Here is a 54,039-nt window from a genome sequence, read left to right as displayed (position 1 = left end):
CGTACGCAAACATTCAACAACCGAGCGCCGTGGCTACAGGTATTTGGTGATTTGCTTGAATTCGTCCAGTGCCGAACGGTCGCCCTTGCTCAGGGCTGTCACCGAGTCTTCCAGGCAATGGTCGATGTGGTCCTGGATCAGTGTCCGCTTCGCCTGGCACACGGCCTTTTCAACAGCATGGAGCTGCTGGGCGATGTCCACGCATTCACGTCCTTCCTCGATCATGGTGATGATGCTGCGCAGGTGGCCGTCCGCTCGCTTGAGGCGTTTGATGATGGCGTCGTGAGTCTGGTGGGTATGAGCGTGACCATGCGGTTGGTCGTGAACGTGTTCTGACATGACTTGAGTCTCGGACGGCGATACTTTACGCTCTGCATGCTATCCCCCTGGGGGGGTTGGGTCAAACGCGCTATTTCACACCGTGTTTCAACCGGATAAGCATTGGGATGTCTCGTCGTTTTCTTTCAGCGACCATGATCGTGGCTTTGGCAATGGCCTTTCTGCTGGCCTGGACCGGTCATGCCTATTCACTTTCCGTCCCCTCGCAAATCACGGCGAAGAGCGCCCAGAGCCTGACTCATGATCACTCCCACGACTCGTCCCTGAGTTGTGCGCAGTGCTCTGATCACTACCACTCCCCCCTGACGCCCGATCACCAGCACGAAACGCCTCAGATACCAGCTGCAATCCACTTCTCCAGTCATTTCGAAGCCTCGGTACACCTGGCCATGCTGGGCGATTCCGTGCCTTGGCCCCCCATCTTCCGTATCGAACGCCCACCCCGTCCTGTGCTTGCTTCCTGACCAAGGCCGCTCTGCGGCCAACAATCACTGCAAGAAAGGATTGATCCATGCATTCGCACTCCCTAAAGGGTGGGGGCCTGTTCGCCATGCGTTCACGTCACCTGTTGTATCTGCTGTTCCTGCTCGTCGCCTCGCTGTTCATCGGCATGCCAGAAGCTCTGGCCCATGCCGTGGCCGAGGGTGACAAGGGCTTCATCCAGGAAAGCACCGGGGTCATGCTGATCCCCTTCATCTACATGGGCGCCAAGCACATGGTCACGGGATACGACCATCTGCTGTTCCTGTTCGGCGTCATCTTCTTCCTCTACCGGCTAAAGGATGTCGGCCTGTACGTCACGCTCTTTGCGGTCGGCCATTCGGTGACGCTGCTGATCGGCGTGCTGACGGAAGTCAGCATCAGCTCGTACGTCATCGACGCGATCATCGGTTTCTCGGTGGTGTACAAGGCGCTGGATAACCTGGGCGCCTTCCAGCGCTGGTTCGGCTACCAGCCGAACACCAAGGCCGCCACGCTGATTTTCGGCCTGCTGCACGGCTTCGGCCTGGCAACCAAGATCCAGGAGTACGAGATCTCTCCCGACGGGCTGATCCCCAACCTGATCGCGTTCAACGTGGGTGTGGAGATCGGTCAGCTGATGGCGTTGAGCGCCATCCTGATCCTGATGGGCTTCTGGAGGCAGACCCCAAGCTTCTGGCGTCATGCCTATACCGCCAACGTCGCAATGATGAGTGCTGGTTTCCTGTTGATGGGTTACCAGATCTCCGGCCTGTTTCTGACCGCTTAAGGACTCCTGATCATGTTCAATTCTCCACTTCCATCGGCCAGTGAACTGCCGAGCAGCCCTCAACTCATTCGTTCCACCGTCATTGCCCTGGCCGTTGCCATGGGCCTGCTGGTCACCGTGGTGATGCCTTCGGAATACGCGGTCGACCCGACCGGCCTAGGCCGCGCCATGGGCCTGACGCAGATGGGCGAGATCAAGATCACCCTCGCTGCTGAGGCTTTGGCTGACGAGGCTGCGTCGAAAGCGGCAGCTGCTCCGGCCCCTGCTCCTGTCGTTGCTGCTGCACCGGCACCTGCACCTGCACCGGTAGCGCCACCCGTACAGCAAGTGGCAGCAGCCCCTCAGCCCGTGGCTCCCGTATCCAGCAAACCTGCTGCCAACGCCAAGTCCGATCAGGTCACCGTGACCCTGACGCCAGGCGAAGGTCGGGAGATCAAGCTGGAAATGCTCAAGGGCAGCACCGTGAGCTATGAATGGACCGCATCTGGCCCGGTCAACCACGACACTCACGGTGAGATCTACAACGCCGCCCAGGGTGATTTCCACAGCTACAGCAAAGGGCGTCAGGTGAAAGGCGACAAGGGCGACCTGACAGCGCTGTTCGATGGCACCCATGGCTGGTTCTGGCGTAACCGCACCAACGCCGACGTCACCATCGTGCTGAACACGACTGGCGACTACCTGAACGTGAAGAAGTAATCCCGCCGGGGCGAGCCCGTTGTTCGCCCCGACTTTTTGATCTCAATTGGAATAACTGAAGATGACTACCAAAATCCTCAAATCGCTCGTTCTGCTGTGCTTCCTCGGCCTGCTGGCTGCCTGCGGTGGTACTGATACCGAATCGAAGTCTGGCGATGCGGGTCACGGCCACTCTCACGAGTGATGCAAACAGGGCCGCAAAGCGGCCCTGTTTCTTTTCTACATCGATAGAACCCGTGCAATGCGGGCTTTATGGTTTCGGCCATTTCCGGTGATCGTCATCGATGACGAACGAGTGCGCATGCGCATTGCCGTTGGCCACGTGCGGGTGGTCTTCCGGCAGGTCATCGTGATTGTGCGCTACCACGTCTTCCTCATACTCCGGACGCCAGATCCGCTTGCTCACCAGCCAGGCTACGGCGGCAACCAGACTCAGTCCGATGAACGAAGCCGTCAGGCTGACGCTTGCGCCCAACCATCCCGCGAGCGGGTAGGTGATCAGCCAGCAGGCGTGTGAAAGGGCGAACTGGGCGGCGAACAGCGCGGGCCGGTCCTGGGCTGAGGAAGAGCGACGCAGAATTCGTCCGGACGGCGTCTGTGCCAGGGAGTAGCCGGCACCCAACACCAGCCACAACAGGATCAACGCCGGGTAACTGGAGACGAAGGTGCCCAGGATCAGACCTGCTACCAGCACCGCACCGCCCGCCAGCATCGCCTTGCGATCGTCCAGTCGCTCCAGCAGCTTGGGCAGCATCAGGGCGACCACCATCGAGCCACCGCCGAAGGCCATCAAGGCCATGGCGGTAGAGCTCTGGGGCAGCGCGAACTTGGATTGCACCAGTACCACGGTGTTGACGATGACCATGGCGCTGGCGGCTGCGATCGTCAGGTTCAGCGCAAGAAGGCCACGCAGCCGCGGGGTGCGCAGGAAAATCCGCATGCCCTTGGTGGTGCGTTCGTAGATGCTGCGCTTTGGGCCTCGTGCCGCCAGGGGCAGCACCACGGTACCGACCATCGCGGCGGACACCAGGAAGCCCACCACCGTGCCCGCGAACAGGCTGTGGAAGCTGACCACCGTAAGCAGCAGCGCGGCCAGCATCGGACTGATCACGCTTTCCAGGTCATAGGCCAGGCGCGAAAGGGAAAGCGCCCGGGTGTACTCGCGCTCGTCCGGCAGGATGTCGGGAATGGTGGCCTGGAAGGTTGGCGTAAACGCCGCAGAGGCCGACTGCAGCACGAAAATCAGCACGTACACCTGCCAGATCTCGGTGACGAAGGGCAGCATCAGCGCGACCGCTGCCCTGACCAGATCCAGGGTGACCAGCATCGCCTTGCGCGACAGATGCTCGGCGAAGGCAGCGGCAACCGGTGCAACGCCGATGTAGGCCGCCATCTTGATGGCGAGCGCGGTGCCCAATACAGCTCCCGCCTGGGCGCCGGCCAGGTCGAATGCCAGAAGCCCGAGGGCAACCGTCGCCAGACCAGTGCCCACCAGGGCGATCACCTGGGCCAGAAAGAGGTGCCGATAGGTACGATTTTTTAGAACGGATAGCATGCGCTACCTCCGGGTAGTGCGGGTGATTCGTGTCGCTAGCGTATCCCCCCTGGGGGGATATGGTCAACGTGAGTGAATCGAACCCTCATCCTGGCAGTGCATTTTCCTGAGAACAGAACTACAGTAGAGATTCATACATTTTATGTTTGATTCTCTACATGAAAAATTGGCTTCTCCTGGTGTTGGCACTCCCCACGGCCAACGCGACCGAACGTATGCGTGCCTGGCGGGCGTTGAAGGCTTGCGGCGCTGCCGTGCTGCGCGACGGTGTGTACCTGTTGCCTGAGCAGGACGCGGGCCGCGAGGCGTTCGAGTCCGTGGAACGCGATGTGACGGTGAGCGGCGGCACTGCGTTTCTGCTGGTATTCCCGGATGAAGAAACCCGCTTCGCCGACTTGTTCGACCGGAGTGAGGAGTACAGCAAGCTGCGCGACGAAGTCGCCGCGTGCAAGGAGGGACTGCTTCCCGAGAACGCCCTGCAGGTGGCTCGCCAGGTCAGAAAACTGCGCAAGACCTTTGCCCAGTTGGCCCTTATCGACTTCTTCCCCGGCGTTGCGAAGCAGCAGACCGAGACCGCGCTCGAAGCGCTGGAGACGGCAATCAGTCGTGCCCTCTCACCTGATGAGCCGCACATTCAGGATCATCCCGTCACGCTGCTGGACCGCAGTCATTACCAGGGGCGCCGCTGGGCAACCCGTCGACGTCCCTGGGTCGATCGGCTGGCCTCTGCCTGGCTCATCCAGCGCTTCATCGACAGCGGCGCCGAAATCCTCTGGCTGGAAACCCCGAGCGACTGCCCCGCCGATGCGCTGGGCTTTGACTTCGATGGCGCTGCGTTCAGCCATGTCGGGCACCGCGTCACCTTCGAGACCCTGATCGACAGCTTCGTGCTGAAGGCTCCCGGTCTTTCGCGTATCGCCGCACTCGTTCACTACCTCGATGTGGGTGGCAGTCAGCCTGCGGAGGCGTCCGGCATCGAGCGTGTCCTGGCGGGCCTGCGCGAGAGCATTACCGACGACAACCAACTGATAGCAGCGGCAAACGGCATTTTCGACGGGCTGCTGACGGCCTTTGCCAACGAGGAGAACGGTCATGGCTGAAACGACAACGCTGGCCACGGGTGAAGAACCCCTCAAGCCGGCAACTCCGGTGGGATTGTTCGAGGCCTTGCTGTTCTGGTTGAAGATCGGTTTCATCAGCTTTGGCGGGCCGGCAGGACAGATCTCCATACTCCACCAGGAGTTGGTGGAGCGCCGCCGCTGGATCAGCGAAAAGCGCTTCTTGCATGCCCTGAACTATTGCATGTTGCTGCCCGGGCCCGAGGCCCAGCAGCTCGCGACCTACATCGGTTGGTTGATGCACCGGACCTGGGGCGGGGTGGTCGCCGGCGGCCTGTTCGTGTTGCCGTCGCTGTTCATCCTGATCGGGCTGTCGTGGGTCTATATCGAGTTCGGCAACGTTCCGGTGGTCGCCGGAATCTTCTATGGCATCAAGCCGGCGGTCACCGCGATCGTGGTCCATGCGGCGCATCGCATCGGTTCCCGGGCATTGAAGAATGGCTGGCTGTGGGCGATCGCCGCAGCATCCTTCGTCGCCATTTTCGCCCTGAACGTCCCGTTCCCACTGATCGTTCTGGCCGCTGCCGTGCTGGGCTACATCGGCGGAAAAGTGCTGCCGGACAAGTTCGTGACCGGTGGCAAGCATGGCGCCGGAAAAGCCAGTTATGGACCTGCGCTGATCGATGACGATACACCGCCCCCCGCGCATGCCCGTTTCCGCTGGAGCTATCTGCTCAAACTGGTCCTGATCGGTGCACTGCTTTGGATGCTCCCCATGGGGTTGCTGACCGCCATCTTCGGCTGGCAAGGCACCCTGACCCAGATGGGCTGGTTCTTCACCAAGGCGGCGTTGCTCACCTTCGGCGGCGCCTATGCGGTGCTGCCTTATGTCTACCAGGGGGCGGTCGGTCACTACGGCTGGCTGTCGCCCACGCAGATGATCGACGGGCTGGCCTTGGGGGAAACCACGCCGGGACCGTTGATCATGGTGGTGACCTTCGTCGGCTTCATTGGTGGCTACATCCACCCAATGTTCGGCACCGACCATCCGTTCCTGGCGGGCGCTGTGGCGGCTGTGCTGGTCACCTGGTTCACTTTCCTGCCGTCGTTCCTGTTCATCCTCGCCGGCGGCCCTCTAGTGGAGTCGACGCACAACGAGTTGAAGTTCACAGCACCGCTGACCGGGATCACCGCAGCCGTAGTGGGCGTGATCCTGAATCTGGCGTTGTTCTTCGGTTACCACGTGCTCTGGCCCAACGGCTTTGGGGGAGGCTTTGAATGGGCCTCCGCACTTATCGCCGCGGCCGCCGCTATTGCCCTGTTCTACTTCAAGCGCGGTGTGATCCAGGTGCTGGTGATGAGTGCACTGGCGGGGCTGGCGGTCCAACTGTTGATGCGTTGAGGAGGATGCCGCTTGAGGGTGATCCGGGGCAGGCGGTCAAGCGCCTGCCTCAAGATCGAGGGGGAAGGAGGAAGTAGAGAAACAGCACATCCATGAGCCTAGGATGGGCTTTTAGCGTTTTCCTTTTCTTTGGTCTCTGCCGGTTTGGCTTTGTCTGCGGTGTCTTTTTCACCCCAGAGGCGTTTCTGGTCCTCGCGGAATTTCTTGTTGAATTCGATCGAGCGGTCGTAGCCATCTTCGGCAAATACCGGTGTCGTCACACCAACAGCCAGAACACCGATGAGAAGCGCTTGGGTCAGTCGCATTTTCAGAAACTCCAGGGGTTTGGATCTCAATGGATCGTGAGATTGTCGATACCCCTGAACCTTAAAGAAGCGTCTCTGACGACAACGTGAGGCGCTAATTACAATGTTGAAAGACGCCTTGGGTTCAGAGACGATTCACCGGAAAACTCAGGTGGAACCAGGTAAAGCCCGAGCCCGTTATTTCTACCTTCGCCACGCCCTGGTGCAGGCTCATGATCGATCGCACGATGGCAAGCCCGAGGCCCGTACCGCCCTCGCTGCGCGCCCGGCCTTTGTCGACCCGATAGAAGCGTTCGAACAGGTGAGGCAGGTGTTCTTCCGGTATGCCCTGGCCGGGGTTGCCGACGCTGAGTCTGATGTGCTCTTGCTCACGCTGAACCTTCACCACTACAGCCTGCCCCTGTGGGCAGTAGCGGATGGCGTTGGACAGCAGGTTGGACACCGCGCGCTGGATCATCAGGCGATTGCCCTGGGCCACATCGACACTGCCTGACACATCGAGCCGAACGCCGCTCTCTTCGGCACTCAGGCTGAACAGGTCACTGACCCGCTGTACCTCATCGACCAGTGCCACTGTCTCGAACTGCACCAGGGCGGCAGGCTGGCTGACATGAGCCAGGAACAGCATGTCGGCCACCATGCTTTTCATGCGATCCAGCTCCTCGGTACAGGACTCGATCACCTCGCGGTACTCCTCCGAAGTACGTTGCCGCGACAGGGCCACCTGCGCCTTGCCCATCAGGTTCGTGAGCGGCGCACGCAGCTCGTGGGACAGGTCGTCCGAGAACTGCGAGAGCTGCTGCACGCCGCCGTCCAGGCGGTGCAGCATGAAGTTGATGCCGTCGGCCAGTTCGCGAAGTTCGACCGGCAGGCGGTCGGTAGGCAGCCGGTGCTGCATGTTGTCCGTGGAGATCTTCGACGCGACTTTCAGAAAGCGCGTAAGCGGCAGCAAGCCCCGGCGTACCGTCCACCAGGCCACGACCATGATCAGCGCCAGGATGAAGGGTGACGCCATCAGGGCCCAGCTCAGCATCGCCCGGAGCAATTCGGCGTCGGAGGATTCATCCACGGTCATGTACACACCGACCTGGGTGCCGTCAGCCAGACGCATGAGCTGGGAAACGCTGAGCATGGGCATGCCCAGTTCGTTGTTCCACTCGTAGAACTCCACTTGGTCGTTGGCAGGAAAGCTGGTGAGTTCGGTGGTTATCTTTTTCGAGCCGATGGTCAGCAGGGGGATTCGGCTGTTTGCCGTATCGAAAATGCTGACGAACAGGTTGTTGTGCCCCATAGCCAGGTCGACTAACTGGTGGGAGTCTGCGGTGACCTCGGACAGATCCGCGACGGTCGACAGGTTATGGGCCATGCCACCCATCTTGGTGACCAGGCTGCTTTGCGCTGTGCGCTCCAGCGCCTGGCCGAGCATCAGGTAGCCCACGATAGAGAGCAGCACCAGCAGTATCACGCTCATCAAGCCGACTTTGAGTCCCAGCCTGGCGGCCAGACTGAAGCGCTTCATGAACGGTCCTCGATCACATAGCCCACACCCCGCAGGGTATGGATAAGTTTGTTCTCGAACGGATCGTCGATCTTGGCGCGTAAGCGCCGGATCGCCACGTCGATCACGTTGGTATCGCAATCGAAGTTCATGTCCCAGACCAGAGAGATGATCTGCGAGCGAGTCAGTGCTTCCCCCGGGTGGCTCATGAGCAGGCGCAGCAGGGCGAATTCCTTGGTGGTCAGCTCGACACGCAGGTCACCCCGGAACGCACGGTGGCGACCCGGGTCCAGTTCAAGATCCGCGACCCGCAAGGTCGGGTGGTCCACCACCTCGTCGCCACGCCGCTGCAGCGAGCGGATGCGGGCAAGCAGTTCCGGAAACTCGAACGGCTTCACCAGGTAGTCGTCGGCGCCGCCGTCCAGGCCCTTCAGCTTGTCGTGCAGGCGGCCACGACCGGTCAGCATGATGATGCGAACCCGGCTGGTCTTGCGGATCGTGTCGAGCACGTCCCAGCCGTCGACCTTGGGCAGGTTCACATCCAGGATGACCAGGCCGTAGGTGTTGTGCTGGAACAGGTGCAGCGCATCGACGCCATTACTTGCCCGGTCAACGATATAGCCACTTTCGGTAAGCCCTTGCTGAAGGTATTCGGCAGTTTTGGCTTCGTCTTCCACTACTAGAACACGCATTATTTGTTTATCTCAAATTTAAAAAAGTATTCGGGTGTCAAATAAAAAATTATTCATTTATTTCTTGAAGTGTCATTTCCTCATGCACCGAACCGGCATGGTGATCATCGATGAATCAATCTTAAAACGAAAATCAGGAGGGCGGTGGAATCCTTCAAATTTGTAATTCAGCGGTAACGTTCCTGATAGTCACCCCCCTCTAGAATCGAACCTGTAGAGGAGTCTACGACAATCTCCTTCCATGCAAAGGGTGCAGCAGACGAGTGGGTTACTCATGTTCGTCCCGCGACCGCGCTCGCCTTGCGATTTAAAAATCCTCAAAGACAGGTCTAAAGCATGCCCATGTCATGGCGCTTCACGGGGAACTTCCGATGAATAACGAACATTATCTGCGCGGTGTAAAGGGGCTCTCTTTCGCCATCGCTTTTATTATTTCAGGGCCTGCCATGAGTGCTGAGAAGTTCTCTGTCGCCAATGAGCAAATTCAAGCGCTGGGTATCAAGACGTCTGCTGTGCAAAGCATGAAACAGACGGTCAGCACGCGATATCCCGGCCAGGTTGTCGTGCCTCCGAAAGCGGAGCAGATCGTCAGTTCCCCACTTGAGGGTGTGGTGGTGCAACTGCTGGTGGGCGAGTACCAGGCCGTTCGCAAAGGCGAGCCGGTTGTGCGGTTGTCCAGCCCGGCGATGAGCCAGCTTCAGCTCCAGCTGCTGCAGGCATCCGCCCGCGCCACGCTGGCCCGCCAGGCCTATACCCGGGAACAGAAACTTTTCGATGAGGGCATCATCCCGCAGCGTCGGGCGCAGGAAGCCCAGGCAACGCTGAAGGAAGCGGAAGCGACTCTGGTGCAGACCAAGGCCGAACTGGCCTTGGCGGGAATGACCCCGGCCATGATCGAGCAGGTCATCCGCTCCGGGATTCCTTCCGACAGGATCACCCTCAGCGCCGTTCAGGACGGCATTGTCAGCGACATCTCGGTCCGGCCCGGCCAGCGTGTCGACGGTGCCACGTCGCTGCTGAACATCACCCAGGTCGATGCGCTGTGGCTGGACGTGCAGATTCCGGCCGAAGCCAGTATCGGCATTCAGCCGGGCGCAGGCGTAACAGTGGTGGACAAGGGCATCAATGGGCGTGTCATCAACCTGAGCCCGACCCTCTCGGCCACCAGCCAGTTCGTGGTGTTGCGTGCCGAGATCGAAAACGCCAACGGCGCCCTGCGTCCCGGCGAGCTCGTCACCGTGGAGATCCCGGTTCAGGCCGCTGGCAAATCCTGGGACATTCCTCTGTCTGCCGTCGCGCGCAACAAGACCGATTCCGTGGTGTTCGTGCGCACACCCGACGGTTTCGAAGCCCGCCCGGTCAAGGTCGAAGCCAGCGCGGGGCAACTGGTCCGCGTGCAGGGCAACATCAGCGAACAGGACCAGGTTGCCGTCGCCGGCGTGATTGCGCTGAAAGGTGCCTGGCTTGAAGAGGACGGTGAGTGATGCTTAGCCGTCTTATCCAATTCTCTTTGTCCCAGCGCCTGTTCATGGTGCTGGCGACGCTGTTGCTGACCGGCGCGGGCTGGTATGCCTACCGTGGGCTGCCCATCGATGCCTTCCCGGATGTGGCCAGCACCCAGGTCAAGGTGATCATGAAGGCGCCGGGGATGACCCCGGAAGAAGTTGAAAGCCGGATTGCCGTGCCGATCGAAGTTGAAATGCTCGGCATTCCCAAGACCAAGATCCTGCGCTCGGTCACCAAGTACGGCCTGGTCGACGTCACCATCGACTTTCAGGATGGCACTGACATCTACTGGGCGAGGCAACAGGTTTCCGAGCGTCTCGGCAACCTGAGCGACAGCCTGCCGGACGGCATCAGTGGCGGCATGGCGCCGATCACCACACCGCTGGGCGAGATGTTCATGTTCACGGTGGACGGTACAACCTTGTCCTTGGTCGAACGTCGCAGCCTGCTCGACTGGGTGATCCGGCCGGCGCTGCGTACCGTACCTGGCGTGGCGGATGTGAACTCCCTCGGTGGCCAGGTCAGGACCTTTGAGGTACTGCCAGATCCCATCCGCATGGCTGCCAGCGGCGTGAGCCTTGAGCAACTGACCAACGCGGTCAACACCAACAACCGTAACGACGGTGCCGGCCGACTGGGTGAAGGTGACGAAGTCCTGCTGGTACGCAGCGAGGGCAGCATCCGCACCCTGGATGACCTGCGGGCCGTTGTGGTCAATTCCAACAGCTCCAGCCCGGTGCGGGTTGGCGACCTGGCCGAGGTTCGCCTTGGCACCCTGACCCGCTACGGCGTGGTGACCCAGGATGGCAAGGGCGAGGCTGTGCAAGGCCTGGTGCTCGGCCTGGCTGGCGCCAACGCCCGCGAAGTGGTCGCCGGTGTGCAACTGAAGCTCAAGGAACTGGAGGCCACACTACCGAAAGGCATCACCATCACCAGCTTCTACGATCGCTCGTCGCTGGTCGATAAAGCGGTAGGGGCTGTGTCCAAGGCGCTGATCGAGGCCACCGTGTTGGTCATCGTGTTGCTGGCCCTGTTTCTCGGCAACGTTCGCGCAGCGCTGACGGTTGCCCTGGTACTTCCGCTGGCGGCGTTGATCACCTTCATCCTGATGCGCTTCGTCGGCATGTCCGCCAACCTGATGAGTCTGGGAGGGCTGGCCATTGCCATCGGCATGTTGGTGGATGCCGCGGTGGTGGTAGTCGAGAACATCGTCCAGCGTCTGGCCACCGATCCTTCCGGCGGCAAGCTGCCGCGCCTGCACATCATCTACCGGGCGGTGCGCGAGGTCGCGGTACCGGTGACCTCCGGCATTCTGATCATCATCACCGTGTTCCTGCCGCTGCTCACTCTGCAGGACCTCGAAGGCAAGTTCTTCGTCCCGGTGGCGCTGACCATCGTCTTCGCTCTGGCGGGATCGTTGCTGCTGTCGCTAACCGTGATCCCCGTGCTGTCTTCCTACCTGCTGCGCGAGGTCAAGCACGAAGACCCCTGGCTTGCCCGCAAGCTGCTGGGCATCTATGGCCCGGTGCTGGAGTGGGGGCTTGGCCGGCAGAAACTGATCGCGATCATCGCTGGCGCCATGTTGGTCGTCGCGGGCCTGGTCTACACCCAGGTGGGCAAGACCTTCATGCCGACCATGGATGAAGGCGACCTGATCGTGGGTATCGAGAAACTGCCATCGGTCAGCCTCGAACAGACGGCCGAGCTGGACAAGAAGATCCAGACCGCGCTGATGGCAGCGGTCCCGGAGATCCGGGGCATCGTGGCGCGGGCCGGTTCCGACGAGATCGGTCTTGATCCCATGGGCCTGAACCAGACCGATACCTACCTGCTGCTCAAGCCCATGAGCGAATGGCGGATGGACACCAAGGAAGAGCTGATGGACGAGGTCCGCAAGGTGCTCGATCCAATGCCGGGTATCGGCTACAGCTTTACCCAGCCCATCGAGATGCGCGTCTCGGAGATGATCATCGGCGTGCGCGGCGACCTCGCCGTGAAGATCTATGGCCCTGACCTGGGCACCCTGAACCAGCTGGGCGGCAAGATCGAGTCGCTGCTCAAGACTGTGCAGGGCAACCAGGACGTCTACACCGTGCAGAACGACGGTGTGCAGTATCTGCGCGTGGAGATCGACCGGCTGCAGGCTGGCCGTTTCGGCCTGAGCGTCGAGGCCATCCAGGATGCACTGCGCGTGCAGATCGAAGGCCAGCAGGCCGGCCTGGTGATCGAAGGCAACCAGCGCACGCCGATCCTCATTCGCTCGGACGAGTCGGTGCGCACGTCGCCGGCGGACTTCAACGCGGTGCGGATCACCACGCCGGATGGCCAGACCATTCCGCTTAGCAGCGTGGCGAGACTGGAGCGTGCCGATGGCCCGGTGAAGATCGACCGGGAAATGGGCAGCCGCTACAGCGTGGTGATCGCCAACGTCAGCGGTCGTGACCTGGTCGGCTTCGTCGAGGAGGCCAAGGCGCTGGTGGCTCAGCAGGTGGAACTGCCCAACGGCTATCGCATCAGCTGGGGCGGCCAGTTCGAGAACCAGCAGCGTGCGGCTGCCCGGCTGTCCATCGTCGTCCCCGTGGCGCTTGGTCTGATCTTCGTCCTGCTGTTCTCGACCTTCGGCTCCGTGCGCCAGGCGTTGCTTATCCTCAGCAACATCCCATTCGCCCTGGTGGGCGGCATCGTCGCGCTGTGGGTCACTGGCGAGTACCTCTCGGTGCCAGCGTCGGTGGGGTTCATCGCTTTGTTGGGTATCGCGGTGCTCAACGGCATCGTGCTGGTCAGTTACTTCAACCAGTTGCATGGCGAAGGCCTGCCACTGCGGGAAGTGGTGCTCCAGGGTGCCCGTCGCCGGTTACGCCCGGTACTGATGACCGCCTCGATCACCGCCTTCGGTCTGGTCCCACTGTTGTTCGCTACCGGGCCCGGCTCCGAGATCCAGCGGCCGCTGGCCATCGTGGTGATCGGCGGTTTGATCACCGTCACTGCGCTCACCCTCATGTTGCTCCCGATTCTCTATCTGCGATTCGCCCACGCGAAAAAGGAGGCCAAAGATGCCTGATACCTGGTTGACGCTGCTCTGCACCCCAAGCCTGGAGGAGAAGCTCATCGACCACCTCCTGATCGTGACGGGGAACCAGATCTTCACCAGCACACCGGTTGCGGCGCACGGGCTGTCCACCGCGGCACTCAATCCGATGGAGCGTGTCATGGGGCGGGCCAAGGCTGTGCAGATCCAGCTCGTGGTGGAACGGCAGCAACTCACGGAGGTGCTGCAATCCCTCAAGGAGGAATTTCCAAATACCGGGCTGCGCTATTGGACGGTCCAGGTCAGTAACTTCGGGGAGTTCGTCTGATGAAGCGCCTTGTTCCCCTGGCTCTGCTGATCAGTGTGTGTGGCCCGGCCGTGGCGCAACCTGCCGCTCCGGCAAACATTCTGCCCAAGCCGCTGGTGGTATCGCTGCTCAACGCCGATCCCCGCGTGGCCTCGGCACGCTCCAGCATGGATGCCGCCATGCTGGAGGCCGGCATCATCCGGCGTTCGCCTTATGAATGGACGGCCACGGCAATCGGCCAGCAACGGCGTACCGACGCTGGCCCCAACTACAACGAATGGAACGTGGGTATCGAGCGCACGGTGCGCTTGCCTGGCAAGGCCAGTGCCGACCAGGACATCAGTTCGGCAACGCTGCGATTGGCAGATGCCACCTATGGCGAAGTCCGTCATGAAGCCGCGCGGGAACTGATGACCCTGTGGCTGGATTGGCTGGTGTCGGAGCACGCGCTCACCATCGCCAATAAAGGCCTGGCCTCGGCCAAGGAAAGCCTGGCAGCGGCGGAAAAACGCAACCGTGCGGGTGACGCCTCCAAGCTGGATGTAAGCCTGGTCAAGGCGGAAGTGGCCGAGCAACTGCGACAAGGCAACGAAGCCAAGATAAAAGCCGCTGCGAGCTGGGCAACACTGTCGCGGCGCTTCCCTGGCATCGAGCGCAAAGTGGTTGATCTGCCCATTCCTTCGGCCGAACTCGGTCAGTACGACACCTGGCGCGAGCGGATCCTGGCCGAAAGCGATGTGCTGCGTCGGGTCGAAGCCTCTCTGCTGAGAAACCAGGGGCAATCTGCCCGGGCGAAGGCTGACAGGGTGCCGGATCCTACGTTGGGGGTATTCACCGCCTCCGAGCAGGGCAACCGTGAGCGCATCTACGGTGTCAGCTTCAGCATGCCGATTCCCAGCGGCTCGCGCAGTGCTCGCTACAGCCAGGCGCTGGCCCAGGAGAATGCGGCTCGTGAGGATGTCGACCTGGCCAAGCGGGAGCTGGAAGCCGGGATTGCCCGTGACGTCGAACTGGCCTCGGGTGCTTATGAGAGCTACCTGATCGCGAAGGATGGCGCCGCCGCCATGACCCAGAACGAAGCGCAGATGCAGCGTGCCTACGAACTGGGCGAGGCGGATCTGCAGTCGTTGTTGCTGGCCCGCCGACAAGCCGTCGCATCGTCTACCAGCGCCCTGCAGGCCCACGCGGATACGCTACGCACCCATCTGTCGCTGTTGATCGATGCCCACTGGATATGGGGGTTGGACGAAAGCTGAGTTGTTGGGTTGCCCGGCATAGGCCGGGCAACCTTTCAGAATCGTAATGAGTTACTCATGCTCCGGTTAGTTTTCGGCAGCAATGATAGGAAACGGCCAGTGACCACAGCTGAATAATAAACGGCCGTCCTATCTCAATAAGAAAACTGCCAAGGGTCCGGAGCAAACATGAAGAGAAGTGCCAAGCTGTCACTTGCTATTTTTTCTGCAATCGCAAGTTATAGCGCTGTTAGCAGTGCAGCAGAAACGACCGAGAAAGAAGGCTTCGTCGAAGGCAGCAGCCTGACGGTCCTCAACCGAAACTTCTACTTCAACCGGGATAACCGCAACGGAGAACAGGGCGCAGGGGGCGCCGGTTACTCTGAAGCCTGGGCACACGCCATCATCGGCAAGTTCGAATCCGGGTTCACTCAAGGCACCGTGGGTGTCGGCGTTGACGCATTCGCCATGATCGGCCTGAAGCTGGATACCGGCGGTGGTCGAAATGGTGCCCGCAGTTCGTTCGACGTGTTGCCGGTGGACGGCAAGGGTGATGCTCGCGACGAATACACCAAGGTCGGCGGCGCCGTGAAGGTCAAGGCGTTCGATACTGTCGTGAAAGTCGGTGACGTTTTCCCCGTCACGCCTGTCGTTTCCTTCGGCGATTCTCGCCTGCTTCCTGAATCCTTCCGCGGCGTGACAGCCGTCAACACCAGCCTGCCGGGCCTGACCCTGCAAGGTGGTCGGCTGCACTCCATGAGCCAGCCCGTCTCCAGCAACATGCGTGATGGTTTCGTCGGGTTCTATGGCGGACCGGTCAACTCTCCCTGGATCGCCTACTTCGGGGGTGACTACCAACTGGGTGAGTACACCACGCTGAGCCTGTACACCAGCCGCCTGAAAGATGCCTGGGACCAGAACTACTTCGGTACGTCGTTCACCTACCCGATCTCGGATGACCTCGCCTTGCTGGCGGGCTTCAACTACTACCGCGCAGTCGATGAGGGCAAGCAACTGCTCGGCGAGTTCGACAACAACATCTGGAGCGGCAAGCTGGGCGTGCGCTTTGGCGCGCACACCATTTCGTTGACCCACCAGCGCAACAACGGTGACGACGACTTCGACTACCTGCGCCAGTCGGACTCCATTTACCTGGACAACTCGATCCAGTACAGCGACTTCAACTCGCCGAAAGAACGTTCCTGGATGGTGCGCTACGACCTGAACATGGCCAAGTACGGTATTCCGGGCCTGTCGTTCATGACCCGCTACGGCAAGGGTACGGACGCCGACTACTCGAACGCGAACAGCACCTACATGCGCCGCGATGCCGACGGCAATCCGCTGACCGACCAGAAACGTTGGGAGCGTGATATCGAGGTCAAGTATGTGGTGCAGACCGGCTCGATGAAAGACATGTCTTTCCGGATTCGCCAGGCCAATACTCGTGCCACTCAGTTCGAGTCTGACCTCGACGAGTTCCGCCTGATCGTTGAATACCCACTGAGTATTCTCTAACTAACAGAGAACTTGCCGAATTGTAATTACTTGCTCATGCCTCCGTCAGGCTGAGGTTGATAACTTAGTTCTTGTAGGAACGGCAGGGAGATCAAGGCGAAGCGATCCGCCTTTTTCTCCACACATTCACCTTTGAAGCACGTGTGCTCCTTTGGAATAGGTGAATCTTCAGCGCCCTTACGGGCGCTTTTTTTATTTATGGAGTCCGTCATGGCCTGGATTAAATACGCATGTTCATTGGTTCTGCTTCTGGCTTCTTTTTCGGCCGTGGCGCAGAACGACATCAAGAACATCAACGATCGTCTCGAACAGGATGCGAGAGAGGCCACCGCACGCTACGCCACGAGCGTGGACAAGCCCATGCCGGAACTGCAGGACTATCGCTATAGCATGAAAATCGATGTGGCAAAGACGATTCACATGTCTCAGAACGTCAGATACTGCGGCAATGTGAAGAAGCTGATGAGCTATGAGGACTCCCAAGGGGAGCTGCATCTGGTCAGATATATGGTGAGTGGCACCTGTTCCAACAATCACTAGCACTGGCCAAAATCAGTGGACTTTATTCTTCTTGGTGATGCTTTTCATACGAGTGGCCGCTTTCTGAACGGTGGCCATTTTCTCCGGCCTTTTCATACCTCGCCATTTTCGGATCTCTTCCTTCGTCCGGCCACAGCTGATGCACATCTCACCGTTCAACTGACATAGTGAGACGCAGGGATTTTCAATGTCCTTAGCCATTATCGTTACCTGAATGATTGATGAGCAGGGCGATGAGGGGGCCACCTCGCAAGCTGCTATTTTGTCCCACGCTCGCGGTTCCTGCGCCATCTTCGAAGGGAAAGGACGAGCCCTGTGTCCAACAGGCTTCATTGGTCGCGCGCTCGGCAGTTTTTACAGTGCTGCAGTGTTCCTCATTTCCGACCATACCCGGCGTGCTATCACCACCGCATCAATGGTGAGCGTCACAGGATTCAGCGATAGCGATCCGGGAAAATCGGTAGCAAGCAAGGACTGTTGCGGTATGCATCAGCTCGGCTGTGGCATTTAAAAATTCGTGATGGGCGGTCGTACCCGCGTGGCATAAGCCCTACAGCGGTTTGTCCCGAATCACTCACAAACTACGCACAAGTTATCCACAGGGGGGCGCCTTGCAATTCCTGAGGAAACCGCATTATCTTGTATCTCATGCGCAGAAAAACACCACATCTTGTGGTTCTGCGTTGGCTACTGACCTCGAACGAGGTGGAAGGAAGTGTCTGCGAGCGATAGCGTTCTAAGTTTGGCGACCGAAGCGCTATCACCCGCACCATCTGAAACCAACAGTAGCTAGGTAGGTCCCAGGGGGACTGCATTGGGCCAAACATTGACATTTTCGTCAACCGTTGGCTGCTAGGCGGTGCCCTTGGGAGATCAAAATTCGACCTTTCAAATGAGGGCATTTCTATGCCGAGCAATACCAAGCAGTCATCTGCAAAATCTGCCAGCCTTGCCTCTGAAACGCTTCGGGATCCAAACGCCTCGGCTACCGCTAAGAGTCTCGCGGCGTCGGTCTTGGCTCAGACTGGCAACGGCAAGCAAACCGGGGCAGAGATGGAGGCCAAAGCGGGTAAGGTCCTCCAGAGCGAGAAGTACAGTGCAGATACGAAGGCACTGGCGGCCTCTGTCGTTTCCCAGTCGAACAAGCAGCGGGGTGAGTGATCATGACCATTCATGTAACGCTCACCGTTGATTTGAACAGCAATGTGACGCAGGTTCAGAGAAATCGGTTCAACGAGTTTCTCAAAGAGCGTCACTACATCAAGCACAAGCTGACGACACTTTGGACGGCTTACTTCATACCAGGAAACACCATCGACTCTGCGGTCCGCTACACGAGGGAAACCGTTTCGCTGGCTGCGGCTTCGGCCGGGATCGCGCACTACGAAGCACTTGTAATGCCTGGTGAACAGAGTCCGACGGAGTGGCGGCAAGGCTGACGGTAAGAAGCCCATATTGAGCAGCCCGAGCGCAATGCAGGGCTGCTTTTCATTAGGCGCTGTACGAGACCTCTGACCCCATCCAACACTCCTTCCTGCTTGGTGCCCCGAAGAGTTCTTGTCGCTTCGCCTCAGCACAGATAGCGAAAACGCCATGAATGCCAAGCTTTTGCTAAGGCTGAGCACGCTACTCCTGAAAGTAGGCGGACACAGCCACCGAACGTTCTGACCCGAACGTTTAGGCTGTCAAAGAGGCACCTACCGGAGAAGGTGCTTTTAGTGGCAGTGGCGGTCACCGGTTTTGTGATTCGTGTGGCATCCCTTGGAGTCAGTACCACCGCTATGTGCGAATACTGTTACTGAGGACAAAGAAAGAACAATTGCGACAATGAGGGAAACGGCTTTCATCAGGCTACTCCATGCTTGGTTTTCGTAGGTGGCAATGGCCACCGCCTCAGGGTATGGCCAATTGCCTTCGTTCGGAAGGTGTTTGGTGAGATCGTTGAAGCAGATCCGATGAGTGGTGTGTTCGTAGTGAATCACTAGCGCATGAAAGCGAAACGATATCTGATCAATGCGCTACACTCTCGCCGAAATCCGAAACAGATCCCCCTCTGAGCGAATCAACTTGTGGAACACCTCTCTGAAATCTTGAAGATCCTGGATGGCGCGCTTAAGGCGAACGCCAGCATGGCTTCGAACTATGCAGGCCTGCTGGCAGACAAGCTGGAGAGCGATGGCGATAAGCGTCAAGCTCGCATGATCCGGGAGCGGCTTGCCCGGGCACCTGCTGCGCTTGCTAGTGCGCAGGATGCGGCTAATGGTTTTAGCTTCTCCAACCTCCCAACAGATGGTGAAAGTCATCTACATACTGTCGATGTGAGCAGTCCAGAGCTGGGTAGGGATTTGCTGTTGCTATCCAGTGCTGTGGAAAGCCGGGTACAGGAGTTCCTGGCCAACGTTCGCAGGTTTGATGATTTGGCACGTGTAGGAGCTGCAACGGCTAGTCGTCTACTTACCTATGGACCTCCGGGAACAGGTAAGACCAAGCTGGCCCGCTATGTGGCCGCAAGTCTGGACCTCCCACTTCTGACCGTGCGCTGTGACACCCTTGTGAGTAGTTTGCTGGGTCAGACCAGCCGAAACCTGCGGCGCGTTTTCGAGTATTCGCAACAGCGGCCATGCGTCCTTTTCTTGGACGAGTTCGATGCATTGGCCGGTGCTCGCGGTAACGAAAGGGACATTGGTGAGCTGCAGAGGGTCGTTATTGCGCTGCTGCAAAACATTGATGCTGTGCCAGAAAACACCATAATTGTTGCTGCCACGAATCATGACCAGCTACTGGATCCAGCAGTCTGGCGTCGTTTCAGTTTCCGTCTTCCCATGACGGAGCCTGATTTGGCTCTACGTAAATTGCTCTGGAAGCAGTATCTGGAACCCTTCAGTGCTGAGGGGCTGGACGTTGAGCATCTGGCAAAAATCTCATCCGGAATCACCGGCGCAAATATTGAACAGGTGTGTTTGGACACCAAACGTGCGGCTGTGCTTTCGAACCAGTCAGTGATAGATGAAGACCAATTGTTCCGCCGGTTGGGTTTGAACCTTGCGCTGACTGATGGCCGAGTGCTATCTACTACGGAATCAGAAATTCGATGGCTCAATGGATGGGCGCCTAGGTTCTTCTCTCTCAGAACGCTGGGAAGGCTTTACGACCTATCCACTAGGCAAATTAGCAAGATCCTCAAGGAGGAGGTCGTCAGTGGCTCGCAAGAAAGCACCCGTGCAGGCGTCGTTGAATGCGCGGGTTGAAAATCCGTTCATCCACATTCCATTCCAATCTGCGGATCTTTCCTCCGTGCCAGGCGGGCGAGGAAAAAGTAAAGAACTTGTGGATGTTGATGTCGCGTATCGAAACGCTCTTGCCGAGGCGCTCACTCAGGCGAGCAGGGCGCTTGCTCATGAGCAGACACTTTATCCACAAGCTTTCACCCACCTGGTGCTGAAGCTGCGTGAAACCGGTATTGCCAAAAGTCATCGTCCCATCAAGCTCGCCGAGGAGGCGAGCCTTGAGCCGGCGGGCCATGCGCGCATTGACGAAATGTTGGTTGGCGCATCTGCGCAAAGCCTGAGTACGTTCAATAATGTGATCCTCAAGCGTGACACGATCGCCATCAGGTGCAATCTCAGTGCTATTGAGTCGATCCAGCCATGGGACCGTAGCCGTAGAAACCCTGAAGGCAGCAAGCAGTTGCTCGACTATGGTCGAGCGGTACTCAGGTTTTTCCAGTATCAGCACGACAGTTTCAACACGTTCAATTATGAAACGGTGCTACGTACCCTGAAGTCGCTCTCACTACCTTTTATAGAGATTGCGCAGGGGCGAGGATTACCCATCATTGGCATTCAGGACCTTGATCGAATCACTGATGCCGGTTTGGACCAGTTGCTGGATTTTCCTGGTATCAGGAGGATTTATGCAGAGCCGGTCTTCAGGCCCCGTAATACTTTGATAGTGCCACAGAGTGGTTCCAGTGCTACCCACACACCAGAAAACTCGGTGACGCTACCCACTGTGGCGGTCTTTGATACAGGTGTAAGTCCAGATGCCAGCTCCATTGCAGGGTATGTGAGAACACGCCAAACATATGTGCTTCCGCCAGACACCAACTATGAACATGGAACCGCCGTTGCTTCATTGGTTGCCGGAGGCTCGTTCTACAACGGCAAGCATGCGTGGATCCCGACTACACCCGCGTTGATCCATGATGTGTGTGCCTTGGAGGTAACTGGTTCACACATGAGTGATCTTGAGGAGAGGTTGCGGGAAGCGGTAAAGCGTCGACCAGACGTGAAAGTATGGAATCTGTCGATCGGTGGCGACCCATGCGACGAAAGTGCTTTCAGTGATTTTTCGATGGCCCTCGATGAACTGAGTGACAAGTACCAAGTGCTCTTTGTTGTCGCGGCAGGCAACTACAATGACATCCCCCGGCGGAACTGGCCCACCCAGGAAGCACTTTTCGACAGGATCTCGACTCCTGGAGAGTCTGTCAGATCACTGACTGTCGCCTCTGTTTCTCATATTGATGCAGCGGATAGCCTGTCTGCAGTGGGGCATCCTGCACCATATTCAAGGTGCGGACCTGGTCCTGTTTTTACGCCTAAACCGGATATCACGCATGTCGGTGGTGGAGTACATGCGCCTTGGTCGGCGGGTTCGACCAGTCTCCAGGTTTTGGCTCCTCGGAACTATCTCTATCCCTCGTTCGGAACAAGTTATGCCGCTCCACTTGCGTCGTGTATGGCCGCTCATGCATGGCAAGCGCTGACAGGGCGTCAGACTCCAACTCCGTCTCCGTCATTGGTGAAGGCGTTATTGATTCACTCTGCACAGTTGTCATCGCCGGATTACAGTTCGTATGAGCGCAGATACTTCGGAGCAGGTCGACCTGACGACGTGATGAATGCGTTGTATGACTCAGACGATAGCTTCACATTGGTATTTCAAGCGAACCTGGTGCCGGGAAACATGCGGTGGCGAAAGACACCGTACCCAATTCCAGATGTGCTGATCGAGGATGGGAAATTTCGCGGGGAGGTGATCATGACGGCAGTTTATGCCCCGCCGCTAGATCCCAATGCTGGTAGCGAATATGTTCGGGCCAATATTGAACTGAGCTTTGGGCTTATAGAGGGCAGCACCATCACCGGCAAGGTGCCGATGGAGAGCGAGGAGGGTCAGAGTGGGTATGAAAGTGCGCAGATTTCTAGCGGCAGTAAATGGTCTCCGGTGAAGGTTCACCGCAAAGCCTTCCCGAGGGGGTTGGCCGGCACCAACTGGGGGCTTCAAGCTACTGCCTTGCTCCGTGCCTATGAGCCTACGCTTACCGAGCCATTACCCGTAGACATTATTGTTACCGTGCGCTCGATTGACGGAGATCTTAGAGTCCGTGCGGCTGGTATGCGGGCTCTCGCACAAACGAACTGGGTGAACAGTGCTCTGCCTGTTCGGGTACCAATTCGTCTATGAACAAGAGAGAACGGCTTGAAATTGAAAAGCGAGCCCGAACGGCGTTGTCACGACTTATGTCTTGTGATGCGGTATCCAAGAGGCTTTCTGTCGGTTCAACCGGCCCGTTGCACGAGTTTGATATTTATGCTGAAGGGATAGTGATTGGTGGCGTGTCTACTGGTACTTACAATACCTCTGGTGGCAACCCGAATACTGCTTCTCGTGATCGTGCATGTGCTGAGCTCCTGTGGCTTTCACTATGGCCAGGAGACGAGTCTCGCGTCCACGTTCTCACGGACAGGCTTTTAGCCGAGTGGCTCTCGACAAGGTTCAATCGTGCTCCGTTTTCTCGCCGAATCGATATCTATCACTATGATTGGGAGTTAGATTTGATCTCTCATGTTAGGGGGATTGGGGCTGAGACGAAGACGCACACCGTAGAGGCGTTTAATTAAAGAGTGTGAATGGTTTCTTTGTTGGCGTGTCCTCTTCTGCAGAACGCGATTCTTAGTCGTAGAGAAAACTGTATCTCGCGGGGTCAAAAAGGTTCATCGGAAGCCCGGCAGCTAGGAACACAGTTTTCTTGACTATCCCTTTGATGCTGCTTCGTGAAGGCAATTCCCCGTACAGGCCGGCGTCGGTACGGTACTGAATGTGCGTTTCGGCTGTGTCCAGGTCGAAGCAGACCATCACCTCAAGTAGCTTATCGAGTCTCCACTGCCCTGAGCCGTTGACGTCGCCGGGGGTGGAAACAGCGATGTCGTTGATGCAGACATCGTTACAGCATTGGATTCTATGAACCAAAGGCTGTAGTTCTAGGGGCTCCGAGAGGAAGATGACGCTCTGCTCCTCGTTTGGACTCATGCCACGGGTTACCGTGATCTGAAACCATGGATCGCTGGTATCAAGCCGTTTCCAGCTCTTCAGGCCGTCGACACCGGCACCCGCTTGTGCGTTCACCTCTTCTGAAAGATCCGTAATGAACACGTTTTTCTCCGCTATTCGCTGATTGAGGTCGGCTCTGGAGGGGTATTCGTGGCAGTGACGGCAATCCGTTCTGCCAGCGACCAAAGCCTGAAAAATCGGTTGCTACCGGAAAAAGTCATCATATACGGCATGCAGTATAGATGTTCTGTTGCATAGAAGGCCTTATCGTTACTTTTGCGGATTGGTTGCAAATGGGACGTAAGGGTTCATTCGGAGCAGCGTTGAGGGCGATCCGGGTTAAGAAAAATCTCTCTCAGGAAATGTTGGGCCCGAGCCAGCCGTTCATCAGTGAGCTGGAGCGTGGGCTGCGCAGCCCTACTGTTGAGAAATTGGAACAGCTCGCCGCTGCTCTGGAAATCAGCCCTGTGACTCTTTTGGCCTACTCGCATCTGGACGAGAAGGAATCAGTCGATGCGCTGCTCACAACAGTCCGTGATGAGCTTCGCTCCCTAGGGTTGTGAGGTCAAAGTTCTACTGAGCCATTGGCTAGGTACAGACGCTGCCCTGCGAATGAAGCTGCTCGGCATCGAAGCAAAGAATGTAAAAAATAGCCGGTTTTTGGTGCAGATATTTTACAAATTATTTTACGTTTTTCGGCTTGTATTGATTGAAACACTGATATAATGGGCAAAATCAGTCGCTTTGAGCACTCTTGGGTGTGTATAACAATATTAAATTGTAAAACTCGGAACGGAATGACCTGAAACCCGCGAGTGTTCTCGCGGGTTTTTTTTGTCGAAAAATCGGAGTTTGACTCGAGCCCTACAGGTGGAGAACTTTTTCAGGTGGACTTTCTTACTTTGCATGTAGGATTTGTCTGGTTTTTCAGTTGTGCAGGCGGGGCGCGCTCGCAGGAGCATGTATGGATGTAGTATCGGGCACTTTTATGGAAGGTGAAAAATGCCCGAGCAAAATAGCGAGAAAGTAAAACCGAAAATTGTAATTCCAGACGAGGGCGATGAGTTTCAGGTGCCAGGCTTCTCCGAGGCTTATGACGCCTTCATTGACGAAGACCCCTCTCGGATAGCGGAGTCAAATTGGCCGGGGTTTGCATTATTTATGCTTGGTGGGATTATGGCCCTTATCGGGGCATGGAACCTGTTGGTCGAGCCTCTCAGCATCGAGAACAAAGCCTTGTCGTCTATAGGTGCCCTCATAATGCTCGCTGCTGTAAAGGTTTCCCGCGATGCAGCAGGTGTTTCTCCTCGGGATTACCTGACCCGCGAATACGAGTTGTTTGATGACGAGGGGCCGCTTAGTGAAGGCTACGCGCCCGTCAAATACCTGGGTGAAGATAGATTCCGTGTCAAATATTAAACCGCTGCTGAATAGGCTTTGAGCAGTTAGGTAGTGGCAAAGGTTAAAATTAACATTCCTCCAATTGGGGTGGCGTTCCAGGTTCCACGATTCGCTGAACGTTATGAAACATTTCTGAACGCCAATCCTTCTGCCAGACCCAGGCTCAAGATTTTCGCGCTGTTGCTCGTAGTTATGAGCGCTTTTGCCCTGGTTAACGGATTGCTCGCTGGCGGGTTGGGGTACAGATATATGGCAGTGAAACTGATCGATGGCACTTTTGATGTCCATTACATTAGAGTTCACCTGGTTTTTATCTTTCTTATTGGCGGCTCTGTATTATTGATCGGCATGGCGATGTTCAAGGACGGGGCGGGCGTCTCTGCCGAGCAATTTCTGGCCGAGGAGTACGAGTTGATTGGCGAGGAAGGTGAGCTATCGGATCGTGCCTCTTGTCTCCACTATCTGGGAGAGGGCCAGTTTTTGGTCAAGCGCTGATTCAATCCCACAGGTTCTTGCCCTTGAGATGAACCCTGGACCCGCCCACTCAGTGAATCTGGAGACGCGTGGCAGGTCGGGCACTGTGAATCGACAATCGCTGGCTGATTAGAGGCTAGTGCGGATGGTTTCGGGATCTCTCGCGAGGTCCTTCGCAGCCAAAGCAGCTGTGACTTGAGATGTTTAGATACCCATGCAGCGATAGGCCCCTGAAACCAGACCCTACGCCCGCTCCCCACACAGATCCAGCGCGAACCAATGCCGCGCCGTCGCCAGGTCCAGCCCGGCGCCCAGCAGTGCGAACAACTTGCCCAGCGCTGCCTCACGGGTCATGCCACCGGCCGACACCAGCCCTGTATCACGCAGGCGGCTGCCCGCGGCGTAAGTGTCGAACACCACGCTGCCTTCCGGGCACTGGCTGATGGCCGCGACAAGTACGCCACGCTCGCCGGCCTCGCGCAGGGCTTCCAGCAGCGCCTCGTCGTCCGACGGGCCGGTACCGCTGCCATAGCACTCCAGCAGCAGGCCCTCGATGCCGGCGTTCACCAGCGCCCGTACATGCACTGCCTGTACGCCGGGGTAGACCGGCAGCACTGCCAGGCTCACCTCGGTTCTTGGCTGGCAATAGCTCAGCTCCGCCGGAACCTCGGCAGCCCGTTCGCCGTCGCGATGACGGGGCAATTCGGCAAAGGCATCGAAGGCTTCGCTGCGCAGTTTGCTGGCACGCACGCCCGACATCAGTTTGCCGGCGAAGAACAGGTGTACGCCGCTTTCGAGCCCCCTGGCGAGCAGCGCCAGGGCGCCACCGAGGTTGTCCCAGGCGTCGCTGTCCGGCGCGCCGGCCGGCAGCATCGAGCCGGTCAGCACTACCGGCAGGTCGAGCCCCAGCAGCAGGAATGACAACGCCGCCGCGCTGTAGGCCAGGGTGTCGGTGCCGTGCAGCAGCAACACGCCATCGTGGCCGTCCTGTTTCACCGCCTCGACAATGGCGTCGCGCATCGCCAGCCAGTTGGCCTGCTGCATGTTGGCGCTGTCGAGCAACGGTGACATCTCCCGCAGCGTCCATTCAGGGCCCGGAGCCTCGGGATGCTCGGCCTGCCAGTCCCGCATACGCGCATCGAAACCGCCCGCCGGCGCCAGGCCCTGGGGTGTCTGCAGCATGCCGATGGTGCCGCCGGTGTAGAGGACGAGGAGATTCTTGACTGCGCGCATAACGGTAGTTCCGGAGCTAAAACACAAAATCGGGGCGTAAAAAAGCCGCCCGCGAAGGGGCGGCTCTCTGTGTGGAGCGACAGCCGGAGCGGATCAGCGCTGGGTTTGCGCTTCGCCCGCAGGCTGACTGGCAGCGGCTTCGGCCTTGGCACCTGCCGGCCAGGCAGCGCGGTCCAGGTCCAGGTCGGCGAACTTGGCCGAGTCGAACACCGGCTGGTCGATACCGGCCTTGCGCTGCTCGTCGTAGTCGCGCATCACACGCAGGCCGATCTTGAACAGCAGGGCCAGGGCGATCAGGTTGACGAAGGCCAGCAGGGTCATGGTGATGTCGGCGAAGGCGAACACGGTGCCCAGGTTCTGCACCGAACCCCAGACGATCAGCGCCAGTACCAGAGCGCGGTAGGCCATCAGCACCAGTCGGTTGCGAGTCAGGAACTGCAGGCTGTTTTCGCCCAGGTAGTAGTTGTAGAGAATGCAGGTGAAGACGAACAGCGACAGGGCGACGCTGACGAAGATCCGGCCCCAGTCACCGACGACCGCTGCCAGGGAGTTCTGGGTCAGGACGATGCCGTCACCTTCGAAGCCCGGAGTGTAGAAGCCAGACAGCAGGATCAGCAGCGCGGTGCAGGTGCAGATCACGAAGGTATCGAGGAACACCGAGAACGCCTGCACCACGCCTTGGGCGCCAGGGTGCTTGACGGCGGCAACGGCGGCGACGTTTGGCGCACTGCCCAGGCCCGCTTCGTTGGCGAACACGCCACGCTTCACGCCCATGACGATTGCGCTGCCCAGCAGGCCGCCGAAGGCAGGATCCAGGCCGAAGGCGCTTTTGAAGATGGTTTCCAGCATGGCTGGTACATGTTCGATCTGGGTGCCGATCACGTACAGGGTCACGCCGATGTAGGCCAGGGTCTTGACCGGAACCAGCAGGTCGGACACCGAAGCGATACGCTTGATGCCGCCGACGAAGACGATCGCCAGCAACACCGCCAGGGCGATACCGGTGTGGCTTGGGTCGAAGCCGAAGGCGTTCTGCAGCGAATGGGTCACGGTGTAGGACTGCAGGCCGTTGAAGGCGAAGCCGTAAGTGACCAGCAACAGCAGCGAGAACACGATCGCCATGCTCTTGATCTTCAGACCGTGCTGGATGTAGTAGGCCGGACCGCCGCGATACAGGCCGTCGCCGTCGGCGCGCTTGTACACCTGGGCAAGGGTACATTCGAAGAAGCTGCTGGACATGCCGACCAGCGCGGTGACCCACATCCAGAACACGGCACCGGGGCCGCCCAGGGTAACGGCGATGCCGACACCGGCGATGTTACCGGCGCCGACGCGACCGGCCAGGCTGAGCATCAGCGCCTGGAACGAGCTCAGTTGGCCAGCCTGGCCGCGCAACGATTCCTTGAACACACCGAACATATGGCCGAAATGGCGGAACTGGACGAAACGGGAGCGGATGGTGAAATAGCTACCCAGTCCGACGATGAGCACGATAAGGAGTTTCCCCGAAAGGAAATCGTTGAGCGCTTCGAGCATGGCAGTGACCTCGGATTCTTATTCTTTGCAGGAAAGACAGGTAGGCCGGCGTCGACGCGCTCGGTCCATGGGGCGCATGTTTCTCTATGACACCTGTGGTTACAATTTCGCCAGTTGCTCTGAGTTGGTGCGACTTGATGCTAGACTAGCGTCTGTCGCATCAAGTCCGGATTTCCCCATGAGTGAACACCTCGGCCCCAACCTCAAATTGGCCTGCAGCCATTACCGCTCTATTTCAGAGGTTTGCCGCCAGCTCAACATCAACCGGGCGCAGTTCAACAAGTACCTCAGCGGGCAGAGTCAGCCGACGGCCTACAATCTCAAGCGCATCGGCGATTTCTTCGGGGTTGAGGATTACGAGCTGATCTTGCCGCCGGAGCAGTTTGCCCGGCTCATCGGGGCCCGTAGCAGCAGCGTCAGCCAGCCGGTGCGCAATGACCCGCTGCTCGATCTGCTGCAGCCGCTGCGGCATCACGCCGGCAACCTGTCGCGCTACTGCGGCTACTACTTCGAATACTCCAACTGCATGTCGGTGCCGGGCAGCATCCTGCTGTCGCTGGTGCACCTGCGTGAGGAGAACGGAAACTTCCTGTTCGAGCGTCAGGAGCGCCAGGAACGCTCCAGCAGCACCGACGTGCAGGCCGAAGACTGGGTGCGTTGCCGCTACCTGGGGGCGGCTTTCCAGCTGCAGGACCGGCTGTTTCTGCTGGACTACGAATCACTCACCGTCAACGAGATGAGCCAGACCATCCTCATCCCCAGCTTCAAGAGCCGTATCACGCGCCTCAACGGCCTCAAGACCGGCGTTTCCAGCGGTGACCGCCGTACCCCGGCCTGCACCCGGGTGGTGTGGGAGTACCTTGGGCCGGAGATCAATCGCATCAACGCTTACCGCCAGGTGAAGTTGTACCGTCCGGACGATCCACGGATCGATGACGACGTACGCGAGCGCCTGACCGTCGGGCCGATCAGCAACGGCCTGTTCGAGATCGAGTAGGCATCACGGCCAGGTCATGACCACCCATTCCACCAGTGGGTTGCTGGCGTCCAGCAGCAGTTTCAGCGCCATCACGCAGCAGACGGTCACCACCAGTGGGCGAATCAGCCGCGGCCCGAAATAGACGGCGCAGCGGGCTCCCAATTGCGCGCCGATCACGGCGAACAATGCCATGACCAGCGCCAGCGGCCAGAGGATCGCGCCGCTGGCGGCGAACACCGACAGTGCCCCGAGGTTGCAGGCGGCATTGAGCAGTTTGCTGTTGGCCACTGCGCGCAGCAGGCCCTGGCCCAGGAGCAGGATGAACGCCAGCATGAGGAACGAACCTACCCCGGGGCCGAACACCCCGTCATAGAAGCCCAGTAGCGGCGCCACCAGCAGGCAGAACAGACGGATGGACAGCCTTGGTGTGCGTAGTTGCTGGTCGTTCAGCTTCGGGCTGAAGGCGAACCAGGCGGCCACCCCCACCAATAGCGCCGGCACGGCGGCTTGCAGCAACTCGGTCGACACCAGCCTCAGCGACAGCGCTCCCACTGCGCCGCCGGCGAAGGCCATCAGCGCCATCGGCCAGCCGCTGCGCCAATCGAGCATGCCGCGTCGGGCGAAGGTGACGGTCGCCGAAACCGTTGCACTGGCGGCCTGCAGCTTGTTGGTGGCGAGGGCTGCCAGTGGGTCGATGCCGACCATGAACAGCATCGGCAGGGTAATCAGGCCGCCGCCACCGGCGATGGCGTCGAAGAACCCCGCCAGCAGCGCTACGGCGGCGAGGATCAGGAGCAGGACCAGGTCGATTTCCTGCACTGGCGGGGACGTCCACATCATCAGCCGCACACCAGCAGCGGATCTTCGCGGATCACCAGCGGGGTGGCGAAGCGTGAGTAGCCGAACAGGCGCACCAGCAGGCGCCGATTGTCCTGGAGCAGTTCGCGGCCGTGGAGGGCGCGGGTGTTGTTGACCAGCAGGACGGTATCGGGCTGCAGCACGAACTCCAGCGGAGCGGTCTGTGCCAGCCGGTTCTGGAAGGCGTCGAAGGCTCGGGCGGCGGCATCGCTGGCATACTCGTTCAGCGAGAAGCGGTAGGCGTTGTAACGCACGGTGAAGCCGCCCTGTTCGTCGAACTGAACGATGGAGGTGGCGTTGCCGCCGTCGCCGCGGCCTTTGACAAAGCATTCACTGCGGGTGAAGTCGAAGGAGCGCGAGGTCAGTGCCAGCAGGTCGAGGCTGCCCAGCCCCTCGATGACGGGGCGCAATGGTACGATCAGGGTCGGCTCGTCTGCCGGGTTCCAGCGTGCGGCGAGGATCAGCGCTGACGGTGCCGGCGAGTGGCCGTCGACGGCGTGTACCGAGCAGTGGTAAGGCGCCTCGGTGTGCGGGCCCAGGCGCAGCCCCGCGTGCGAGCTGAGCTCCACCGGGTTGTGCCGGTCTTCATCGGCGCGTGGCTGACGGCCTCCGCCCTTGAAGTTGCCGACCAGCCGCACATGCTGGCCGTTGTTGTCGATATCGAAGGCAAATGCGTGATAGCGCACCAGCTCCAGCAGGATCTGGTTGCGCGAGGCGAGATACAGGCAGGTGAGGTCCCGCTCCAGCTCGGCCAGCGTTGGCAGGTGGGTCGGCACCTCATCGTGGCGAGGCGGCGACATTCTGGAAAACAGCAGGACGGCGAGCCTGCCGTCGGCGAACAGGTTGACCGTCGCCTGTTGCACCGTACTCAGGCTGCTCTCCAGCAGGCGTGCCCAGAGCCGGGCCTTGAGCGCGGCGCCGGGCACCTGCGGGCCTCCGTGGCGGGCGAGGTCCAGGCTCCCCTTGTGAAGCTGGTCCGCCTGGTGTTTGTCGAAGAAGAGGGTGGCGACTTCCGAGTCCTGCATGGGGAATCTTCCTTAGCGTTCTGACGGTGAGGTGGCGATCTGTGCCGGGGATGGCACCTGACAGCGGAACAGGTAGCCGAGAGCGCTAATTGAAGGCGGTTTTTTCAACTGACGAAGTCAGCGGGTTCTTTTGGCGGTGTAAGCTGATTCCTATTTAGTAGTGTGGGAAACCGGACGTCCCTGCTCTCGGGTTTAAACGTGACGTGCCTTTGGGCGGGTTGGACTTCCCCTGGCGGAAGCCGCAAACTATGCGCTTTCCTTTTCAATCAACCTGAGCGGACCTGCTGAACGTATGCGAATGCGCCTGATGCTGTTGGGTGGTGGAAATGCCCTTGGGCAAGCGCTGATTCGTCTCGGTGCGGAGGAAGACATCGGCTTTCTCGCGCCACGCCCGCCGGAGGACGGCTGGGATGCCGCCAGCCTGACCCAGCTGCTCGACGACACCCGCCCGGACGCCCTGGTCAACCTTGCCTATTACTTCGACTGGTTCCAGGCCGAGTCGGTCAGCGAACAGCGCCTGGCTTCCCAGGAACGCTCGGTGGAACGTCTGGCCGAGTTGTGCCAGCACCACGAGATCATCCTCGTGCAGCCTTCGAGCTACCGGGTGTTCGATGGCTCCCGCGCCACCGCGTACAGCGAGAAAGACGAGCCGGTGCCGCTGGGATCGCGCGGCCAGGCGCTCTGGCGGATCGAGCAGAGCGTGCGTGCCACGTGTCCGCAGCATGTGCTGTTGCGCTTCGGCTGGGTGCTGGACGACAGCATCGACGGCGTTCTCGGACGCTTCCTGACCCGTGCCGAGCACGCCCAGGAACTGCTGCTGGCCGATGACCGCCGTGGCAACCCGACCCCGGTGGACGACGCCGCCAGGGTCATACTCTCGGTGCTCAAGCAACTCGATTGCGCAGCCCCGCTGTGGGGCACCTATCACTACGCCGGTAACGAAGCGACCACGCCGCTGGCCCTTGGCCAGGCGATCCTCGGCGAGGCTTCGCAACTGCGCAAGCTGGCGGTGGAAGCCCCGACCGCCCAGGCACACGCAGCCCGCCCCGATGCCTTCGAAGAGCCGCAACACGCCGTGCTGGCCTGCAAGAAAATTCTCCACACCTTCGGTATCAAGCCACGCGCCTGGCGCTCCGGCCTGCCGACCTTACTGGATCGATTCTACCGTCATGGCTGATGCCCCCATTCTGATCACCGGTGGCGCCGGTTTCATTGGCTCCCACCTGTGTGACGCGCTGCTGGAAAAAGGCTACGCGGTGCGTGTGCTGGACGACCTGTCCACCGGCAAGCGCGACAACCTGCAACTGGATCACCCTGCGCTCGAACTGATCGAGGGCGATGTCGCCGATGCCGCCCTGGTCGCGCGGGCGGCCAGTGGCTGCAAGGCTGTGGTCCACCTGGCTGCGGTAGCGTCGGTGCAGGCCTCGGTGGACGACCCGGTAAAGACTCACCAAAGCAATTTCATTGGCACCCTGAATGTCTGCGAGGCCGCGCGCCTGGCCGGCATTCGCCGGGTACTGTTTGCCTCGAGTGCGGCGGTGTACGGCAATAATGGCGAAGGTCAGTCCATCGTCGAAGATACGCTGAAGGCGCCGTTGACCCCGTATGCAGTGGACAAGCTGGCGGGCGAGCAATACCTGGACTTCTACCGTCGCCAGCATGGCCTCGAGCCGGTGGTGTTCCGCTTCTTCAACATTTTCGGGCCGCGCCAGGACCCATCCTCGCCGTATTCCGGCGTCATCAGCATTTTCTGCGAGCGCGCCTTGAACGGCACGCCCATCACCGTCTTCGGCGATGGCGAGCAGACCCGGGATTTCCTCTACGTCGGCGATCTGGTGGCGGTGATGGTCCAGGCGCTGGAGTTGGCCGAGGTGCAAGAGGGGGCGGTGAACATCGGCCTGAACCAGGCGACCTCGCTGAACCAGTTGCTGGCGGCGCTGAAGACGGTGCTGGGCGATCTGCCCGCGGTGAGCTATGGTCCGGCGCGCAGTGGCGATATCCGCCATTCGCGGGCGGACAACAGCCGGTTGCTCGCGCGCTTCGCGTTTCCGGTGCCGACGCCGCTGGTCGAGGGTCTGGCGCGGTTGTTGGGACGTTGATTCGGTAAAAAAGCAGGGGCCGCTTCGCAGCCCTTCGCGAGCAGGCTCGCTCCCACACACACTTGCAGGAGCGAGCTTGCTCGCGAAGGACCGCAAAGCGGCCCCTGTTGTTTGCTGTGCTTAGAACTTGTAGCCCAGGCCCACCATGTAGACCCAAGGATCGATATCCACATCGACCTTGGTCTTGCCTACGCCCAGTGCGGACGGGCCGTCGATGCTGGCTTTGGTATTGATATCGACGTACCAGACCGATGCGTTGAACAGCAGGTTGTCGGTCAGCATGTAGTCCATGCCCAATTGGCCGGCCAGGCCGACCGAGTTCTTCATCTTCATGTTGCTGAAGCCTTGGGCCTTGCGGTTGCTGCTCAGGTCTTCGTCGAAGAACAGGGTGTAGTTGATACCGATACCGGCATAAGGCTGGAACTTCGAGCCGGCGTCCATCGGGTAGTACTGCAGCGACAGGGTCGGTGGCAGGTGCTTGATGTCAGCCAGCTTGCCGTCCAGGCTGGCGCCCAGGCCCTTCACACTGACTTCGTGCTGGAAAGGGGTGGCCGCCAGCAGTTCGACGCCGACGTGATCGGTGATCATGTAAGCGAACGCCAGGCCAAGCTGGGTATCGCTGTCTACGGTGGCCTTGGTGCCGCCAACTTTCACGCCGTCGAGTTTCAGGTTGCCGCTGTCCTCGTTGGGGGCGACGGTAGCAGCGCCGGCACGGACGATGAATTCACCGGCCTGGTGGGCGTAGGCGGCAGGGGCTGCAAGCGCGAGGGCAATCAGCGAGGCGCCGAGCAAGGACTTGTTCATGGAAGCTCCGGGGGGACATTTGGATTCGATGGTTCCAATGTTAAGGAGCTGCCGACCGGCGGTTTTTGATTCAACTCAATAAAAGCGAAGGCGACGCGGCGCGGGCATTCATTGTAGTTCGTAGGCGTAGATTTTCTCGGCATCCATCTGGTATCCGGCTTCGGCCAGCTCGCTGGACGACGACTGGACTTTCATCGGTCCCTCGATCCAGTAGGGCTGGTACAGCTCTTCGACCCTGATGCCGATCTCGCTGAAGACATGGACGATCTGATTGGACGGCGGCGGTGGCACATGGATGCAGGCGCCGTAGTAAGGCACCAGCAGGAATTCTGTAGTGCGGCCTTCCTCGCTGACTTCCAGCGGCACGATGTAGCCCGGCAACTTGACCTGCTGGCCGTCCAGTTCCTTGACCACCGGCGCGTCCGGTACCTGCTGGTGCGCTGCCGGAGCGGCCTCGGCGGTCAGGGCGTCACCGAGTTGCGAGAGTTGTGCGAGGTCGTGCATCGGCGTCAGTTGCGGTGTGATCACCGGCGCGCCGGGCGGGATCAGTTGCGGCCATTCCAGGGTGCGGGGCTCGCCTGCCCAGGCGGGCAGGGCGAGAAACAGCAGAAGCAGCAGAACACGACGCATCGCGGGGTTACTCAGAGATGAATGGACAGGCCGTCGGCGAGTGACTGTCGATAGGCCCGCCAGGCCGGGATGCTGCCCATCAGCAACGCGGCACCGAGAATGATCGCCAGCAGGGTCCACTCATGAGGGCTCGGCCAGGCCAGCGGCAGGTATAACCCATAGTTGGCCTGCACGTAACCCTGTGCCGCAGCGATCCCGCCATAGAGCAGCGCCAGCCCGACGCCGATCCCGGCGACCGACAGCGCGAAGGCCTCCAGCACCAGCAGTCCGCCAACATGCCAGGGACGGGCCCCCACCGACCGCAGGATGGCCATTTCCCGGCGACGCTCGTTGAGGCTGGTGAGGATTGCCGTGAGCATGCCGATCAGACCGGTCAGGACCACGAACAGCGAGACTACGAACAGCGCCTGTTCGGCAGTGCCCATCAGGCTCCACAGCTCCTGCAGGGCCACGCCAGGGAGGATCGCCAGCAATGGCTCACCGCGGAATTCGTTGATCTCGCGCTGCAGCGAAAAGGTCGCCACCTTGTTGTTCAGGCCGAGCATGAAGGCGGTGATGGCTTGCGGGGTAAGGTCCATGTTGCGCGCCTGGTCGGCGCTGATGCGGCCATCGCCGCGAGCCGGCACGCCGTTGTGCCAGTCGATGTGGATGGCTTCCATGCCGCCGAGACTGATGTGCAGCGTGCGGTCCACGGGCGTGCCGGTGCGCTTGAGAACCCCGACCACGGTGAAGGGTTTGTCGTCGTGCTTGACCAGACTGATGGCGGCGACGCCATGGGCCAGCACCAGTTTGTCGCCCAGCTTGTAATGCAGGGCCTCGGCCACTTCGGCACCGAGCACCACTTCGAAGGGGTCGCTGGCGAAGGCGCGGCCTTCGGCCAGTTGCAGGTTCTGCTTGCGGCCGTACTGGTAGTGCACGAAGTAGGCGTCGGTGGTGCCCATTACCCGGTAGCCGCGGTGCGAGTCGCCCAGGGAGATCGGGATCGCCCACTTCACCCGACGGTCGTTGGCGTAGTGCTCGAAGCTGTCCCAGCGGATGTTGTTGGTGGCATTGCCGATGCGGAACACCGAATACAGCAGCAGGTTCACCGAGCCCGAGCGGGCGCCGACGATCAGGTCGGTGCCGCTGATGGTGCTGGCGAAGCTGGCGCGGGCCTCGGTACGAACCCGTTCGACTGCCAGCAACAGGCACACCGACAGGGCGATGGCGAAGGCGGTGAGAAAGGCGGTGAAGCGGCGATTGGCCAGGCTGGCCAGGGCAAGACGAAGCAGGTACATCAGGCCTCCGTGTCGCTGGCGGGACGGGCCGCGCGGTTGAGTTCGGCGAGGGACAACTGGCGGTCGAACAGCGGCGCCAGGCTCTGGTCATGGCTGACGAACAGCAGGCTGGCGCCGGCGTCGCGGCACTCGGCGAACAGCAGGCGGATGAACGCCTCGCGGGTGTCGGCGTCCAGTGCCGAGGTGGGTTCGTCGGCAATCACCAGCTCTGGCTGGCCGATCAGCGCGCGGGCGGCGGCGACTCGCTGCTGCTGGCCGATGGACAGGCTGTCGGCGCGGCGGGCGAGCAGGGCCGGGTCTTTCAGGCCGAGGTGGGCGAGCAGCTCGGCGGCCGCTTGGGCAACGCTGCCGAAACGTTGCGTGGCGCGTTCGGCCCGGGCTTTGGAAAAGCGGCAGGGTAGCTCGACGTTCTCCCGTACCGAGAGAAACGGCAGCAGGTTGAACTGCTGGAAGATGTAGCCGGTGTGGTCGACGCGGAAGCGGTCGCGGGCGCTCTGGCTCAGTGCGCTCAGATCCTGGCCGAGCAGGCGGATACTGCCGCGGTCGGCCTTCTGCACGCCGCCGAGCAGGCCCAGCAAGGTGGTCTTGCCGCTGCCGCTGGGGCCCTTGAGAAACAGCGATTCGCCGGCTTCGAGGCGCAGCGCCGGAATGTCCAGCAGGGGCGGATGTCCCGGCCAGGCGAAGCCCAGGTCGGTCAGTTCAATCAGTGCCTGGCTCATAAATCGACGCCCGGGTTACCCCGGGCGCTTCACTGGCAGAAGGTGGCTTAGAAGTTGATCGTGGCGTTTGCGGGCGTGGCTTCCACACCTTGCTGGCCATTGGGTCCGATCAGTTGTAGCTGGATTTTCTGGGTCGAGGGGTAGGTCTTGAACAGCGGCGTCAGGTCCAGGGTCTTGAGCTTGTCGGGGCTGGCGCATTCCAGGCGGTAGTGGGCGTGGATATCGCTGTGGCCGTGCTCGTGCTCGTCGGCGTCGCCATCGTCGTCCTTGGCCGGCTTGTCGCCGAACAGCGGGCTTTCCAGGTCGGTGTCGCTTTCCTTGCAGCCTGCGGCGGGGGGCAGGCCGAACAGCTTCAGGGGTTGTTCAAGCTGTGCACGCACGGCGGCGACCTTGGCCTTGTCGGCGTCGCTGGCGGCGGCGTGTTCGAAGCCCACCAGGTTCATCGCCGGGCTTTCCAGTTCCAGCTCCAGGGTGCTGCCATCGAGTACGGCATTGAGGTGGGCGACGCCGTGCTCGTGGGCGCCGAGGCTGCCGTGTTCATGGTCATGATCGTGGTCGTGATCGTCGTGGGCCATGGCAGCGAGGGGCAGCAGGGCGAAGGGCAAGGCAAGCAACAGGCGACGCATGGCGGTACTCCGGAGCGGGCTTGGAAAGGTTTTGAAATGTTATAACAGATTTGTCGGCCCTTGCCAGCCTCGTTGGCGATTCTTCATGAAGCGTGGGAGCATGACGGCCTTGATCGACGGAGGATGCAAACGTGCGAATTCGCGGACACATCGGCGAGTGGCCGGTGGATTTGACCCTGGAACTGGATCCGGCCGAGTGGGCCAGTCTGGCTGGGCGAGTAGCGGAGTCGGTACCGGGCGAGGTGGCTGCTCCGGCGGCAGGCGGCCAGCCGCGGGCGGACGATTCACAGTGGCTGGCGGCGCGGGAGCTGTTGCGCAAGGCGGGGCAACTGGACGGGCCGGCGCTGCTGGAGCAACTGGAAGGTCTGGCGGGCAGTACGGCGGCGGGCAAGCGCTTGCTGGTCCGTCTGCGGCACAGCAGTGAGGTGAAGGTGGAAAGCGGGGCGGATGCGCCGGTGTATCACTGGGTCGGGTGAGTGATCTTCAGGGCCTCATCGCCGGCAACGCCGGCTCCCACACATACTTGTGGGAGCCGGCGTTGCCGGCGATGAGGCCTGTACAGACTCAGTACAGGGCAGCGAACAACTTGCGGCGATACACACCCACCAGCGGATGGTCATTGCCCAGCAGTTCGAACACCTGCAGCAGGGTCTTGTGTGGCAACCCGCCTTCATAGCCACGATTGCGCTTGAACAGCTTCAGCAGTGCTTCCAGCGCAGCCTCGTACTGCTGGCGCGACAACTGCTGGATGCTCAACTGATACGCCGCTTCGTCGTCCTCGGCATTCTGTGCCAGGCGGGTCTTCAGGTCGGCGACTTCCGGCAGGTCCTTCGCCTGGCGCAGGAAGGTCAACTGCGCTTTCGCGCCCGCCAGTGCCGCCTTGTGCTCGTCGCTCTTGACCGCGTCCAGCACGGTCTGCGCCTCAATCAGCTCACCGCGTTCCGCCAGGCAACGCCCATAGAGAATCAGCGCCCCAGCGTTGCTGTTGTCTTCGCTCAGCAGTGCCTTGAGGGTGGCTTCGGCTTCGCTGTAGCGCCCTTCGGTGAACAGCGCCTGGGCCAGTTCCAGCGGGTCGGCGGCGGCTGGCGGCGGCATCTGCACATGGGGTTCGAGCAGGGCGCGGATCGCCGACTCGGGCTGGGCACCGGCGAAACCGTCTACCGGCTGGCCGTCCTTGAACAGCACCACGGTGGGCAGGCTGCGGATGCCGAAGCGGGCGACGATGTCCTGCTCGATGTCGCAGTTGACCTTGGCCAGCAGCAGCTCGCCCTGGTACTCCTCGGTGATCTTGGCCAGCACCGGCATCATCGCCTTGCACGGCGCGCACCAGTCGGCCCAGAAGTCCACCAGCACCGGCTTGTGGTGCGAGTTGGCGATGACCACCTGATCGAAGTTGGCGACGGTGGTATCGAATATGTACGGGTTGTCCTGACTCATCTCGACTCTCGCGAACGCATGAATGCCGCCAACTATACGGGCTCAGCGGCTGGCGTGGTACAGGCTGACCTGGCGAAACTCATGGGGCTCGGCCAGGTCTGGCAGGGTGAGGGCGTGCAGCGTGTCCAGCTGGCGGTACTGCGGGTGGCGAAAGTCGCGGACCCGCGAGTCCGCCACCAGCGCCTGGCGCCCGCGGCTGAGGAAGTGATCCAGCAGCGGCAGGTTGGCGCGGTCGTAGAGCACGTCGGCCACCAGCACCAGATCGAAGCGGTCGTCTTCGGCGAAGAAGTCGCTGGAGTAGGCCAACTCCACGCCGTTGAGGTCCGCGTTGGCGCGGCTGGCCTGCAGCGCCAGCGGATCGAGGTCGCAGGCCACCACTTCCAGTGCACCGGCTTTCTTCGCGGCGATCCCGGCGATGCCGGAGCCGGCACCGAAATCCAGTACGCGCTTGCCTTCGACCCATTCCGGGCGCTCGGCCAGATAGCGTGCCATCGCCAGGCCGCTGGCCCAGCAGAAGCTCCAGTAAGGCGGCTCTTCGAGGATGCGCCGGGTTTCTTCCGGGCTGAAGGCGCGGTCCATGTTGTCGGCGTCGATCAGCCAGAGTTTCAGCCCACACTCCGGCAACTCGCTGACCACCAGTTGCGCATCGCCCAGCAGCCCGCTCAGGGCCGCCTGCAGTTCAAACGGCGCCATCTACGGCGCCGTTTCCAGTTGCAACGGGCCGAAGGCCTGGGTGTCGGCGCGGGTCACGCTCAGCGGCTTGAGGTGCAGGATCAACTGGCCGGACTGGCTGGCGCGGGCCCGCAGCTCGACCCGACCACCCGCCGGGAACACTTCAGGGTTGAAGCGCAACTGGAAAGGCAGGGCCTGACCGGTGCCGTCGTAGGTGTCGCTGGCCAGCAGGCGCTGCGGGCGGCCGCGCTCGTCGATCACCAGCAGGGCGACTTCGACCTCGGCGCCACGGGGAATATTGGTGAAGCTGCCGCTCAATTCGCGCTGGTAGGCGGGCAGCGGCGTCGGCACATGGACGTGTTTGGCGACCGGCTTGGCCGGTGGCTGTGGTGGCACGGGCTTGGGGGCTTCGCTGCTGCAGGCGGCCAGCAGGGCGGCGAAACCGAGCACGGCAAGCGCTCGATACGACATGGTGTTTTTCCTTGGGGGGCGTATTTCCTCACTGGATGGTAACCCCTTTGGCTTGTCTTGCCAGTCGGATGCGCTACCATGGCCCTCCCTTTTTTTGTTGCCTGCCACCATGCACTGTCCCTTCTGCGGTGCCAACGACACCAAAGTCATCGACTCGCGACTGGTCGCCGAGGGCGAGCAAGTGCGCCGCCGCCGCGAATGCGTGGCCTGCGGCGAGCGATTCACCACCTTCGAAACCGCCGAGCTGGTGCTGCCGCGCCTGATCAAGCAGGACGGCACCCGCCAGCCCTTCGACGAAGAGAAACTTCGCGCCGGCATGCAGCGCGCGCTGGAAAAGCGCCCGGTCAGCGTCGAGCGCCTGGAAGCCGCGCTGGTGCACATCAAGCACAAGCTGCGGGCCAAGGGCGAGCGCGAGGTCAAGTCGCTGGTGGTGGGTGAGCTGGTGATGGCCGAGTTGCAGAAACTCGATGAAGTCGCCTATATCCGCTTCGCCTCCGTCTATCGCCGCTTCCAGGATCTCGACGAGTTCCGTGAAGAGATCGACCGTCTGGCCCGCGAGCCTGCCAAAGAGTGAACATGCCCACAGAACGCGCCGTGCTTGACGCCCATTACATGGCGCGCGCCATCGAACTGGCGCGCAAGGGCCTGTATTCGACGCACCCGAACCCGCGTGTCGGCTGCGTGATCGTCCGTGACGGGCAGATCGTCGGCGAAGGCTGGCATGTACGTGCCGGCGAACCCCACGCCGAAGTCCACGCCTTGCGTCAGGCCGGCGAACGGGCCCGTGGCGCCTGCGCCTACGTCACGCTGGAGCCGTGCAGCCACTACGGACGCACGCCACCGTGCGCCGAAGCGCTGGTCAAGGCGGGTGTCGGGCGGGTGGTCGCGGCGATGCAGGACCCTAACCCGCAGGTGGCCGGCAATGGCCTCAAGCGTCTGGCCGAAGCCGGTATCGAAGTCGCCAGTGGTGTGCTCGAAGCCGAAGCGCGGGCGCTGAACCCCGGATTTCTCAAGCGCATGGAACACGGCCTGCCGTACGTGCGGGTGAAGCTGGCGATGAGCCTGGACGGCCGTACCGCCATGGCCAGCGGCGAGAGCCAGTGGATCACCGGCCCTGCGGCGCGTTCGGCGGTGCAACGCCTGCGCGCCCGTTCCAGTGTGGTGCTGACCAGCGCCGCCAGCGTCCTGGCCGACAACGCACGGATGACCGTGCGTGGCGACGAACTGGGTCTGGACCCTGAAACCACTGCTCTGGCACTGGCCCGCCCGCCGCTGCGCGTGCTGATCGACGGTCGCCTGCGCCTGCCGCTGGACGTGCCGTTCTTCCAGGCCGGTCCGGCGCTGGTGGTCACCGCCGCTGCGGACGATCCACGCTACGCCGCAGCCGGCCACGAGTTGCTGCATCTGCCGGGCAACGACGGCCAGGTAGACCTGTCCGGGTTGCTGCTGGAACTGGCCCGACGCGGCACCAGCGAAGTGCTGGTGGAGGCCGGACCAGGCCTGGCCGGTGCATTCGCCCGGCTCGGGCTGGTGGACGAGTACCAGTTGTTCGTCGCCGCCAAATTCCTCGGCTCCAGCGCTCGCCCGCTCATCGACTGGCCGCTGGCGCGGATGAGCGAAGCGCCGGCCCTGAAAATCACCGAAATGCGTGCGGTAGGCGATGACTGGCGAGTCACTGCCATCCCCGTGCCCGCCCCAGGCGTATAATTCGCGGCTTGCGCCCACGGCGCGGCCTGTTCTCTAGGAGGACCCATGTTCACCGGCATCATCGAATCCATCGGCAGCATCCGTTCCATCACCCCCAAAGGCGGCGACGTGCGGGTCTATGTCGAAACCGGCAAGCTCGACCTGGGCGACGTCAAATTGGGCGACAGCATCGCGGTCAACGGCGTCTGCCTCACCGCAGTAGAACTGCCGGGCGACGGCTTCTGGGCTGACGTCAGCCGGGAAACCCTCGACTGCACCGCCTTCGACGACCTCAAGGCCGGCAGCCGGGTCAACCTGGAAAAGGCCCTGACCCCGACTACCCGTCTGGGCGGCCATCTGGTCAGCGGTCATGTCGACGGCGTCGGCGAGATCGTCTCGCGCAGCGATAACGCCCGCGCCATCCAGTTCCGCGTACGCGCACCGAAGGACCTGGCCAAGTACATCGCCCACAAGGGCTCGATCACCGTCGACGGCACCAGCCTGACGGTCAATCAGGTCGATGGCGCCGAATTCGAGCTGACCATCGTCCCGCACACCCTGGCCGAAACCATCATGGCCGACTACCGCCCCGGGCGCCGGATCAACCTCGAGGTCGATCTGCTGGCCCGTTATCTGGAGCGCCTGCTCCTGGGCGACAAAGCCGCCGAGCCGAACCAAGGCAGCGGTATCACCGAAAGCTTCCTGGCCGCCAACGGCTACCTGAAATCCTGATTAGAAGGGGGTGCCGCGTGGCGCTCAACACCATCGAAGAACTGGTCGAAGACATCCGCCAGGGCAAAATGGTCATCCTGATGGATGACGAAGACCGCGAGAACGAAGGCGACATCATCATGGCGGCCGAGTGCTGCCTGCCGGAACACATCAACTTCATGGCCAAGCACGCCCGCGGCCTGATCTGCATGCCGATGACCCGCGAGCGCTGCGAGACCTTGAAGCTGCCGCTGATGGCGCCGCGCAACGGTTCCGGCTTCGGTACCAAGTTCACCGTGTCGATCGAGGCCGCCGAAGGCGTGACCACCGGCATCTCCGCCGCCGACCGCGCCCGCACCGTGCAGGCGGCTGCCGCCAAGGATGCCAAGGCCGAAGACATCGTCAGCCCTGGCCACATCTTCCCGCTGATGGCCCAGCCGGGTGGCACCCTGGCCCGCGCCGGCCACACCGAAGCCGCCTGCGACCTGGCGCGCATGGCCGGCTTCGAGCCGAGCGGCGTGATCTGCGAAGTGATGAACGATGACGGCACCATGTCCCGTCGTCCGGAACTGGAAGTCTTTGCGGCCGAGCACGGCCTGAAGATCGGCACCATCGCCGACCTGATCCACTACCGGATGATCCACGAGCGCACCATCCAGCGCATCGCCGAGCAGCCGCTGGACAGCGAACTGGGTCACTTCAACCTGGTCACCTACCGCGACTCCGTCGAAGGCGACGTGCACATGGCCCTGACCCTGGGCAAGATCTGCGCCGAAGAGCCGACCCTGGTCCGCGTCCACAACATGGACCCGCTGCGCGACCTGCTGCTGGTCAAGCAGCCTGGCCGCTGGAGCCTGCGTGCGGCGATGAGCGCCGTGGCCGAGGCCGGCAGTGGCGTGGTACTGCTGCTGGGTCACCCGCTGGACGGCGACGTGCTGCTGGCGCACATCCGCGAAAGCGCCGGCGATGCCCAGGCCAAGACCCCGACCACCTACAGCACCGTCGGTGCCGGTTCGCAGATCCTGCGTGACCTCGGTGTGCGCAAGATGCGCCTGATGAGTTCGCCGATGAAGTTCAACGCGATATCCGGATTCGATCTGGAAGTTGTAGAATACGTGCCCTCCGAATGAGCCGACGGCGTTTGACCGTCGTCGATTCGTGACCAAAACTCCCACAGGCCGCGTTTTTGCGGCCTGGCTCTTTAAGATGAGAACCCCGCAATGTCCCTGAAGACCATCGAAGGTACCTTCATTGCCCCCAAAGGTCGCTATGCTTTGGTGGTTGGCCGCTTCAACAGCTTCGTCGTCGAAAGCCTGGTGAGCGGTGCCGTTGACGCCCTGGTTCGTCACGGCGTGAGCGAAAGCGACATCGTCATCATCCGTGCTCCTGGCGCGTTCGAGATTCCGCTGGTTGCGCAGAAAGTCGCTCAGCAAGGCGAATACTCGGCCATCATCGCCCTGGGCGCGGTGATCCGTGGTGGTACCCCACATTTCGAATACGTTGCGGGCGAATGCACCAAGGGCCTGGCCCAGGTGTCCATGGAGTTCGGCGTACCGGTGGCCTTCGGTGTCCTGACCGTCGACTCGATCGAACAGGCCATCGAGCGTTCCGGCACCAAGGCCGGCAACAAGGGCGCTGAAGCCGCTCTGTCCGCTCTGGAAATGGTCAGCCTGCTGGCGCAGTTGGAGGCCAAGTGATTAGCGACGAAAGCGATCGTTTCAACCCGCGCGATCCGAAACCCGCCGATGCGGGCAAGCCCTCCAAGAGCGCCAAGCGTCGTGAAGCCCGCAAGCTCGCGACCCAGGCGCTGTATCAGTGGCACATGGCTCAGCATTCGCTGAACGAGATCGAAGCGCAGTTCCGGGTCGACAACGATTTCAGCGATGTCGATGGCGCCTACTTCCGCGAGATCCTTCACGGGGTCCCGGCGAAGAAGACCGAAATCGACGTCGCCCTCAAGCCTTGCCTGGACATGGCCCTGGAAGAACTCGACCCGGTCGAGTTGTCCGTACTGCGCCTGTCCGCGTGGGAGCTGCTGGTCCGCCATGACGTTCCTTACCGCGTGGTGATCAACGAAGGTATCGAGCTGGCCAAGGTCTTCGGCTCCACCGACGGCCACAAGTTCGTCAACGGTGTCCTCGACAAGCTCGCGCCCGTGCTTCGCGAAGCCGAAGTGAAGGCATTCAAGCGCTGATCCTGGCGCTTCCTGCCCATGGGTGAGTTCGAGCTGATCCGCCAGTTCTTCGCCGCCGCGCCCTGTGCGCAAGGTGGCGAAGGCGTTGCGCTCGGCATCGGTGACGATTGCGCGCTGCTGGCACTGGCTGCCGGTGAACAACTGGCGGTTTCCACCGACACGCTGGTGGCCGGGGTGCATTTCCCCGCCGTCAGCGATCCTTTCCTGCTCGGCCAGCGTTCGCTGGCGGTAGCGGCCAGTGACCTGGCCGCCATGGGCGCTGCTCCTCTTGCCTTTACCCTCGCCTTGACCCTGCCGGACGTCAGTGCCGACTGGTTGCGCGCCTATGCCGAAGGGCTGAACCGCATGGCCACGCACTGCGGCCTGGCGCTGGTGGGTGGCGACACCACCCGCGGCCCCTTGAGCCTGACCATGACCGTGTTTGGCCGGGTGCCTGCCGGCCAGGCGCTGACCCGTGGCGGTGCCCGTCCGGGCAACCTGGTCTGTGTCGGTGGCGAGCTGGGCAATGCGGCCGGTGCGCTGCCGCTGGTACTGGGTGAGCGCGAGGCCGAGGCAACCTTCGCCGGGCCGCTGCTGTCCCATTACTGGTCGCCCTCGCCGCAACTGGCGCTGGGGCAGGCCCTGCGAGGCAAGGCGACGGCGGCGCTGGATATTTCCGACGGGCTGCTGGCTGACTGCGGCCATATCGCTTCCGCTTCGAAGGTGGCGCTGCGCCTCGATCTGCAACGGTTGCCGTTGAGCCCGGCGCTCCTCGGCTTCCTCGGCCGGGAGCAGGCGCGCCAGGCGGCGCTGACCGGGGGGGATGACTACATCATTGCCTTCACCTTGCCACCTGCCGAACTGGACGCTCTGCTCGAAGACGGCTGGCCGGTGCACGTGGTGGGCCGTGTCGAGGCGGGCAGCGGCGTGAGCCTGCACGACGCCGAGGGCCGTGACATCACTCCGGCCGTACGCGGCTATCAACACTTTAGGGAGACACCGTGACCGATCACCCCAAACAGGTGCCAGCGGAAAACGTTCCGCCTTCGGTCTGGCGCAACCCCTGGCACTTCCTGGCTTTCGGCTTCGGCTCCGGCACTTTGCCCAAGGCCCCCGGTACCTGGGGCTCGCTGGTGGCGCTGCCGTTCGTACCGCTGTGGCAGATGCTGCCGGACTGGGGCTACTGGCTAATGCTGGGGCTGACCATGCTGTTCGGCTTCTGGCTGTGCGGCAAGGTCGCCGATGACCTGAAAGTCCATGACCACGAAGGCATTGTCTGGGACGAAATGGTCGGCATGTGGATAACCCTGTGGTTGGTGCCAGAGGGTTGGCTATGGTTGTTGGCAGGTTTTCTGATGTTCCGTTTCTTCGACATCCTCAAGCCCTGGCCCATTCGCTGGGTGGACCGGCACGTGCACGGTGGTGTCGGCATCATGCTCGATGATGTCCTGGCCGGGGTCTTCGCCTGGCTGGCCATGCAAGGGCTGGTATGGAGTCTGGCTTAAAGGGAGTGGGTAATGCGTGGATGGCGGCAGTGGCTGTTGGTGGTAGCCATGATGGCGGGAATGGCGGGAGCGGCTCGGGCTGACGGCGTGCCGTCGCAGGTCCGGCTGGCCAGCGAGACCTGGCTCGATTACACCAACGCAGATGGCACCGGCGTTGCCTGGGATGTCCTGCGCAAGGTATTCGAGCCCGCAGGCGTCAAGGTCGTGGTATCCAGTGCGACCTACTCCCGGGCTATCGGCCTGGTGAAACGCGGCGAGGCAGATGCCTGGGTCGGCTCCTATCACGAGGAGAACGGCGACAACCTGTATCCGCGCTGGCATTTCGATTCCGACCACATCTACGCCCTGAGCCTGATCGACAAGCCGGTGCCGACCGGGGAAACCCTGGGTCAGTTCCGTCTGGCCTGGGTGCGAGGCTACGACTACCAGAACTACCTGCCCGATATCTCTCCGGACTTCCGCGAAGTGCAGCGTCGCGACGGCATCTTGCCGATGCTCGAACGGGACCGGGTGGATTTCTACATCGATGCGCAAACTGAAGTGGAATACGTGCTGAGCCAGTCGGACCATCCCGAGCGGTTCCGCAGCACCCATGTCGCGGAACTGCCGCTGTACCTGGCCTTCGGCAAGACACCACAAGGCGAGGCACTGCGCGACCTGTTCGACAAGCGCATGGACATGCTGGTGCGCAATGGCGAGTTGCGGCCGATCTTCCAGCGCTGGAAACAGCCATACCCCTTCGATCAGCCAGCGAAATAGGCGAGGGTGGGCCCGGGCATTATCGAACTTTTCGATCTGTTCACCCAGTAATTCAGCCTAAGCACCGACCCGAGCTGCTGTTACAATCGGCCCACGTCAATTTTCATGCATATTCAGGAGCACAAGGTGCCCGTCGTTTTTGTTGCTGCTTCCAAGCTGCCTACGCCTTTCGCGACTTTCACCATGCACGGTTTTCTCGACGAAGCCACTGGCCGCGAGCACGTCGTGCTGAGCCTGGGCGATATCGCCGATGGCCAGCCGGTATTGGGCCGTCTGCATTCCGAGTGCCTGACCGGTGATGCGCTGTTCAGCCAGCGTTGCGATTGCGGTTCCCAGCTCGAAGCGGCCCTGCAGGCCATCGCCCGGGAAGGGCGTGGCGCGCTGCTTTATCTTCGCCAGGAAGGCCGTGGCATTGGCTTGCTGAACAAGATCCGCGCCTATGAGCTGCAGGATGGCGGCGCCGATACCGTCGAAGCCAACGAGCGGCTGGGCTTTGCCGCCGACCAGCGTGACTACGGCATGTGCCGGCCGATGCTGGAGCACCTGGGCGTCACCTCGCTGCGCCTGATGACCAACAACCCGCGCAAGGTCAAGGCGCTCACCGACATGGGCATCGTGGTCGCCGAGCGGGTGCCGCTGCACACCGGTCACAACCCGCACAACAAGCATTACCTGGCCACCAAGGCCGGCAAGCTCGGCCACATGATGGGCAACGAGCACCAGGGCGAGGCGGGTCGGGCGTGACCCGTGGCCAGGTGCGTCGCCGCCTGACCATCGCCTGGTTGCAATACCTGGTGGTGGCGCTGGCGCCGCTGCTGGTGTTCTCCTGGGCCTTTGGCGACAGCGAGCCGGTCATCCCGATCCTGGCCATGCCGATGTTCATCGCCGGCGTGGCCTCCATGTTCCTGACCCTGCCGCGTTTCGGTGTGTACAAGCACGCCCTCATCGCCACCGGCAAGGCCCTCGACAGCGAGGCGGAACCCGCCGCCTGGATCGAGCTGGCGAGGGTCCGCCGCCTCGGCATGCTGTTCGCCTGCCTGCCGGCCTGGATTGCCGCGCTGTCGGTGCTGGTTGGCCTGGAGGCGGTGCCGCAGATTCTGCTGGCAATCTCCAGCGTGGTCATCCTCTACCTCTACCGTATCCCTCGCCAACTGGCCTGATGCGCGCCCTCGTCCTGCTGCTGTCGCTGGCGTTTGCCTGGCCGCTGGCGGCGGCGCAGCGGGTGGTCAGCCTGGCGCCGTCGTTGTCGGAAATCGTCGTCGAGCTGCAGGCCGGCGAGCTGCTGGTGGGCGTGCTCGACGCCGGTGAACGACCTCCAGAACTGACGCAAGTCCCCTCTGTGGGCCGTTACGGGCAACTCGACCTGGAGCGCCTGCTCAGTCTCAAGCCCGACCTCATCCTGCTCTGGCCCGCCAGCGTACCCCCGGCCCAGCGCGCCCAGCTCGAACGCCTGGGCATCCCGCTCTACAGCGCCGAACCCCATGACCTGGACAGCCTGATCGCGCAGATCGAAACCCTCGGCGAACGCCTGGGCCGCGCCGAGCGCGGGCAGGAGTACGCCGGCCAACTGCGCGCCCGCTTGCATTCATTGCGTGAGCAGTACCGGCGCGAGTTGCCGTTGCGGGTGTTCTATCAGGTCTGGGACAAGCCGCTGTACACCGTCGGTGCCGGGCAGATCATCAGCGATGCGCTGAAGGTGTGCGGCGCACGCAACGTATTCGATGACCTGCAACTGCCGGCGCCACAGGTCAGCATCGAAAGTGTGCTGCTGCGTGATCCCCAGGTGATCCTTGCCGGTGACCGGGCGCAACTGGCGGCGTGGAAAACCTGGACTCAGGTGGCGGCGGTACGCAATGAGCAGTTGCGGCTGGTTCCGGACAAGGGCCTGGAGCGCCCCAGCGGCCAGATGATCGAGGCGACCGCCCGGCTGTGCCAGGCGCTGGCTACAGTGCCGGCGTCCAGGTGATTGCCAGCAGCCAGCTGCGGCCGGTCTCGCGATAGTCGTAATAGGTGCCTGCGTGGTTGTACTGGGCACGGGCATGATCCTTGTCCAGCAGGTTCTCGGCCTTCAATTCCAGTCGGACTTCGTCGGTCAGTGCCCAACTGGCCCGGGCTCCCAGCAACCCGTAGCCGCCCAGCGAGCGCTGGTTCTTGTCGTCGGCGTAACTGCCGCTGACCGCTTGCCACGATGCGCCGAGCCCCAGGCGATCGAACTGCCGGTCCAGGTCGAGGCTCAGGGTGCGTCGGGCCCGGCGTTCCAGGGTGTGGCCGCTCTCGCGATCACGCGGATCCATCAGCGCCACGGCCAGCTCGCTTCGCCAGCCATCCCAGTCCTGCTTGAGCGCGGCTTCGAAGCCGATGATCCGCGCCTGACTGACGTTGTACGGGATGTCCCGGAAGATGATCGCGTCGCGCAGGTCGGTGCGGTACAGCGAGGTTTCCAGGCGGCTGTCTTCGCTCAACTGGCTGCGCCACTGCAGCTCGTAGCTCTTCGAGCGCTCGGGCTTGAGGTTCGGGTTGCCGAAGCCTGGGTAATAGAGGTCATTGAACGTCGGTGCCCGGAAGCCTTCGCTGTAGGACAGCAACACATCGTTGTCGGCGTTGACCGGCAGGGTGAGGCTGCCGCTCCAGGTGTTCTGGCCGCCGAACTGCTGGTTGCGGTCGCGGCGCAGGCCCAGTTCGGTGGAAAAGTGCTCGCCTGCGTAGCGGTGCTGGATGAACGCGGCGCGGTTCCAGCGGCTGTCTTCGGCGAAGGGTTCGCTGGCGTTGAGCCGGTCTATCCAGGCGTCGCCGCCGAGCATCAGGCTGTGCTGGTCGTCGAGGCGCAGATCGTTCTGCCAGGTGATGGCGTCGCGATAGGTATTGAGTACGTCGGACTGGCTGCTGAGCTTGTCGCGGCTGTGGTCGCGGTTCTCGCTGTGGCCCAGTTCCAGGCGGCTGTGCCAGGTTTCGCTGAGCTGTGCTGCCAGCCAGGTGCTCAGGCTGCTGACAGCGAAGTCGCTGTAGGGCTTTTGCGGCAGGCTTTCACCGGTTTCGAGCACGTAGCGGCCGAAGGGATTGTCGAATTCACGGCGGCCCTGGCTGTCGAGCAGGTTGGCGCCCACTTCCAGATTGTCGTTCAGCCGGTGCGACAGGCTCAGGTTGAACGAACGGTTGCGGTAGCCATCGTGGTCGTTGTCGCTGGCGTAGGACTGGCGGGTGTCGTTGATACCCGCGCTCTCGTCCAGGCTGGCGCCGAGGCTGAAGCGGGTGCGCTCGTCGCCGCCGGACAGGCCGAGGCTGCGCTGGACCGTTTGCTGGCTGCCAACGGCCAGGCGCAGACTGGCGCGAAGCCCAGGCTCGCTGCTGCGGCGAGTGAAGATCTGGATCACCCCGCCCATGGCGTCGCTGCCGTAGATCGCCGAGCGCGAGCCGCGCAGCACTTCCACGCGCTCGATCTGGTTGATGTCCAGGTACTGCAGGCCGCTGTCGCCGGACGAGGTGTTGGCGATACGCTGGCCGTCAACCAGTACCAGGCTCTGGGCCGAGCGGGTGCCGCGGATGAAGATCGCCGGCAGACTGCCGCGGCCGCCGGTGCCGGCCACCTGCACGCCAGGCACGCGAGTCAGCAGGTCGGTGAGGTTGGCGGGCTGCAGGCGCTCGATGTCGTCGCGGGTGAAGACGCTGCTGGCGGCACTGGATTGGCTGCGCTCCTCGACCTGGCGGCTGGCGCTGATCACCACGTCAGGCAGTTGCAGAGCGGTGTCACGGTCCAGGGGCTCGGCGAGCAGCGGGGCGGGGAGGCAGAACAGCAGTGGGGTGAGCCGAGGAATTTTCATTTGGCTTCTATCGCTATCGCCGGCAACGCCGGCTCCCACAGAATGTCTGTGGGAGCCGGCGTTGCCGGCGATGAGGCCGTTACAGGCCCAACCGTTGCAGGCGCTGGCGCACGGCGTTTTCGATACCGGCTTCGTCCAGCCCGCACTCGGCCAGCATCTGCGCAGGCTTTGCGTGCTCGACGTAGATATCCGGCAGGCCCAGGTGCAGCACAGGCTTGAGCACGGCTTCGCGGGCGAGGAATTCGCTGACCGCCGCACCGGCGCCGCCCATGATGGCGTTCTCTTCGACGGTCACCAGCAGGTCGTGGTCGGCCGCCAGTTGCAGTACCAGCGCCTCGTCCAGTGGCTTGACGAAACGCATGTCGACCACGGTGGCGTCGAGGGTTTCGCCGACCTTGAGGGCTTCGGCCAGTTGCACGCCGAATACCAGCAAGGCGACCTTGCGGCCCTGGCGGCGGACCACGCCCTTGCCGATTTCCAGCGGTTCGAGGCTATCGTCGATCGGTGCATTCGGGCCGCTGCCGCGTGGGTAACGTACTGCAGCCGGGCCGTTGTACAGGTGGCCGGTGCTGAGCATCTTGCGCAGCTCGTTCTCGTCGCTCGGGGTCATCACCAGCATGCCGGGGATGCAGCGCAGGTAGGACAGATCGTAGCTGCCGGCGTGGGTCGGGCCGTCTTCACCCACAAGGCCCGCGCGGTCGATGGCGAACAGCACGTCGAGGTTCTGTACCGCGACGTCATGGATCAACTGGTCGTAGGCACGCTGCAGGAAGGTGGAATAGATCGCCACCACCGGCTTGGAGCCTTCGCAGGCCATGCCGGCGGCTAGGGTCACGGCATGCTGCTCGGCGATCGCCACATCGAAGTAACGCTGTGGATAACGTTCGCTGAAGGCCACCAGGTCGGAGCCTTCCTTCATCGCCGGGGTGATGCCCACCAGGCGCTCGTCGGCAGCGGCCATGTCGCACAGCCACTGGCCGAACACCGCGGAGTATTTCGGACCGCTGGGCTTTTTCGGCGCGGCGGGCTTGTCGACGGGTTCGAGCTTGGTGATGGCGTGGTAGCCGATCGGATCGACCTCGGCCGGGGCGAAGCCCTTGCCCTTTTTGGTCACCACATGCAGGAACTGCGGACCCTTGAGGTCGCGCATGTTGCGCAGGGTCGCGATCAGGGTCGGCAGGTCGTGACCGTCGATCGGGCCGATGTAGTTCCAGCCCAGTTCTTCGAACAACGTACCGGGCACCAGCATGCCCTTGGCGTATTCCTCGGTGCGGCGGGCGATTTCCCAGGCGCCGGGCAGGCGCGACAGGACCTTCTTGCTGCCCTCGCGCATGCTGGCGTAGGTGCGGCTGGACAGGATCTTGGCCAGGTAGTTGGACAGGCCGCCGACGTTGCGCGAGATCGACATGTCGTTGTCGTTGAGGATCACCAGCATGTCGGCGTTGACTTCCTGGGCGTGGTTCAACGCCTCGAAGGCCATGCCGGCGGTGAGGGCGCCGTCGCCGATCACCGCGATGGACTTGCGCGACTCGTTGCGCAGCCGGGCGGCGATGGCCATGCCCAGGGCGGCGCTGATCGAGGTGCTGGAGTGACCGACGCCGAAGGTGTCGTACTCGCTCTCGCTGCGGCGCGGGAAAGCGGCGATGCCGTCCTTCTGGCGCAGGGTGTTCATGCGCTGGCGGCGGCCGGTGAGGATCTTGTGCGGATAGGCCTGATGCCCGACGTCCCACACCAGGCGGTCGTCCGGGGTATCGAAGACGTAGTGCAGGGCGACTGTCAGCTCGATGACGCCGAGGCCGGCACCGAAGTGACCGCCGGTCTGGCCAACCGTATAGAGCAATTCCTGACGCAGTTCGTCAGCCAGGTTCTCCAGGTCGGCTTCGGCCAGACGCCGCAGGCCGGCTGGCGTATCGGCACGGTCCAGCAGCGGCGTGACCGGGCGTTCGCGGGGGATCTCTTGAAACGTCGTGGGCATCAGGCGAGTCGTTATAGGTTTGAAGACGCGGCAGTTTACCCCATTGGGGAGAGACTGCACATTTTGGGGTGACTGCCAGGGCCTCATCGCCGGCAACGCCGGCTCCCACAGGTATCACGCGTGGGAGCCGGCGTTGCCGGCGATGGGCTCACTGTGTCAGTTACGCCGTTCGACGATATACCGGGCCAGCGCCCGCAGCGGCTCGGCGGCTGCGTCAAACGGTCGCAAGGCGTCGAGGGCCTGGTCGCGCAGTTCCAGGGCGTAGGCCTTGGCAGCGTCCAGGCCCAGGAGCGCCGGGTAGGTGGGCTTGTCGCGGGCGATGTCGGCGCCCTGGCGCTTGCCCAGGGTCTCGGTGTCGCTCTCCACGTCGAGGATGTCGTCCTGCACCTGGAACGCCAGGCCGATGGCCTGGGCATAGTGTTGCAGCGCCTGGAGCCGGCTGTCGTCGGCGCGTTCGCTGGCCAGGGCGCCCAGCCGGACGCTGGCTTCGATCAGCGCGCCGGTCTTGTGCCGGTGCATGAACTCCAGGGCTTTCTGGTCGAGCTTCAGGCCCACCGAACCTAGGTCGATGGCCTGGCCGCCGACCATGCCTGCAGGGCCGGCCGCCTTGCTCAGGACCTGGACCATGGCGATACGGGTGGCGTCACTCTGCCGGCTCAGGCGCGAATCGAGCAAGGCGCTGAAGGCCAGGCTCTGCAGGCCGTCGCCGGCGAGGATCGCGCAGGCTTCGTCGAAGGCTTTGTGGGTGGTCGGCTGGCCGCGGCGCAGGTCGTCGTCGTCCATGGCCGGCAGGTCATCGTGGACCAGCGAGTAGGCGTGGATCAGTTCTACCGCGCAGGCCGCGCCATTGGCGTGTTCAGCCGGCGCGCCAAGGGCTTCGCAGGCGGCGTAGGCGAGCAGCGGGCGGACCCGCTTGCCGCCGTTCATCACGCTGTAGCGCATGGCGTCGTAGAGCCGGGTCAGTTCGACCGACGGCGGCTGGAACAACTGCTCCAGAGCGGCATCGACGCGGGACTGGCAGAGGGTCTGGTACGCCTTGATCATTGCTCGGATTCCGCGTCGAAGGGCTCCGCGGTGAGTTCGCCGTCACGCTCCAGCAGGATCTGCACCTTCTGCTCGGCCTGGGTCAGGGCACCCTGGCAGTCGCGGGTCAGGCGGATGCCTTGTTCGAAGGCGGTCAATGAGTCTTCCAGCGACAGTTCGCCGTTCTCCAGGCGCTCGACCAACGCTTGCAGGTCAGCGAGGGATTGCTCGAAATCGATGGCGGCTTTTTTTCGGGCCATGGCGGCTGTCTCGGTGGCGGTTTGAACGGCGCGACACTAGCAGAGCAGGGCATTGGGGGCAAATCAGTGGCGCCTTCTTTGGTCGCATTCCGGGGGCAGGCGCCGCGTTGTGAGGGCTCATGGCTCTCTGCCATAATCGCCACCGCTCCGCGCCCGGACGTTCCTGTCGCGTCCGCGCCCCATTCGTCGTTGCGTAATGGACTACGTTGTGAGCTTTCTTTCGATCGAGTTCGGCCTCGCCTTCATGCTGTTCTTCGCCCTGTACTGGAGCCTGTGCTGGAGTCTCCGGGCGCAGAATGCTGTGCTATTGGCGGGTAGTTACGCGCTGGTGGCCAGTTTCAGCCCCTGGGCCTTGTACGTGCTGCTGGGCTACACGGCAGCGGTCTGGGGGCTCGGGCGGCTGGCCGGGCGTTATCCGGGGCGTGGTTTCAACGCCGGGCTGCTGTTGTTGCTGGTGCTCGGTGGCTTCTACCTGTTCAAGTACCAGGAATTCTTCGCCTCCGGCCTGCAGGCGGCGCTGACGGGTGTCGGCCTGAGTGTCTCGCCGCCGGTGTTGCAGGTTCTGGTGCCGGTGGGCTTTTCCTTCTATGCCTTCCATTCGGTCAGCTACCTGGTGTCGAT

The 54,039-nt window shown here is 61.8% G+C and carries 61 protein-coding genes (2 of these 61 cut by a window edge); 36 read left to right on the top strand and 25 right to left on the bottom strand.

Features of this window, described 5'->3' with window-relative positions:
* Window positions 1-13, bottom strand: the start of a protein-coding gene (locus tag AC05QJ_RS28965) for a YqaA family protein (RefSeq protein ID WP_476744625.1). The gene continues 428 nt to the left of window position 1, outside the view; the window shows 13 of its 441 coding nt (coding positions 1-13); it begins with the start codon at window positions 11-13; its stop codon lies beyond the left edge, outside the window.
* 20 nt (window positions 14-33) lie between these two features.
* Window positions 34-339 carry a metal-sensing transcriptional repressor gene (locus AC05QJ_RS28960; protein WP_453773192.1) on the bottom strand — a complete coding sequence of 102 codons (306 nt, stop codon included), beginning with the start codon at window positions 337-339 and terminating at the stop codon, window positions 34-36.
* Between the two features lie 511 nt (window positions 340-850).
* Between AC05QJ_RS28960 and AC05QJ_RS28955 the strand changes: the two genes are divergently transcribed.
* From AC05QJ_RS28955 to AC05QJ_RS28945, 3 genes are all read left to right on the top strand, one after another.
* Window positions 851-1,588, top strand: coding sequence for a HupE/UreJ family protein (locus AC05QJ_RS28955; protein WP_003089091.1), 738 nt, complete (start codon window positions 851-853; stop codon window positions 1,586-1,588).
* A 12-nt stretch (window positions 1,589-1,600) separates the two neighbouring features.
* Window positions 1,601-2,287, top strand: a complete 687-nt coding sequence (locus AC05QJ_RS28950; RefSeq protein WP_476744624.1) for a hypothetical protein — start codon at window positions 1,601-1,603, stop codon at window positions 2,285-2,287.
* Between the two features lie 61 nt (window positions 2,288-2,348).
* Window positions 2,349-2,471, top strand: a complete 123-nt coding sequence (locus AC05QJ_RS28945) for a hypothetical protein (RefSeq protein WP_476744623.1) — start codon at window positions 2,349-2,351, stop codon at window positions 2,469-2,471.
* A 66-nt stretch (window positions 2,472-2,537) separates the two neighbouring features.
* Here the strand turns inward: AC05QJ_RS28945 and AC05QJ_RS28940 are convergent, their stop codons facing one another.
* Complete coding sequence (locus tag AC05QJ_RS28940) at window positions 2,538-3,842, bottom strand: MFS transporter (RefSeq protein WP_476744622.1); 1,305 nt, start codon at window positions 3,840-3,842, stop codon at window positions 2,538-2,540.
* A 158-nt stretch (window positions 3,843-4,000) separates the two neighbouring features.
* Between AC05QJ_RS28940 and AC05QJ_RS28935 the strand changes: the two genes are divergently transcribed.
* The gene (locus AC05QJ_RS28935) at window positions 4,001-4,942 is read left to right on the top strand and encodes a chromate resistance protein ChrB domain-containing protein (RefSeq protein ID WP_476744621.1); all 942 of its coding nucleotides are present in this window, start codon (window positions 4,001-4,003) and stop codon (window positions 4,940-4,942) included.
* Window positions 4,935-6,302 (top strand): chromate efflux transporter, encoded by a 1,368-nt coding sequence (gene chrA / locus AC05QJ_RS28930; protein WP_476744620.1) that lies wholly within the window; start codon window positions 4,935-4,937, stop codon window positions 6,300-6,302. Before AC05QJ_RS28935 ends, chrA begins: the two co-directional genes overlap by 8 nt.
* A gap of 98 nt (window positions 6,303-6,400) precedes the next feature.
* Here chrA and AC05QJ_RS28925 read toward each other — a convergent pair whose 3' ends face one another.
* The 3 genes from AC05QJ_RS28925 to AC05QJ_RS28915 form a co-directional block, all read right to left on the bottom strand.
* Window positions 6,401-6,607, bottom strand: coding sequence for a hypothetical protein (locus tag AC05QJ_RS28925; protein WP_003089081.1), 207 nt, complete (start codon window positions 6,605-6,607; stop codon window positions 6,401-6,403).
* Window positions 6,608-6,731: 124 nt separating this feature from the next.
* A complete protein-coding gene (locus AC05QJ_RS28920) occupies window positions 6,732-8,126 on the bottom strand; it encodes a heavy metal sensor histidine kinase (RefSeq protein ID WP_476744619.1) in 1,395 nt (464 codons plus the stop codon).
* On the bottom strand, window positions 8,123-8,797 hold the full coding sequence (locus AC05QJ_RS28915; RefSeq protein ID WP_476744618.1) for a heavy metal response regulator transcription factor: 675 nt from the start codon (window positions 8,795-8,797) through the stop codon (window positions 8,123-8,125). The genes AC05QJ_RS28920 and AC05QJ_RS28915 overlap by 4 nt, the downstream gene beginning before the upstream one ends.
* A 446-nt stretch (window positions 8,798-9,243) precedes the next feature.
* On the opposite strand from AC05QJ_RS28915, the gene AC05QJ_RS28910 reads away from it, so the two are divergent.
* The 6 genes from AC05QJ_RS28910 (at window position 9,244) to AC05QJ_RS28885 (ending at window position 16,931) form a co-directional block, all read left to right on the top strand.
* A complete protein-coding gene (locus tag AC05QJ_RS28910) occupies window positions 9,244-10,281 on the top strand; it encodes an efflux RND transporter periplasmic adaptor subunit (protein ID WP_476748029.1) in 1,038 nt (345 codons plus the stop codon).
* Window positions 10,281-13,364 (top strand): efflux RND transporter permease subunit, encoded by a 3,084-nt coding sequence (locus AC05QJ_RS28905; protein WP_476744617.1) that lies wholly within the window; start codon window positions 10,281-10,283, stop codon window positions 13,362-13,364. Before AC05QJ_RS28910 ends, AC05QJ_RS28905 begins: the two co-directional genes overlap by 1 nt.
* Window positions 13,357-13,659, top strand: coding sequence for a DUF3240 family protein (locus AC05QJ_RS28900; RefSeq protein ID WP_476744616.1), 303 nt, complete (start codon window positions 13,357-13,359; stop codon window positions 13,657-13,659). Before AC05QJ_RS28905 ends, AC05QJ_RS28900 begins: the two co-directional genes overlap by 8 nt.
* Window positions 13,659-14,894, top strand: a complete 1,236-nt coding sequence (locus AC05QJ_RS28895) for a TolC family protein (protein ID WP_476744615.1) — start codon at window positions 13,659-13,661, stop codon at window positions 14,892-14,894. The genes AC05QJ_RS28900 and AC05QJ_RS28895 overlap by 1 nt, the downstream gene beginning before the upstream one ends.
* A 168-nt stretch (window positions 14,895-15,062) precedes the next feature.
* Window positions 15,063-16,391 carry an OprD family porin gene (locus AC05QJ_RS28890; RefSeq protein WP_476744614.1) on the top strand — a complete coding sequence of 443 codons (1,329 nt, stop codon included), beginning with the start codon at window positions 15,063-15,065 and terminating at the stop codon, window positions 16,389-16,391.
* Between the two features lie 210 nt (window positions 16,392-16,601).
* Entirely contained in the window at window positions 16,602-16,931 is a 330-nt protein-coding gene (locus AC05QJ_RS28885) for a DUF2790 domain-containing protein (protein ID WP_476744613.1), read from the top strand.
* A 12-nt stretch (window positions 16,932-16,943) separates the two neighbouring features.
* Here AC05QJ_RS28885 and AC05QJ_RS28880 read toward each other — a convergent pair whose 3' ends face one another.
* Complete coding sequence (locus AC05QJ_RS28880) at window positions 16,944-17,132, bottom strand: DUF1289 domain-containing protein (protein ID WP_476744612.1); 189 nt, start codon at window positions 17,130-17,132, stop codon at window positions 16,944-16,946.
* Window positions 17,133-17,145: 13 nt separating this feature from the next.
* Here AC05QJ_RS28880 and AC05QJ_RS28875 point away from each other — a divergent pair, with 13 nt between their 5' ends.
* From AC05QJ_RS28875 to AC05QJ_RS28865, 3 genes are all read left to right on the top strand, one after another.
* Entirely contained in the window at window positions 17,146-17,442 is a 297-nt protein-coding gene (locus AC05QJ_RS28875) for a hypothetical protein (protein WP_476744611.1), read from the top strand.
* Window positions 17,443-17,837: 395 nt separating this feature from the next.
* Complete coding sequence (locus AC05QJ_RS28870) at window positions 17,838-18,092, top strand: hypothetical protein (RefSeq protein ID WP_476744610.1); 255 nt, start codon at window positions 17,838-17,840, stop codon at window positions 18,090-18,092.
* A gap of 2 nt (window positions 18,093-18,094) precedes the next feature.
* On the top strand, window positions 18,095-18,370 hold the full coding sequence (locus AC05QJ_RS28865) for a hypothetical protein (protein WP_476744609.1): 276 nt from the start codon (window positions 18,095-18,097) through the stop codon (window positions 18,368-18,370).
* 276 nt (window positions 18,371-18,646) lie between these two features.
* Here the strand turns inward: AC05QJ_RS28865 and AC05QJ_RS28860 are convergent, their stop codons facing one another.
* Window positions 18,647-18,778: a YHYH domain-containing protein gene (locus AC05QJ_RS28860; RefSeq protein ID WP_476744608.1), complete on the bottom strand. Its 132-nt coding sequence runs from the start codon at window positions 18,776-18,778 to the stop codon at window positions 18,647-18,649.
* Window positions 18,779-19,000: 222 nt separating this feature from the next.
* Between AC05QJ_RS28860 and iteA the strand changes: the two genes are divergently transcribed.
* Both iteA and iteS read left to right on the top strand, forming a co-directional pair.
* Window positions 19,001-20,179: an anti-phage ATPase IteA gene (gene iteA, locus AC05QJ_RS28855; RefSeq protein ID WP_476744607.1), complete on the top strand. Its 1,179-nt coding sequence runs from the start codon at window positions 19,001-19,003 to the stop codon at window positions 20,177-20,179.
* A complete protein-coding gene (gene iteS / locus AC05QJ_RS28850) occupies window positions 20,130-22,400 on the top strand; it encodes a S8 family anti-phage peptidase IteS (RefSeq protein WP_476744606.1) in 2,271 nt (756 codons plus the stop codon). Before iteA ends, iteS begins: the two co-directional genes overlap by 50 nt.
* 489 nt (window positions 22,401-22,889) lie before the next feature.
* Here iteS and AC05QJ_RS28845 read toward each other — a convergent pair whose 3' ends face one another.
* Entirely contained in the window at window positions 22,890-23,369 is a 480-nt protein-coding gene (locus tag AC05QJ_RS28845) for a hypothetical protein (protein WP_476744605.1), read from the bottom strand.
* Between the two features lie 191 nt (window positions 23,370-23,560).
* On the opposite strand from AC05QJ_RS28845, the gene AC05QJ_RS28840 reads away from it, so the two are divergent.
* The 3 genes from AC05QJ_RS28840 to AC05QJ_RS28830 all read left to right on the top strand — a co-directional run bounded on the left by AC05QJ_RS28840 (window position 23,561) and on the right by AC05QJ_RS28830 (window position 25,163).
* The gene (locus tag AC05QJ_RS28840) at window positions 23,561-23,830 is read left to right on the top strand and encodes a helix-turn-helix domain-containing protein (RefSeq protein ID WP_476744604.1); all 270 of its coding nucleotides are present in this window, start codon (window positions 23,561-23,563) and stop codon (window positions 23,828-23,830) included.
* A 439-nt stretch (window positions 23,831-24,269) separates the two neighbouring features.
* Complete coding sequence (locus AC05QJ_RS28835; RefSeq protein WP_476744603.1) at window positions 24,270-24,686, top strand: hypothetical protein; 417 nt, start codon at window positions 24,270-24,272, stop codon at window positions 24,684-24,686.
* Between the two features lie 33 nt (window positions 24,687-24,719).
* On the top strand, window positions 24,720-25,163 hold the full coding sequence (locus AC05QJ_RS28830; protein ID WP_476744602.1) for a hypothetical protein: 444 nt from the start codon (window positions 24,720-24,722) through the stop codon (window positions 25,161-25,163).
* 222 nt (window positions 25,164-25,385) lie between these two features.
* Here AC05QJ_RS28830 and AC05QJ_RS28825 read toward each other — a convergent pair whose 3' ends face one another.
* Window positions 25,386-26,375, bottom strand: coding sequence for an asparaginase (locus AC05QJ_RS28825; RefSeq protein WP_476744601.1), 990 nt, complete (start codon window positions 26,373-26,375; stop codon window positions 25,386-25,388).
* 93 nt (window positions 26,376-26,468) lie between these two features.
* Window positions 26,469-27,911, bottom strand: coding sequence for an alanine/glycine:cation symporter family protein (locus AC05QJ_RS28820; RefSeq protein ID WP_476744600.1), 1,443 nt, complete (start codon window positions 27,909-27,911; stop codon window positions 26,469-26,471).
* 178 nt (window positions 27,912-28,089) lie between these two features.
* Here AC05QJ_RS28820 and AC05QJ_RS28815 point away from each other — a divergent pair, with 178 nt between their 5' ends.
* Complete coding sequence (locus AC05QJ_RS28815) at window positions 28,090-28,908, top strand: helix-turn-helix domain-containing protein (RefSeq protein WP_476744599.1); 819 nt, start codon at window positions 28,090-28,092, stop codon at window positions 28,906-28,908.
* Between the two features lie 3 nt (window positions 28,909-28,911).
* On the opposite strand, the gene AC05QJ_RS28810 is transcribed toward AC05QJ_RS28815, so the two are convergent.
* Both AC05QJ_RS28810 and AC05QJ_RS28805 read right to left on the bottom strand, forming a co-directional pair.
* Window positions 28,912-29,730 carry a TSUP family transporter gene (locus tag AC05QJ_RS28810; RefSeq protein ID WP_476744598.1) on the bottom strand — a complete coding sequence of 273 codons (819 nt, stop codon included), beginning with the start codon at window positions 29,728-29,730 and terminating at the stop codon, window positions 28,912-28,914.
* Window positions 29,730-30,773: a TauD/TfdA family dioxygenase gene (locus tag AC05QJ_RS28805; protein WP_476744597.1), complete on the bottom strand. Its 1,044-nt coding sequence runs from the start codon at window positions 30,771-30,773 to the stop codon at window positions 29,730-29,732. The genes AC05QJ_RS28810 and AC05QJ_RS28805 overlap by 1 nt, the downstream gene beginning before the upstream one ends.
* 292 nt (window positions 30,774-31,065) lie before the next feature.
* Here AC05QJ_RS28805 and AC05QJ_RS28800 point away from each other — a divergent pair, with 292 nt between their 5' ends.
* Window positions 31,066-31,950: a sugar nucleotide-binding protein gene (locus AC05QJ_RS28800; RefSeq protein WP_476744596.1), complete on the top strand. Its 885-nt coding sequence runs from the start codon at window positions 31,066-31,068 to the stop codon at window positions 31,948-31,950.
* Window positions 31,943-32,872, top strand: coding sequence for an NAD-dependent epimerase/dehydratase family protein (locus AC05QJ_RS28795; protein ID WP_476744595.1), 930 nt, complete (start codon window positions 31,943-31,945; stop codon window positions 32,870-32,872). The genes AC05QJ_RS28800 and AC05QJ_RS28795 overlap by 8 nt, the downstream gene beginning before the upstream one ends.
* Window positions 32,873-32,992: 120 nt before the next feature.
* On the opposite strand, the gene AC05QJ_RS28790 is transcribed toward AC05QJ_RS28795, so the two are convergent.
* The 5 genes from AC05QJ_RS28790 to AC05QJ_RS28770 form a co-directional block, all read right to left on the bottom strand.
* Window positions 32,993-33,676 (bottom strand): OmpW/AlkL family protein, encoded by a 684-nt coding sequence (locus AC05QJ_RS28790; protein ID WP_476744594.1) that lies wholly within the window; start codon window positions 33,674-33,676, stop codon window positions 32,993-32,995.
* A gap of 108 nt (window positions 33,677-33,784) precedes the next feature.
* On the bottom strand, window positions 33,785-34,306 hold the full coding sequence (locus AC05QJ_RS28785) for a DUF3299 domain-containing protein (protein WP_476744593.1): 522 nt from the start codon (window positions 34,304-34,306) through the stop codon (window positions 33,785-33,787).
* An 11-nt stretch (window positions 34,307-34,317) separates the two neighbouring features.
* The gene (locus AC05QJ_RS28780) at window positions 34,318-35,583 is read right to left on the bottom strand and encodes an ABC transporter permease (protein WP_476744592.1); all 1,266 of its coding nucleotides are present in this window, start codon (window positions 35,581-35,583) and stop codon (window positions 34,318-34,320) included.
* Complete coding sequence (locus AC05QJ_RS28775) at window positions 35,583-36,302, bottom strand: ABC transporter ATP-binding protein (protein WP_476744591.1); 720 nt, start codon at window positions 36,300-36,302, stop codon at window positions 35,583-35,585. The genes AC05QJ_RS28780 and AC05QJ_RS28775 overlap by 1 nt, the downstream gene beginning before the upstream one ends.
* 47 nt (window positions 36,303-36,349) lie before the next feature.
* Entirely contained in the window at window positions 36,350-36,928 is a 579-nt protein-coding gene (locus AC05QJ_RS28770; protein ID WP_476744590.1) for a DUF2796 domain-containing protein, read from the bottom strand.
* A gap of 131 nt (window positions 36,929-37,059) precedes the next feature.
* On the opposite strand from AC05QJ_RS28770, the gene AC05QJ_RS28765 reads away from it, so the two are divergent.
* Window positions 37,060-37,404 carry a hypothetical protein gene (locus AC05QJ_RS28765; protein WP_476744589.1) on the top strand — a complete coding sequence of 115 codons (345 nt, stop codon included), beginning with the start codon at window positions 37,060-37,062 and terminating at the stop codon, window positions 37,402-37,404.
* A gap of 88 nt (window positions 37,405-37,492) precedes the next feature.
* Here the strand turns inward: AC05QJ_RS28765 and trxA are convergent, their stop codons facing one another.
* The 3 genes from trxA to AC05QJ_RS28750 are packed head-to-tail and all read right to left on the bottom strand — an operon-like array spanning window position 37,493 to window position 39,508.
* Window positions 37,493-38,365, bottom strand: a complete 873-nt coding sequence (gene trxA / locus AC05QJ_RS28760) for a thioredoxin (protein WP_476744588.1) — start codon at window positions 38,363-38,365, stop codon at window positions 37,493-37,495.
* Between the two features lie 42 nt (window positions 38,366-38,407).
* Entirely contained in the window at window positions 38,408-39,058 is a 651-nt protein-coding gene (locus AC05QJ_RS28755; RefSeq protein ID WP_476744587.1) for a class I SAM-dependent methyltransferase, read from the bottom strand.
* Window positions 39,059-39,508 carry a YbaY family lipoprotein gene (locus AC05QJ_RS28750; RefSeq protein ID WP_476744586.1) on the bottom strand — a complete coding sequence of 150 codons (450 nt, stop codon included), beginning with the start codon at window positions 39,506-39,508 and terminating at the stop codon, window positions 39,059-39,061.
* Between the two features lie 109 nt (window positions 39,509-39,617).
* Between AC05QJ_RS28750 and nrdR the strand changes: the two genes are divergently transcribed.
* The 12 genes from nrdR to AC05QJ_RS28690 all read left to right on the top strand — a co-directional run bounded on the left by nrdR (window position 39,618) and on the right by AC05QJ_RS28690 (window position 48,308).
* Window positions 39,618-40,082 (top strand): transcriptional regulator NrdR, encoded by a 465-nt coding sequence (gene nrdR / locus AC05QJ_RS28745; RefSeq protein ID WP_476744585.1) that lies wholly within the window; start codon window positions 39,618-39,620, stop codon window positions 40,080-40,082.
* Between the two features lie 2 nt (window positions 40,083-40,084).
* Window positions 40,085-41,215, top strand: a complete 1,131-nt coding sequence (gene ribD, locus AC05QJ_RS28740; RefSeq protein WP_476744584.1) for a bifunctional diaminohydroxyphosphoribosylaminopyrimidine deaminase/5-amino-6-(5-phosphoribosylamino)uracil reductase RibD — start codon at window positions 40,085-40,087, stop codon at window positions 41,213-41,215.
* A 45-nt stretch (window positions 41,216-41,260) separates the two neighbouring features.
* Complete coding sequence (locus AC05QJ_RS28735; RefSeq protein WP_476744583.1) at window positions 41,261-41,926, top strand: riboflavin synthase; 666 nt, start codon at window positions 41,261-41,263, stop codon at window positions 41,924-41,926.
* Between the two features lie 17 nt (window positions 41,927-41,943).
* Window positions 41,944-43,035 carry a bifunctional 3,4-dihydroxy-2-butanone-4-phosphate synthase/GTP cyclohydrolase II gene (gene ribBA / locus AC05QJ_RS28730; RefSeq protein WP_476744582.1) on the top strand — a complete coding sequence of 364 codons (1,092 nt, stop codon included), beginning with the start codon at window positions 41,944-41,946 and terminating at the stop codon, window positions 43,033-43,035.
* Between the two features lie 90 nt (window positions 43,036-43,125).
* Window positions 43,126-43,602 (top strand): 6,7-dimethyl-8-ribityllumazine synthase, encoded by a 477-nt coding sequence (gene ribH, locus AC05QJ_RS28725; RefSeq protein ID WP_476744581.1) that lies wholly within the window; start codon window positions 43,126-43,128, stop codon window positions 43,600-43,602.
* Window positions 43,599-44,099, top strand: a complete 501-nt coding sequence (nusB, locus tag AC05QJ_RS28720) for a transcription antitermination factor NusB (RefSeq protein ID WP_476744580.1) — start codon at window positions 43,599-43,601, stop codon at window positions 44,097-44,099. The genes ribH and nusB overlap by 4 nt, the downstream gene beginning before the upstream one ends.
* Before the next feature lie 18 nt (window positions 44,100-44,117).
* Window positions 44,118-45,083, top strand: coding sequence for a thiamine-phosphate kinase (thiL, locus tag AC05QJ_RS28715; protein WP_476744579.1), 966 nt, complete (start codon window positions 44,118-44,120; stop codon window positions 45,081-45,083).
* Window positions 45,080-45,583, top strand: coding sequence for a phosphatidylglycerophosphatase A family protein (locus AC05QJ_RS28710; protein WP_476744578.1), 504 nt, complete (start codon window positions 45,080-45,082; stop codon window positions 45,581-45,583). Before thiL ends, AC05QJ_RS28710 begins: the two co-directional genes overlap by 4 nt.
* A gap of 48 nt (window positions 45,584-45,631) precedes the next feature.
* Entirely contained in the window at window positions 45,632-46,342 is a 711-nt protein-coding gene (locus tag AC05QJ_RS28705) for a substrate-binding periplasmic protein (RefSeq protein WP_476748028.1), read from the top strand.
* A 126-nt stretch (window positions 46,343-46,468) separates the two neighbouring features.
* Window positions 46,469-47,086 carry a GTP cyclohydrolase II gene (gene ribA / locus AC05QJ_RS28700; RefSeq protein WP_476744577.1) on the top strand — a complete coding sequence of 206 codons (618 nt, stop codon included), beginning with the start codon at window positions 46,469-46,471 and terminating at the stop codon, window positions 47,084-47,086.
* Complete coding sequence (locus tag AC05QJ_RS28695; RefSeq protein WP_476744576.1) at window positions 47,083-47,502, top strand: MFS transporter; 420 nt, start codon at window positions 47,083-47,085, stop codon at window positions 47,500-47,502. Before ribA ends, AC05QJ_RS28695 begins: the two co-directional genes overlap by 4 nt.
* On the top strand, window positions 47,502-48,308 hold the full coding sequence (locus AC05QJ_RS28690; protein WP_476744575.1) for a cobalamin-binding protein: 807 nt from the start codon (window positions 47,502-47,504) through the stop codon (window positions 48,306-48,308). The genes AC05QJ_RS28695 and AC05QJ_RS28690 overlap by 1 nt, the downstream gene beginning before the upstream one ends.
* Here the strand turns inward: AC05QJ_RS28690 and AC05QJ_RS28685 are convergent.
* The 4 genes from AC05QJ_RS28685 to AC05QJ_RS28670 all read right to left on the bottom strand — a co-directional run bounded on the left by AC05QJ_RS28685 (window position 48,286) and on the right by AC05QJ_RS28670 (window position 53,418).
* Window positions 48,286-50,160 (bottom strand): TonB-dependent receptor domain-containing protein, encoded by a 1,875-nt coding sequence (locus AC05QJ_RS28685; RefSeq protein WP_476744574.1) that lies wholly within the window; start codon window positions 50,158-50,160, stop codon window positions 48,286-48,288. The two genes, AC05QJ_RS28690 and AC05QJ_RS28685, sit on opposite strands and share 23 nt — an antisense overlap.
* A gap of 79 nt (window positions 50,161-50,239) precedes the next feature.
* Window positions 50,240-52,135, bottom strand: a complete 1,896-nt coding sequence (gene dxs / locus AC05QJ_RS28680; RefSeq protein WP_476744573.1) for a 1-deoxy-D-xylulose-5-phosphate synthase — start codon at window positions 52,133-52,135, stop codon at window positions 50,240-50,242.
* Window positions 52,136-52,291: 156 nt separating this feature from the next.
* Window positions 52,292-53,179 carry a (2E,6E)-farnesyl diphosphate synthase gene (gene ispA, locus AC05QJ_RS28675; protein ID WP_476744572.1) on the bottom strand — a complete coding sequence of 296 codons (888 nt, stop codon included), beginning with the start codon at window positions 53,177-53,179 and terminating at the stop codon, window positions 52,292-52,294.
* On the bottom strand, window positions 53,176-53,418 hold the full coding sequence (locus AC05QJ_RS28670) for an exodeoxyribonuclease VII small subunit (protein ID WP_476744571.1): 243 nt from the start codon (window positions 53,416-53,418) through the stop codon (window positions 53,176-53,178). Before AC05QJ_RS28670 ends, ispA begins: the two co-directional genes overlap by 4 nt.
* A 208-nt stretch (window positions 53,419-53,626) precedes the next feature.
* Between AC05QJ_RS28670 and AC05QJ_RS28665 the strand changes: the two genes are divergently transcribed.
* Window positions 53,627-54,039, top strand: partial view of an MBOAT family O-acyltransferase gene (locus AC05QJ_RS28665; protein WP_476744570.1) — the beginning only. It continues 991 nt past the right edge of the window; the window shows 413 of its 1,404 coding nt (coding positions 1-413); its start codon is at window positions 53,627-53,629; its stop codon lies off the right edge, out of view.

Source organism: Pseudomonas sp. TUM25319 (genome assembly GCF_056388475.1).
The sequence above is the reverse complement of the archived record's forward strand: the minus strand, read 5'-3'. Positions and strand labels throughout refer to the sequence as shown.

Excerpts from the sequence above, each read along its gene's own strand:
- AC05QJ_RS28960 (WP_453773192.1), bottom strand. The coding sequence starts at position 339 with ATGTCAGAACACGTTCACGACCAACCGCATGGTCACGCTCATACCCAC.
- AC05QJ_RS28955 (WP_003089091.1), top strand. The coding sequence starts at position 851 with ATGCATTCGCACTCCCTAAAGGGTGGGGGCCTGTTCGCCATGCGTTCA.
- AC05QJ_RS28950 (WP_476744624.1), top strand. The coding sequence starts at position 1,601 with ATGTTCAATTCTCCACTTCCATCGGCCAGTGAACTGCCGAGCAGCCCT.
- AC05QJ_RS28945 (WP_476744623.1), top strand. The coding sequence starts at position 2,349 with ATGACTACCAAAATCCTCAAATCGCTCGTTCTGCTGTGCTTCCTCGGC.
- AC05QJ_RS28940 (WP_476744622.1), bottom strand. The coding sequence starts at position 3,842 with ATGCTATCCGTTCTAAAAAATCGTACCTATCGGCACCTCTTTCTGGCC.
- AC05QJ_RS28935 (WP_476744621.1), top strand. The coding sequence starts at position 4,001 with ATGAAAAATTGGCTTCTCCTGGTGTTGGCACTCCCCACGGCCAACGCG.
- chrA (WP_476744620.1), top strand. The coding sequence starts at position 4,935 with ATGGCTGAAACGACAACGCTGGCCACGGGTGAAGAACCCCTCAAGCCG.
- AC05QJ_RS28925 (WP_003089081.1), bottom strand. The coding sequence starts at position 6,607 with ATGCGACTGACCCAAGCGCTTCTCATCGGTGTTCTGGCTGTTGGTGTG.
- AC05QJ_RS28920 (WP_476744619.1), bottom strand. The coding sequence starts at position 8,126 with ATGAAGCGCTTCAGTCTGGCCGCCAGGCTGGGACTCAAAGTCGGCTTG.
- AC05QJ_RS28915 (WP_476744618.1), bottom strand. The coding sequence starts at position 8,797 with ATGCGTGTTCTAGTAGTGGAAGACGAAGCCAAAACTGCCGAATACCTT.
- AC05QJ_RS28910 (WP_476748029.1), top strand. The coding sequence starts at position 9,244 with ATGAGTGCTGAGAAGTTCTCTGTCGCCAATGAGCAAATTCAAGCGCTG.
- AC05QJ_RS28905 (WP_476744617.1), top strand. The coding sequence starts at position 10,281 with ATGCTTAGCCGTCTTATCCAATTCTCTTTGTCCCAGCGCCTGTTCATG.
- AC05QJ_RS28900 (WP_476744616.1), top strand. The coding sequence starts at position 13,357 with ATGCCTGATACCTGGTTGACGCTGCTCTGCACCCCAAGCCTGGAGGAG.
- AC05QJ_RS28895 (WP_476744615.1), top strand. The coding sequence starts at position 13,659 with ATGAAGCGCCTTGTTCCCCTGGCTCTGCTGATCAGTGTGTGTGGCCCG.
- AC05QJ_RS28890 (WP_476744614.1), top strand. The coding sequence starts at position 15,063 with ATGAAGAGAAGTGCCAAGCTGTCACTTGCTATTTTTTCTGCAATCGCA.
- AC05QJ_RS28885 (WP_476744613.1), top strand. The coding sequence starts at position 16,602 with ATGGCCTGGATTAAATACGCATGTTCATTGGTTCTGCTTCTGGCTTCT.
- AC05QJ_RS28880 (WP_476744612.1), bottom strand. The coding sequence starts at position 17,132 with ATGGCTAAGGACATTGAAAATCCCTGCGTCTCACTATGTCAGTTGAAC.
- AC05QJ_RS28875 (WP_476744611.1), top strand. The coding sequence starts at position 17,146 with ATGATTGATGAGCAGGGCGATGAGGGGGCCACCTCGCAAGCTGCTATT.
- AC05QJ_RS28870 (WP_476744610.1), top strand. The coding sequence starts at position 17,838 with ATGCCGAGCAATACCAAGCAGTCATCTGCAAAATCTGCCAGCCTTGCC.
- AC05QJ_RS28865 (WP_476744609.1), top strand. The coding sequence starts at position 18,095 with ATGACCATTCATGTAACGCTCACCGTTGATTTGAACAGCAATGTGACG.
- AC05QJ_RS28860 (WP_476744608.1), bottom strand. The coding sequence starts at position 18,778 with ATGAAAGCCGTTTCCCTCATTGTCGCAATTGTTCTTTCTTTGTCCTCA.
- AC05QJ_RS28840 (WP_476744604.1), top strand. The coding sequence starts at position 23,561 with ATGGGACGTAAGGGTTCATTCGGAGCAGCGTTGAGGGCGATCCGGGTT.
- AC05QJ_RS28835 (WP_476744603.1), top strand. The coding sequence starts at position 24,270 with ATGCCCGAGCAAAATAGCGAGAAAGTAAAACCGAAAATTGTAATTCCA.
- AC05QJ_RS28825 (WP_476744601.1), bottom strand. The coding sequence starts at position 26,375 with ATGCGCGCAGTCAAGAATCTCCTCGTCCTCTACACCGGCGGCACCATC.
- AC05QJ_RS28820 (WP_476744600.1), bottom strand. The coding sequence starts at position 27,911 with ATGCTCGAAGCGCTCAACGATTTCCTTTCGGGGAAACTCCTTATCGTG.
- AC05QJ_RS28815 (WP_476744599.1), top strand. The coding sequence starts at position 28,090 with ATGAGTGAACACCTCGGCCCCAACCTCAAATTGGCCTGCAGCCATTAC.
- AC05QJ_RS28810 (WP_476744598.1), bottom strand. The coding sequence starts at position 29,730 with ATGATGTGGACGTCCCCGCCAGTGCAGGAAATCGACCTGGTCCTGCTC.
- AC05QJ_RS28805 (WP_476744597.1), bottom strand. The coding sequence starts at position 30,773 with ATGCAGGACTCGGAAGTCGCCACCCTCTTCTTCGACAAACACCAGGCG.
- AC05QJ_RS28800 (WP_476744596.1), top strand. The coding sequence starts at position 31,066 with ATGCGAATGCGCCTGATGCTGTTGGGTGGTGGAAATGCCCTTGGGCAA.
- AC05QJ_RS28795 (WP_476744595.1), top strand. The coding sequence starts at position 31,943 with ATGGCTGATGCCCCCATTCTGATCACCGGTGGCGCCGGTTTCATTGGC.
- AC05QJ_RS28790 (WP_476744594.1), bottom strand. The coding sequence starts at position 33,676 with ATGAACAAGTCCTTGCTCGGCGCCTCGCTGATTGCCCTCGCGCTTGCA.
- AC05QJ_RS28785 (WP_476744593.1), bottom strand. The coding sequence starts at position 34,306 with ATGCGTCGTGTTCTGCTGCTTCTGCTGTTTCTCGCCCTGCCCGCCTGG.
- AC05QJ_RS28780 (WP_476744592.1), bottom strand. The coding sequence starts at position 35,583 with ATGTACCTGCTTCGTCTTGCCCTGGCCAGCCTGGCCAATCGCCGCTTC.
- AC05QJ_RS28775 (WP_476744591.1), bottom strand. The coding sequence starts at position 36,302 with ATGAGCCAGGCACTGATTGAACTGACCGACCTGGGCTTCGCCTGGCCG.
- AC05QJ_RS28770 (WP_476744590.1), bottom strand. The coding sequence starts at position 36,928 with ATGCGTCGCCTGTTGCTTGCCTTGCCCTTCGCCCTGCTGCCCCTCGCT.
- trxA (WP_476744588.1), bottom strand. The coding sequence starts at position 38,365 with ATGAGTCAGGACAACCCGTACATATTCGATACCACCGTCGCCAACTTC.
- AC05QJ_RS28755 (WP_476744587.1), bottom strand. The coding sequence starts at position 39,058 with ATGGCGCCGTTTGAACTGCAGGCGGCCCTGAGCGGGCTGCTGGGCGAT.
- AC05QJ_RS28750 (WP_476744586.1), bottom strand. The coding sequence starts at position 39,508 with ATGTCGTATCGAGCGCTTGCCGTGCTCGGTTTCGCCGCCCTGCTGGCC.
- nrdR (WP_476744585.1), top strand. The coding sequence starts at position 39,618 with ATGCACTGTCCCTTCTGCGGTGCCAACGACACCAAAGTCATCGACTCG.
- ribD (WP_476744584.1), top strand. The coding sequence starts at position 40,085 with ATGCCCACAGAACGCGCCGTGCTTGACGCCCATTACATGGCGCGCGCC.
- AC05QJ_RS28735 (WP_476744583.1), top strand. The coding sequence starts at position 41,261 with ATGTTCACCGGCATCATCGAATCCATCGGCAGCATCCGTTCCATCACC.
- ribH (WP_476744581.1), top strand. The coding sequence starts at position 43,126 with ATGTCCCTGAAGACCATCGAAGGTACCTTCATTGCCCCCAAAGGTCGC.
- thiL (WP_476744579.1), top strand. The coding sequence starts at position 44,118 with ATGGGTGAGTTCGAGCTGATCCGCCAGTTCTTCGCCGCCGCGCCCTGT.
- AC05QJ_RS28705 (WP_476748028.1), top strand. The coding sequence starts at position 45,632 with ATGATGGCGGGAATGGCGGGAGCGGCTCGGGCTGACGGCGTGCCGTCG.
- AC05QJ_RS28690 (WP_476744575.1), top strand. The coding sequence starts at position 47,502 with ATGCGCGCCCTCGTCCTGCTGCTGTCGCTGGCGTTTGCCTGGCCGCTG.
- AC05QJ_RS28685 (WP_476744574.1), bottom strand. The coding sequence starts at position 50,160 with ATGAAAATTCCTCGGCTCACCCCACTGCTGTTCTGCCTCCCCGCCCCG.
- dxs (WP_476744573.1), bottom strand. The coding sequence starts at position 52,135 with ATGCCCACGACGTTTCAAGAGATCCCCCGCGAACGCCCGGTCACGCCG.
- ispA (WP_476744572.1), bottom strand. The coding sequence starts at position 53,179 with ATGATCAAGGCGTACCAGACCCTCTGCCAGTCCCGCGTCGATGCCGCT.
- AC05QJ_RS28670 (WP_476744571.1), bottom strand. The coding sequence starts at position 53,418 with ATGGCCCGAAAAAAAGCCGCCATCGATTTCGAGCAATCCCTCGCTGAC.